At 43.1% G+C, this 57,671-nt stretch carries 45 protein-coding genes (1 of these 45 cut by a window edge); 20 read left to right on the forward strand and 25 right to left on the reverse strand.

The annotated features are described in order from the left end of the window. Positions 1–75: 75 nt before the first annotated feature. Positions 76–1,287: a DEAD/DEAH box helicase gene (locus V7Q33_RS00710; RefSeq protein ID WP_331978944.1), complete on the reverse strand. Its 1,212-nt coding sequence runs from the start codon at positions 1,285–1,287 to the stop codon at positions 76–78. Between the two features lie 226 nt (positions 1,288–1,513). On the opposite strand from V7Q33_RS00710, the gene V7Q33_RS00715 reads away from it, so the two are divergent. Continuing rightward, positions 1,514–2,068, forward strand: coding sequence for a hypothetical protein (locus tag V7Q33_RS00715; RefSeq protein WP_331978946.1), 555 nt, complete (start codon positions 1,514–1,516; stop codon positions 2,066–2,068). A 66-nt stretch (positions 2,069–2,134) separates the two neighbouring features. Here the strand turns inward: V7Q33_RS00715 and V7Q33_RS00720 are convergent, their stop codons facing one another. Beyond that, positions 2,135–2,761: an outer membrane beta-barrel protein gene (locus V7Q33_RS00720; RefSeq protein WP_333818594.1), complete on the reverse strand. Its 627-nt coding sequence runs from the start codon at positions 2,759–2,761 to the stop codon at positions 2,135–2,137. 210 nt (positions 2,762–2,971) lie between these two features. On the opposite strand from V7Q33_RS00720, the gene corA reads away from it, so the two are divergent. From corA to V7Q33_RS00735, 3 genes are all read left to right on the forward strand, one after another. Beyond that, positions 2,972–3,925: a magnesium/cobalt transporter CorA gene (gene corA, locus V7Q33_RS00725; RefSeq protein ID WP_331978950.1), complete on the forward strand. Its 954-nt coding sequence runs from the start codon at positions 2,972–2,974 to the stop codon at positions 3,923–3,925. 190 nt (positions 3,926–4,115) lie between these two features. Continuing rightward, positions 4,116–4,754, forward strand: a complete 639-nt coding sequence (locus V7Q33_RS00730; protein WP_333818595.1) for a deoxynucleoside kinase — start codon at positions 4,116–4,118, stop codon at positions 4,752–4,754. A gap of 68 nt (positions 4,755–4,822) precedes the next feature. After that, positions 4,823–5,515, forward strand: coding sequence for a sulfite exporter TauE/SafE family protein (locus tag V7Q33_RS00735; protein WP_333818620.1), 693 nt, complete (start codon positions 4,823–4,825; stop codon positions 5,513–5,515). On the opposite strand, the gene V7Q33_RS00740 is transcribed toward V7Q33_RS00735, so the two are convergent. After that, the gene (locus V7Q33_RS00740; RefSeq protein WP_333818596.1) at positions 5,516–6,463 is read right to left on the reverse strand and encodes a 1-aminocyclopropane-1-carboxylate deaminase/D-cysteine desulfhydrase; all 948 of its coding nucleotides are present in this window, start codon (positions 6,461–6,463) and stop codon (positions 5,516–5,518) included. A gap of 95 nt (positions 6,464–6,558) precedes the next feature. Between V7Q33_RS00740 and V7Q33_RS00745 the strand changes: the two genes are divergently transcribed. Then, positions 6,559–7,611, forward strand: a complete 1,053-nt coding sequence (locus tag V7Q33_RS00745; RefSeq protein ID WP_331978956.1) for a PA0069 family radical SAM protein — start codon at positions 6,559–6,561, stop codon at positions 7,609–7,611. Between the two features lie 79 nt (positions 7,612–7,690). On the opposite strand, the gene V7Q33_RS00750 is transcribed toward V7Q33_RS00745, so the two are convergent. The 3 genes from V7Q33_RS00750 to V7Q33_RS00760 all read right to left on the reverse strand — a co-directional run bounded on the left by V7Q33_RS00750 (position 7,691) and on the right by V7Q33_RS00760 (position 11,531). Further along, positions 7,691–9,049 carry a dipeptidase gene (locus tag V7Q33_RS00750; RefSeq protein ID WP_333818597.1) on the reverse strand — a complete coding sequence of 453 codons (1,359 nt, stop codon included), beginning with the start codon at positions 9,047–9,049 and terminating at the stop codon, positions 7,691–7,693. Between the two features lie 48 nt (positions 9,050–9,097). Then, positions 9,098–10,063 carry an SMP-30/gluconolactonase/LRE family protein gene (locus V7Q33_RS00755; protein ID WP_331978960.1) on the reverse strand — a complete coding sequence of 322 codons (966 nt, stop codon included), beginning with the start codon at positions 10,061–10,063 and terminating at the stop codon, positions 9,098–9,100. Positions 10,064–10,160: 97 nt separating this feature from the next. Then, positions 10,161–11,531 carry an exonuclease domain-containing protein gene (locus V7Q33_RS00760; RefSeq protein ID WP_331978962.1) on the reverse strand — a complete coding sequence of 457 codons (1,371 nt, stop codon included), beginning with the start codon at positions 11,529–11,531 and terminating at the stop codon, positions 10,161–10,163. A gap of 68 nt (positions 11,532–11,599) precedes the next feature. Here V7Q33_RS00760 and V7Q33_RS00765 point away from each other — a divergent pair, with 68 nt between their 5' ends. The 3 genes from V7Q33_RS00765 to V7Q33_RS00775 all read left to right on the forward strand — a co-directional run bounded on the left by V7Q33_RS00765 (position 11,600) and on the right by V7Q33_RS00775 (position 15,646). Continuing rightward, complete coding sequence (locus V7Q33_RS00765) at positions 11,600–11,947, forward strand: phage holin family protein (protein ID WP_331978964.1); 348 nt, start codon at positions 11,600–11,602, stop codon at positions 11,945–11,947. 73 nt (positions 11,948–12,020) lie between these two features. After that, positions 12,021–15,038 carry a PVC-type heme-binding CxxCH protein gene (locus V7Q33_RS00770; RefSeq protein WP_333818598.1) on the forward strand — a complete coding sequence of 1,006 codons (3,018 nt, stop codon included), beginning with the start codon at positions 12,021–12,023 and terminating at the stop codon, positions 15,036–15,038. 95 nt (positions 15,039–15,133) lie between these two features. Continuing rightward, positions 15,134–15,646 carry a hypothetical protein gene (locus tag V7Q33_RS00775; RefSeq protein ID WP_331978968.1) on the forward strand — a complete coding sequence of 171 codons (513 nt, stop codon included), beginning with the start codon at positions 15,134–15,136 and terminating at the stop codon, positions 15,644–15,646. 205 nt (positions 15,647–15,851) lie between these two features. Here the strand turns inward: V7Q33_RS00775 and V7Q33_RS00780 are convergent, their stop codons facing one another. Beyond that, on the reverse strand, positions 15,852–16,886 hold the full coding sequence (locus V7Q33_RS00780) for an isoaspartyl peptidase/L-asparaginase family protein (RefSeq protein ID WP_442945877.1): 1,035 nt from the start codon (positions 16,884–16,886) through the stop codon (positions 15,852–15,854). A gap of 514 nt (positions 16,887–17,400) precedes the next feature. Here V7Q33_RS00780 and V7Q33_RS00785 point away from each other — a divergent pair. From V7Q33_RS00785 to V7Q33_RS00795, 3 genes are all read left to right on the forward strand, one after another. Then, on the forward strand, positions 17,401–17,817 hold the full coding sequence (locus tag V7Q33_RS00785; RefSeq protein WP_331979055.1) for a TraR/DksA family transcriptional regulator: 417 nt from the start codon (positions 17,401–17,403) through the stop codon (positions 17,815–17,817). Between the two features lie 84 nt (positions 17,818–17,901). Continuing rightward, positions 17,902–18,498, forward strand: coding sequence for an SMC-Scp complex subunit ScpB (gene scpB, locus V7Q33_RS00790; protein WP_331978970.1), 597 nt, complete (start codon positions 17,902–17,904; stop codon positions 18,496–18,498). Continuing rightward, positions 18,473–19,903 (forward strand): pseudouridine synthase, encoded by a 1,431-nt coding sequence (locus tag V7Q33_RS00795; RefSeq protein WP_333818599.1) that lies wholly within the window; start codon positions 18,473–18,475, stop codon positions 19,901–19,903. Before scpB ends, V7Q33_RS00795 begins: the two co-directional genes overlap by 26 nt. 96 nt (positions 19,904–19,999) lie before the next feature. Here the strand turns inward: V7Q33_RS00795 and V7Q33_RS00800 are convergent, their stop codons facing one another. The 4 genes from V7Q33_RS00800 to V7Q33_RS00815 all read right to left on the reverse strand — a co-directional run bounded on the left by V7Q33_RS00800 (position 20,000) and on the right by V7Q33_RS00815 (position 25,768). Beyond that, entirely contained in the window at positions 20,000–20,716 is a 717-nt protein-coding gene (locus V7Q33_RS00800; protein WP_331978974.1) for a methyltransferase domain-containing protein, read from the reverse strand. Next, positions 20,709–21,845: a type III polyketide synthase gene (locus V7Q33_RS00805; protein WP_333818600.1), complete on the reverse strand. Its 1,137-nt coding sequence runs from the start codon at positions 21,843–21,845 to the stop codon at positions 20,709–20,711. Before V7Q33_RS00805 ends, V7Q33_RS00800 begins: the two co-directional genes overlap by 8 nt. 536 nt (positions 21,846–22,381) lie before the next feature. Beyond that, positions 22,382–25,225, reverse strand: a complete 2,844-nt coding sequence (gene uvrA, locus V7Q33_RS00810; protein ID WP_333818601.1) for an excinuclease ABC subunit UvrA — start codon at positions 25,223–25,225, stop codon at positions 22,382–22,384. Between the two features lie 153 nt (positions 25,226–25,378). Beyond that, a complete protein-coding gene (locus V7Q33_RS00815; RefSeq protein ID WP_331978979.1) occupies positions 25,379–25,768 on the reverse strand; it encodes a hypothetical protein in 390 nt (129 codons plus the stop codon). Between the two features lie 179 nt (positions 25,769–25,947). On the opposite strand from V7Q33_RS00815, the gene V7Q33_RS00820 reads away from it, so the two are divergent. Continuing rightward, the gene (locus tag V7Q33_RS00820; RefSeq protein ID WP_331978981.1) at positions 25,948–26,598 is read left to right on the forward strand and encodes an RNA polymerase sigma factor; all 651 of its coding nucleotides are present in this window, start codon (positions 25,948–25,950) and stop codon (positions 26,596–26,598) included. 168 nt (positions 26,599–26,766) lie between these two features. Here V7Q33_RS00820 and V7Q33_RS00825 read toward each other — a convergent pair whose 3' ends face one another. The 4 genes from V7Q33_RS00825 to mutY form a co-directional block, all read right to left on the reverse strand. Continuing rightward, a complete protein-coding gene (locus V7Q33_RS00825) occupies positions 26,767–27,357 on the reverse strand; it encodes a 3-keto-disaccharide hydrolase (protein WP_333818602.1) in 591 nt (196 codons plus the stop codon). Positions 27,358–27,378: 21 nt separating this feature from the next. Beyond that, positions 27,379–27,939 (reverse strand): gliding motility lipoprotein GldD, encoded by a 561-nt coding sequence (gene gldD / locus V7Q33_RS00830; protein ID WP_442945878.1) that lies wholly within the window; start codon positions 27,937–27,939, stop codon positions 27,379–27,381. Positions 27,940–28,087: 148 nt separating this feature from the next. After that, a complete protein-coding gene (gene ssb, locus V7Q33_RS00835) occupies positions 28,088–28,528 on the reverse strand; it encodes a single-stranded DNA-binding protein (protein WP_331978987.1) in 441 nt (146 codons plus the stop codon). Positions 28,529–28,714: 186 nt separating this feature from the next. Continuing rightward, a complete protein-coding gene (gene mutY, locus V7Q33_RS00840) occupies positions 28,715–29,758 on the reverse strand; it encodes an A/G-specific adenine glycosylase (protein ID WP_333818603.1) in 1,044 nt (347 codons plus the stop codon). 57 nt (positions 29,759–29,815) lie between these two features. Between mutY and V7Q33_RS00845 the strand changes: the two genes are divergently transcribed. From V7Q33_RS00845 to V7Q33_RS00860, 4 genes are all read left to right on the forward strand, one after another. Then, positions 29,816–30,199, forward strand: coding sequence for an HU family DNA-binding protein (locus V7Q33_RS00845; RefSeq protein ID WP_331979057.1), 384 nt, complete (start codon positions 29,816–29,818; stop codon positions 30,197–30,199). A 38-nt stretch (positions 30,200–30,237) separates the two neighbouring features. Next, a complete protein-coding gene (locus tag V7Q33_RS00850) occupies positions 30,238–31,050 on the forward strand; it encodes a tetratricopeptide repeat protein (RefSeq protein ID WP_333818604.1) in 813 nt (270 codons plus the stop codon). Positions 31,051–31,299: 249 nt separating this feature from the next. Further along, complete coding sequence (locus tag V7Q33_RS00855; RefSeq protein ID WP_331978993.1) at positions 31,300–32,853, forward strand: Rne/Rng family ribonuclease; 1,554 nt, start codon at positions 31,300–31,302, stop codon at positions 32,851–32,853. Between the two features lie 29 nt (positions 32,854–32,882). Then, complete coding sequence (locus V7Q33_RS00860; protein WP_333818605.1) at positions 32,883–35,033, forward strand: hypothetical protein; 2,151 nt, start codon at positions 32,883–32,885, stop codon at positions 35,031–35,033. Between the two features lie 363 nt (positions 35,034–35,396). Here the strand turns inward: V7Q33_RS00860 and V7Q33_RS00865 are convergent, their stop codons facing one another. Both V7Q33_RS00865 and V7Q33_RS00870 read right to left on the reverse strand, forming a co-directional pair. Then, a complete protein-coding gene (locus V7Q33_RS00865; RefSeq protein ID WP_333818606.1) occupies positions 35,397–38,366 on the reverse strand; it encodes an AsmA family protein in 2,970 nt (989 codons plus the stop codon). Positions 38,367–38,588: 222 nt separating this feature from the next. Further along, the gene (locus V7Q33_RS00870; protein ID WP_331978999.1) at positions 38,589–40,022 is read right to left on the reverse strand and encodes an aldehyde dehydrogenase family protein; all 1,434 of its coding nucleotides are present in this window, start codon (positions 40,020–40,022) and stop codon (positions 38,589–38,591) included. A gap of 136 nt (positions 40,023–40,158) precedes the next feature. Between V7Q33_RS00870 and V7Q33_RS00875 the strand changes: the two genes are divergently transcribed. Then, a complete protein-coding gene (locus V7Q33_RS00875; RefSeq protein WP_333818607.1) occupies positions 40,159–40,995 on the forward strand; it encodes a hypothetical protein in 837 nt (278 codons plus the stop codon). Positions 40,996–41,010: 15 nt separating this feature from the next. On the opposite strand, the gene V7Q33_RS00880 is transcribed toward V7Q33_RS00875, so the two are convergent. The 8 genes from V7Q33_RS00880 to V7Q33_RS00915 all read right to left on the reverse strand — a co-directional run bounded on the left by V7Q33_RS00880 (position 41,011) and on the right by V7Q33_RS00915 (position 55,437). Then, positions 41,011–41,715 (reverse strand): OmpA family protein, encoded by a 705-nt coding sequence (locus V7Q33_RS00880; RefSeq protein WP_331979003.1) that lies wholly within the window; start codon positions 41,713–41,715, stop codon positions 41,011–41,013. 13 nt (positions 41,716–41,728) lie between these two features. Beyond that, positions 41,729–43,762, reverse strand: a complete 2,034-nt coding sequence (locus V7Q33_RS00885; RefSeq protein WP_333818608.1) for an OmpA family protein — start codon at positions 43,760–43,762, stop codon at positions 41,729–41,731. Between the two features lie 129 nt (positions 43,763–43,891). Then, positions 43,892–46,189 (reverse strand): patatin-like phospholipase family protein, encoded by a 2,298-nt coding sequence (locus V7Q33_RS00890; protein ID WP_331979007.1) that lies wholly within the window; start codon positions 46,187–46,189, stop codon positions 43,892–43,894. 90 nt (positions 46,190–46,279) lie between these two features. Beyond that, the gene (locus V7Q33_RS00895; protein ID WP_331979009.1) at positions 46,280–47,560 is read right to left on the reverse strand and encodes a M23 family metallopeptidase; all 1,281 of its coding nucleotides are present in this window, start codon (positions 47,558–47,560) and stop codon (positions 46,280–46,282) included. Positions 47,561–47,956: 396 nt separating this feature from the next. Further along, positions 47,957–50,182: a M1 family metallopeptidase gene (locus tag V7Q33_RS00900; RefSeq protein ID WP_333818609.1), complete on the reverse strand. Its 2,226-nt coding sequence runs from the start codon at positions 50,180–50,182 to the stop codon at positions 47,957–47,959. 87 nt (positions 50,183–50,269) lie between these two features. Continuing rightward, entirely contained in the window at positions 50,270–52,510 is a 2,241-nt protein-coding gene (locus V7Q33_RS00905; RefSeq protein WP_333818610.1) for a M1 family metallopeptidase, read from the reverse strand. A gap of 95 nt (positions 52,511–52,605) precedes the next feature. Beyond that, the gene (locus V7Q33_RS00910) at positions 52,606–54,828 is read right to left on the reverse strand and encodes a M1 family metallopeptidase (protein ID WP_333818611.1); all 2,223 of its coding nucleotides are present in this window, start codon (positions 54,826–54,828) and stop codon (positions 52,606–52,608) included. 15 nt (positions 54,829–54,843) lie between these two features. Further along, complete coding sequence (locus V7Q33_RS00915; RefSeq protein WP_331979017.1) at positions 54,844–55,437, reverse strand: HupE/UreJ family protein; 594 nt, start codon at positions 55,435–55,437, stop codon at positions 54,844–54,846. A gap of 184 nt (positions 55,438–55,621) precedes the next feature. Between V7Q33_RS00915 and V7Q33_RS00920 the strand changes: the two genes are divergently transcribed. From V7Q33_RS00920 to tpiA, 3 genes are all read left to right on the forward strand, one after another. Beyond that, entirely contained in the window at positions 55,622–56,125 is a 504-nt protein-coding gene (locus V7Q33_RS00920; protein ID WP_331979019.1) for a DUF6702 family protein, read from the forward strand. Positions 56,126–56,189: 64 nt separating this feature from the next. Then, positions 56,190–57,200 carry a gliding motility lipoprotein GldB gene (gldB, locus tag V7Q33_RS00925; protein ID WP_331979021.1) on the forward strand — a complete coding sequence of 337 codons (1,011 nt, stop codon included), beginning with the start codon at positions 56,190–56,192 and terminating at the stop codon, positions 57,198–57,200. Between the two features lie 121 nt (positions 57,201–57,321). Beyond that, on the forward strand, positions 57,322–57,671 hold the start of the coding sequence (tpiA, locus tag V7Q33_RS00930; RefSeq protein WP_331979023.1) for a triose-phosphate isomerase. Its footprint extends 412 nt past the window's final position; 350 of the gene's 762 nt are visible here — the first part of the coding sequence; it begins with the start codon at positions 57,322–57,324; its stop codon lies beyond the right edge, outside the window.

Consider the following 57,671-nt stretch of genomic DNA (forward strand, 5'->3'; position numbering starts at 1 on the left):
AGTTCCACAAAGGGATTTGTATTCATATCTATGATTTCTGTCTCCGATAGCAGTTATAGGAATGCAGGAAACAAACTATTTCTTCTTTTTGAAGCCAGGTTTAAAGTTCCTCTTTTTGAAGTTCCCTTTTTTCTTAACCTCCGGATTATATATTGGCCCCTCGCCAACTTCCGGGGGCAATGGGTTTTTAGGAATTACATCGCCGATTAGATTTTCAATACTCAGGAATTTGCGCTGATCTTTTTCATTGATAAGCGTTACGGCAGTACCGGTAGTTTCTGCGCGGGCAGTTCTTCCAATGCGATGCACATAGTCTTCCGGATCCGGAGGTACATCCCAATTAATTACGAGACTGATCCCTTCTACATCTATACCACGTGATAAAACATCGGTGCCGATAAGCATATTTACCTGCTTGTTCTTGAAAGCCCGAAGGATCTCTTCGCGTTCCTGTTGCTCCAGATCGGAGTGAAAGGCGCGTGCCGGCAGCCCACCGCGTTGAAAGGCTATGTCAAGTTTCTTGACTGTTTCTTTGGTGGAGGCAAAGATGATCACACTTTTCCAAGGCACGGTTTTAAGTACATGCTTGAGTATAGCGCCTTTCTGTGCATCATGTACCACGTACGCTTGCTGCGATATACCTGCTGCCGGTTTGGCAATAGCAATGTTGATCTCCTGCGGATTGCGCAAAATCTTGTTCGCCAGGGTCCGTATTTTAGGAGGCATCGTAGCCGAGAACAAAAGCGTTTGCCGCTCGGCAGGAAGATATTTGATGATTTTAATGATGTCGTCATAGAAGCCCATGTCGAGCATACGATCGGCTTCATCGAGGATCAAATGTTGTAAATGATCAAATTTGATTGTGCCTGCAGCCAGTAATGCGATGAGGCGACCGGGTGTGGCAATAATAACATCGGCACCTTCTTCCAGCGCCTTGCGCTGCTGATCCCACGTGGCACCATCGCCACCACCATAAATCGGCAACGAGCTTACGCCCAGAAAATATGCGAACCCTTCTATTTGTTGATCTATCTGCTGGGCAAGCTCGCGTGTAGGAGCGATTACCAGTGTGTTGAGATGTCGTGTTTGGGCATGAACTATTTTATTCAATACCGGCAAGATATAGGCTGCTGTTTTTCCGGTACCCGTTTGTGCGCAGGCAATCAGATCATGATTGTTCAGAATTACCGGTATCGCTTGCTCTTGTATGGGCGTAGGTTTGCTATATCCCATGGAATCGAGTCCATCAACAAGCTTTTCATCAAAATTAAAATCGTGGAAAGTCAAAGGCAGAGAGCTTTTTATAATGCAGATATCATCTATTACAATGAATGCTAATTAAATGTTTCTGCGAGATACTGTAAAATTTTCACCCATCAAAACTGTTACCGTTATCTGTTACAGGTTAACCGTTAATAGACGGTCCCGGATAACGATTAACATTGTAACGGTTAACGCTTCCCATCAGGACTGGCACAATTTTTCGTACTTTTAGTGTTAACAAATTCAGTCTATGAAATTGCATAACCTACTCACTGTTCTGATAACCTCCGTTATCCTGGCTTCCTGTGCGTCAAGCCCTTATGGAACCAAGGTAAAAGAACCCTTTCAGGGAAATGCTTATGAATCGAACAACCGTTTTTGGCGCGGTACCGGCAAGGGTACCAGCTCGCAGGATAACATTGCACGCAGCAAGGCTGATATAGAGGCCAAGGCTGAACTTGGCGGACAGGTGAACACCACCATGAAGCAAGTAGCGGATCAATACTTAGGGCAAACCGAAAACGAAAAGGCTGCCGATGTTGCCGATAAATTTCAAAGCCTGGTACGTCAGGTTATGAATACAAACCTTGCTGATCTGCGCAAGATGGATGAGAAGAAATATTACAATGAAAAGACAAAAGAATATACCGTATTCATTGCCTATGAGATAAAGAAAAATGCGATGCTGCGCTTTATGAAGAAGCAGGCCAAAGTTGATAAGACTATTGATGAGCGACAGCGCGAGGTGATCGAAAAGATCGTTGATGAAGAGCTTGAGAAAGCTGATGCTGAAGACCACGATTAAATAAGAACTTACAGTTTACAGGTTGAAAGTAACCCGGACGGTGTATATCGCCCGGGTTCTTTTTTGTTAGCGGGCAATGAAATATTGCACGCCAAAAGCCAGGGTTAACCAGTTGAGATTCAATCCGAATGAATTACTGGTGCGATTATTATCCGAACCATCGGGAGTATACTTGGTTGACTGATAGGACAGCGATCCATACGTTGCTTCTAATGCCCACTTTTCAGAGAGAAATAAAGCAACGCCTGGCCTTACACCAACGCCATAATAGAATGTATCATAAGACGCTCCTTCAGGTTTGTATTTTCCAAAACCAATAGATGCATCTCCCTGAAAAAAGAATGCAGCGTGCTCCCCCAGAGATTTATAGTGTCGATAATAAGGTGTGATCGAGAAGAGGCTATTTTTTGATTGGTTTTTGTCCAATCCTGAGAACTCTGATGTGTTCGTAGTGGATGTAAAAGAAAGAGACAATCCCACTACCGACTTATCTGAGAAAAATAAACCAGCACGTGGAGATAATGCAAAAGAGGTGCTTTTGATGCTATAGGGTAAACCAGGATAGTAGTCGTATTGATCATTTTTCTGGTTCGTATAAGATAGCGAACCACCAAGTTGAAGATTTCCTTTTGCCAATTGAGCAAATGAGCATGTGCTGCTAAGCAGCATAGCAAGCATTAAAACGTGTTTCATTTTGAATATGGGGTTTAGAGTGATTTTTATTGTGTTATACAAACGGAATGGAAGCCGTTGAGCAACGTTGCAGGGAATGGAAATATAAATCGTTTTCTAAGAAATACAGGGGATGTTGGGAATAAGTTTTTGCATAAACACCGGCAGACTTAAACTTGCCGCCACATTTTATTCACGGGGATGCTTTAATTTGCAGCGCTATAATAGTTTATGATCAGGGTCTATACAATCAGGCAGGGAAAGCTGGAGCAGTTCAAAAATCTGCCGCGCGAACAGATTGTGAAACTTTCGGATATCATCTGGATCGACTTGCAGGCACCTACGCAGGATGAGAAGGAATTTATTGAGAAGAATTACAAGATCGAATTCTTTACATATCAGGAAGTGCAGGAGATCGAGAGTAGTTCGCGCTTTCTGGAAACGGATGAGACTACAGAGATCAACCTTACCTTTGTATCCAACCAGGAGGCAGAGTTATCAATTCAAAACGTTACGTTCATTCTCAAGAACCGTGTACTCTTTACCTATCGGCAGGGCGATCTGAAAATTTTTGCTGAAACAGTTCGCCGCATGAAGACGATGAATGCTGAAGCAAAAGAACATGGCCTTGATGTTTTCCTCACCATTCTTGAAACACGCATTGATAGCGATGCCGATCTTATTGAAGGTATTAACCGAAAACTGAATGGCATCAGTAAGGATTTGATAGCACGTAAATCATTAAAAGAAGATTTGCTGCTCGGTATAGCACAGTTGCAGGAGAACACAATGGTATTACATGAGACAATCACAGAAAAACAGCGTGTGGTAAGCTCGCTTATTCGCATTCCGGAGTTCAACAAAATGGAGAACGAGCGATTGAAGATCATTATTAAAGATATTGGCTCACTGCTTCAGCATGCACAGTTCAGTTCTGAGCGTCTGGAATATTTGCAGAATACATTTCTCGGTCTTGTAAATATTGAGCAGAACACTGTGATTAAGATTTTCACGGTTGTTACTGTAGTGTTTATGCCGCCTACTTTGATTGCCAGTATATATGGTATGAACTTTAAACACATGCCTGAACTGGAGTTGCTCGGAGGTTATCCTATGGCCATAGGGTTGATGATTATTTCATCGTTGGCCTTTTTGTGGTACTTTAAGAGAAAAAACTGGCTATAGTATTTTGCTATTGTTTCGAATAAATCACACCGCCTTTCATTACCAGCAATGAGCGTATGTGAAAATCTAAAATACATATTTTCCTAAAATGAAGACATTATTTTCATAAGCGTTACGACTTTCATCGCGTGGTGTGCGGTTTGCAGCCAGCGGTATTTTTCCACTACCTTCACATGCAAAAACCAAAGTCGTGCAACCACAACATATTGCTATCTGCGGAAATATCGGATCTGGAAAAACTACCCTCGCTCAAAAGCTCTCCAAACATTATGGATGGCAGGCGCTGCTGGAGTCGGTCGATGATAATCCATATCTGAGAGATTTTTATGGCGACATGAATCGCTGGGCATTTCATGTGCAGATGTATTTTCTCAACAGCCGTTTCAAGCAGGTAAATAAAATACGCGCTACAAACGACAAGACTACGGTGCAAGACCGAACGATCTATGAAGATGCCTATATCTTTGCAACGAATCTTCACAGCAGCGGATTTATGTCGGAGCGTGACTTTCAAAGTTACCTCGACACATTTCATTCGATGATTGCCTATGTGCAGCCGCCCGATCTGCTCATATACCTTAAGGCCGATATACCAAAGCTGGTTCGCCAGATTGAAAAGCGTGGACGTGATTACGAGTATGCCATTCGAATAGATTACCTGCGCAATCTCAACGAACACTACGAACAATGGATCAATAACTATACATCCGGCAAACTGTTGGTGATTGATGTTAATAACCTTGACTTTGTAACAAGAATCGATGACTTTGCTCACATTGTAAGCAAGATTGATCTGGAGCTGAACAGTCTTTTCAACCAGGCCTCTTAACTAAGTATAGTTTGATAGCGCTTTTCTCCTTCCAGCTCTCATCATCAGATTTACTTATATTTTTATTGGTGGCAATCTTTGTCGGCATGTCCAAGACGGGTGTGCATGGTACGGGTATGATCTCTGTGCCGTTGCTGGCTTCCGTTTTTGGTGGTCAGCTTTCCAGTGGCATTATGCTGCCCATATTATGTATAGCCGATGTGATCGGCGTATGGTACTACCATCGTCATGCATCGTGGGTACACCTTAAGAAACTTTTTCCGTGGGCTGTAGTCGGTACAATTGTGGGAACTATAGTCGGGAGTATGATCGATGATCATATTTTCAGAATGATCATGGCCGTAACCATCATGGCGAGTGTAGTAATTATGTTATGGCTCGAACAACATAAAGAAGATATACCCGACAACAAACCGTTTGCGGCTGTTACCGGAACAGCAGGGGGGTTTACTTCCATGGTGGGAAATTTGGCAAGCTCGGTAATGGCAGTATATTTCCTTTCCATGCGTCTCCCTAAGGATGCCTTTATAGGAACTACCGCGTGGTTCTTTATGGTGATGAACTGGTTCAAGGTTCCGTTCCACGTTTTTGCGTGGCATACTATATCGTGGAATTCATTTTTGCTTGACCTGATAGCACTACCTTTAATTGGTATAGGTGCATTCATTGGGATATTGATTGTGAAAAATATACCGGAGCGGATCTACCGCTTGTTTATTATCGGCATGACACTGGTAGCAGCGATTATGATGTTGATATAATTATACAAGAAGCTCTTCGTATGCAGCAGTTCCCTGCAATCCTCCCGTGTGGATCATCAGTATTGTAGAGCCTTTTCTGAATAGGCCTGCCTTTGCTTCTTCCAGTATAGCCCACAATACTTTACCGGTATAGATAGGGTCGAGGGGAAGGTTATAAGATTCCTTAGTCTCTTTGATAAAGGCAAGCAATGCAGGTGTTACCTTGGCATAGCCTCCATGATGATAGTTGTTCAGTATATTCCAGTTCTTATTATTGACAGAAATACCTTCAGCTTTTTCGTAGACGTGTAAAAGACCTTCGACTTCCTGCTGAAGGAAATTTCCTTTTAATGCACTGACACCAACAATCTGTTTGGCGGCATCGGTGCCTGCAATGATACCCGCTATCGTTCCGCCAGTACCCGCGGCGAGATACAAGTAGTCGTATGATAAAGAGGAAAGCGTTAGTGTGAACTCTGCACTTCCTTTTACAGCCAATGCATTAGAGCCACCTTCCGGTATCAGATAAAAATTACCAAAGCGCTCACCGAGATCTGCTATAAAATCAGCTTCGCTTTTTTTTCTATAGGCTTCGCGTGAAATGAAATATAGCTTCATGCCGCACGACTGTGCGAAACGCAACGTTGCGTTGAGCGGTAAAACTTCTTCTCCACGAATAATGCCAATGCTTCCAAATCCTGCTTCACGTGCAGCGGCAGCTGTGGCGTAAACGTGATTCGAGAAAGCGCCACCAAACGTGAGCAATGTCTTTTGTTTCTGGCGATGCGCTTCTTCCAGATTGTATTTGAGTTTCCACCATTTATTTCCGGAAATGAGAGGATGATTGAGGTCTTCGCGTTTGATGATTAAACGCACACCTGCTTCGTGCAAAACAGGATGATGAAATTCCTGAACAGGAGTGAATTGATAGCTTAACAAATCGCTGAATTGTGAGCGAAAATAGTCCATAAAATCAGCCTGAAAAAATTAACTAATTATTTTAGTGTTGATAACTAAAATAATTAGTAACTATGTGATGTGATTAAAAAGAGAGGGAGGCTTTTATGGAAGAAGAATATTTCAAAGGCCGGGGAGCGCAGATTAAAACCGTTAACAAATTTTTGAAGGCCGAATATGTCACTGAACATATTGAAGGCTTGGATGAGCCATTGTTCTCAGCACCAACAACACAGGTATTTTTTGAGAAGTCCAAGAAGATCGTGAACAAGGTGGATAGTCCTGATCTTCGCATGATGTATTCCTCCAATCCATATCAGGGATGTGAGCATGGATGTATTTACTGTTATGCCCGCAATACACATGAATATTGGGGATTTAATGCGGGGCTTGATTTTGAAAGCAAAATCATTGTAAAGAAAGATGCACCAAAGTTGTTGGAGAAATTTATACTCCATCCCAATTGGCAGGCTGTGCCGATCAGTGTATCCGGAAATACGGATTGCTATCAGCCGTTGGAAAGGAAGTACGAGCTTACCCGAGGTATGCTCAAGATCTTTGCACGTTACCGGCATCCGTTGGGAATGATTACCAAAAACAGTCTCGTGCTACGCGACATAGACTTACTAAAAGATCTCGCGCAGGATAACCTGGTGCATGTATATATATCAATTACCACACTGGATGAAGACCTGCGGAGAGTGATGGAGCCCAGAACGGCCAGTGCTGCCAAGCGACTACAAACAGTAGAGACTTTGTCGAATGCAGGTATACCGGTGGGCATTATGAACGCGCCGATAATACCGGGCCTTAATCATCACGAAATACCGCAGATATTAAAAGCAGCAAGTGACCGCGGAGCATTGGGTGCCGGTATGACAGTGGTGCGTTTGAATGGTTCTATTGGAAAGATATTCGAAGACTGGCTGCGAAAGAATTTTCCGGATCGCTTTGAAAAGGTGTGGCATCAGATATGCGAGATGCATGGAGGCAATGTAAATGATTCACAATTTGGAAGGCGCATGACGGGTGAAGGTAACTTTGCAGAAGCGATACATCAACTGTTTGCTGTATCCAAGAAAAAATACTTTGCCGGCAAAATAATGCCTGCTATAGATTTGACCAAGTTCAGAAGAGGAGGAAATCTCAGTTTGTTTTAATAAACGTTGGCGGCTAATAAACAACAAAGGTGCAGTTTTTACTGCACCTTTACTTTATTATATACCTTCTGTTGCATTGTCATTTCTTTGCAAAGTGTTTGTAGAATGCTACAATGGTTTCTACACCCAACAGGAAGTTATTAACACCATAATGTTCATTGGGAGAATGTATAGCATCGCTGTCAAGACCAAAGCCCATCAACACAGTATCTAGTCCTAATTCTTTCTTAAAGAGAGCAACGATTGGTATACTTCCACCATCGCGAGTCGGGATAGGACTTTTGCCGAACACTTCTTCGAATGCTTTGCTGGCAGCTTTATAGGCAGCAGAATCTGTTTGCGTAACAGCCGGTTCGCCACCGTGATGTGCCGTTACTTTTACCTTCACATATTTTGGTGCTATCGATTCAAAGTGTTTTGTGAACAACTCGGTAATCTCGGCACTTACCTGGTTTGGCACCAGGCGCATGGATATTTTAGCATGTGCTTTTGATGGAAGAACCGTTTTGGCACCTTCGCCAGTATATCCTCCCCAAATGCCATTTACATCTAAAGTTGGGCGCACGCCAGTTCGCTCCAGCGTGGTATATCCCTCTTCACCTTTTATCTCATCTATACCCAGTTCTTTTTTATACTCTTCCAAATCGAAAGGAGCTTTATTGAGCGCTTCACGTTGCGCTGCAGTTAACTCAGCAACTTTGTCGTAGAAACCTTTTACGGTAACTCTTCCCTTGTCATCATGCAGCGAAGCAATCATGCTGCACAATGTATTGATCGGGTTTGCCACGGCACCACCATATACACCTGAATGCAGATCCCGGTTAGGACCGGTTACTTCTACCTCCATATAACTCAATCCACGTAGCCCCGTGGTGATAGAAGGATGCTCCAGCGATATCAACGCTGTATCAGAAATAAGAATAATATCTGCTTTTAATCTTGCCTTGTTTTCTTTTACAAACACGCCCAGGTTATCGGAGCCAACTTCTTCTTCGCCTTCTACCATGAACTTTACATTGCAGGGTAAAAGGTTAAGCTTCATCATGGCTTCGAAAGCCTTTACATGCATATATACCTGGCCTTTGTCATCGCAGGCACCGCGTGCAAAGATCTTATCGTCTTTAATAACCGGTTCGAACGGAGGAGAGTCCCATAAATTTATAGGATCGGCCGGCTGCACATCGTAGTGTCCATATACCAGGATAGTAGGAAGGGAAGGATTCACGATCTTCTCAGCATATACAATCGGGTGGCCTTTCGTTTCGCAGATCTCTACAGAGTCTACACCCGCAGCGGTAAGTTTTTCTTTCAAGAACTCAGCAGCCCTGCGAACGTCTTGCTTATTGCGACTATCGGCACTGATGGAAGGAATGCGCAACCAATCAAAAAGCTCAGTCAGAAAGCGATCCTTGTTTGAGGAAATGTATTCTTTGATCATGTCCGGTTATTATGAGTTGGGTGGCAAATTACAGGATCAATCGGATTGTCAATACACCTCATTCAATTTTATCTTCATGATAATAATGTCCTCCAACTTTTCAGGGTCCTTTATTTTTCCCTGGCTGGAGCCGATAATCTGCAATAACTGGCTGTTGGCAATAAAGTAGAAGTAGCCATCGGCCAATACACCTGTGGTAGGGATATTGAACAACGAATCAGATTCGCCTAGAAAGTCAACCTTCTCAGCTCGCCTGTTATCTGGTGTCATTACAATTTTCTGAATAGACTCCGGGAAGAACGTATTCTGCACGCCAATCAAAATGTTGTTGTAACGATACAAGCCATCGAATCCCATCATCCTATAACGGTCGTTCAACAAAGGTGTGATTGCTTTTGTCTGTATATCAACCATAGCAATACCCAGCGAACCGGTTGTGCTTACCAGCAAATGCTTTTCATCTTGCGAAGCGGTTATACCATTGGCCCACATTAAACTTCCCGGCTTTGTAAATTCTTCCAGCGTTTTGCTGTCTCTGCGAACAACCCAGAGCATGCTTGCTTGTGTATCGGTTATAAAAACATCGCCATTCTTGGTAATATAAAGATCATTAAATAAGTGAACGCGATCATCCACCAGTTTAAATCGCTTCACCATTTTCTTTGTGTGCAGATCATATACATGCACGTTCGAAATGCGATTAACGGTGTCGTGTTCCGAAGTGTTGTTGCAAGCCCACAGAAAACCTCTTGCATCAACCTTCATTCCCAGCACCTGCTCAATTTCGTCTGCGCCAGATGAAATGAAATCACTCACTTTTCCATCGGCTGTTATCTGTACAATTTTCTTTTTGTAAATGCTGCCCACGTAAAACGACTTATCAACCGCATTGTAGGCAATGCCTTCCGGGATAAGATTTTTTTCTTCCAGTGTAAAAGCGATTTCAGGTTTTGTCTGTGCGCTCAATAGTGTGAAGTAAGACAAGAACGTAAGTAAAAAGAAGAGTTGCTTCATGTCAATAGAATCAAAAGTTTATGAGTCGCTACAACGCCTGCCTTAACATGTTGAGTATGTATGTGGCTGGGTGTTGTTTGCCACACTATATATTTCATCAGAATACTACCACCTCAGTTCCTCTCGGGTTGGTGAGGTATGAATTGATAAGATTTTGAACCGTAGGTGTTTCGGTGCTCGAACGAACATAGCTTCGGGCCGACTCAAAGTCAACGATTGATACATCTTTGCCTATATATCCGAAACCATAGTAAGTGCCTTTGTCTACAAGCACTACAGACTGCTCTTCTGTATTTCTTCCCCGCCCTATAATTGCCGCTGAATTACCGGCAACTTTAAAGGTATCAATTGCTTTATATATCCGTTTGTTATATCGCTTCACAGTCTCCACACCTTCGCATGCACCGTGGCACTCACCGGTTTGATAATTGAAACACAATCCCTTTGCAAGCTGTAGCCCGCAGAGTTTGGGGCACAAATCAAATTCGCGCACTTTCTCCCATAAAAAATTCCAGGCATCACCTTTGGTGCTGAAGCGGATCAACGGCTGTGAGCCACGTGTAACCATGTTTACCGAAAAACGCAAATAGCCATTGCGATCTTCGTATTCAAAAATGCCCCACTCTTCAACTTTATACTTTTGAGCCTGATTATACTTGGGCCACAGTCTTCGTATTTCCTGCGACTCGAGTATCAACGCAATCAGTTCATTGCCGGTTAGCTCGTAGCTGATATGATGAATTTCATTTCTGATCTTCGAGCGACTCCACTCGCGCGCATCACCGGTAAAATGTCCGGCAATTCTCTTCTTGATGTTGATGGCCTTACCAACATAAATAACCTGGCCACGTGCATTGTGGAAATAATAAACTCCAGGTTGTGCCGGAAGTTTGTCGAACTCCTCCTTTGGAAGATTGGGTGGAAGAATGGTTTCTCCTGAATTTTTCTTCAACGCCTTAGCGATGTAGTTATCGCGATCGCGCCTTAGTAACTGATCGAAAATTTTTACAGTAGCATGTGCATCACCATGGGCGCGGTGGCGGTTCGAAATCTGGATACCAAGACTTTCAGACAATGTTCCCAAACTATAGGAGCGAAGTCCGGGTATAATTTTGCGGCTGAGGCGGACTGTACACAATTTTTTTGACTGCCAGTTTATACCCGCCAACTCAAACTCGCGCTTCAGAAAAGAATAGTCGAAATGCGCGTTGTGTGCTACAAATACTTTTCCGTCAATCAGGTTAAAAACAGTTTCGGCAATCTCCTCAAAAGTTGGAGCATCCAGCACCATCTCCGTGGTAATTCCGGTTAAGCCGGTTATATAAAACGGAATATTTCTTCCCGGATTTATCAGCGTATGGTACGTGTCTGTTATCTGGATGCCGTCATGCAGGTAAACAGCAATTTCTGTAATGCGATGGTTTGCCGCATATCCTCCGGTCGTTTCAATATCAACTATCGCGTACATGGTCGAAATTTAAAATTTGACTTGTTAAGGTAAAAGCAGAAATTCAATCAAAATTTAATGCATTCAAAATGAACGGAATTGTGCGATTTCTGCTGTCTGGCCTCGCTGTACTTTTAACGTCTTACCTCTTGCCCGGGGTTCATGTAGAACATTACGGTCATGCATTGCTGGTGGCGGCTGTGCTGGCCATTGCCAATGCTATTGTAAAACCTGTTCTCATCATCTTCACTATTCCCATCACCATTTTCACACTCGGATTGTTTCTGCTTGTGATCAATGCACTCATCATCATGCTGGTAGATTACTTCGTGCCGGGTTTTCGCGTAGATGGGTTCTGGTGGGCATTAGCATTCAGCCTGATACTTTCTGTTTTCAACAGCTTATTCACCGATCTTTCGAAAGACAAAGAAAGATAATCTGCAGCTTTTTTGCAGGATAGTTAATAGGCAAAACCTCTTTATCTTTTAGCAATTTTAGCATTGCCCCCTTATGAAATATCACGTTGGTATAGTGGTGATCGTGTTATTAGTGGTCTCCTCATGTTCATCCAAAAAAACAACACCATCAAACGATGAACGCTCACCGGAAGCTTCACTCGCTGATCTGAAAGTTCTCGATGGACTCGAAGTAACATTGTTTGCTTCCGAGCCCATGTTTAGCAACCCAACGAACATGGATATAGATGCGAAGGGACGTGTGTGGATATGCGAAGCCTACAATTATCGCAATCAGCAAAATCCTGAAAATCCGGTAAAGAAAGAAGGCGATCGCATTATGATTCTGGAAGACACAGATGGCGATGGCAAGGCCGATAACAGTAAAGTATTTTATCAGGGCACCGATGTTAATGCAGCACTTGGTATCTGCGTGCTGGGTAACAAAGTGATTGTATCATGCAGTCCTCATGTCTTTATTTTTACAGACGAGGATGGCGATGACGTTGCTGACAAAAAAGAGATTTTGTTTCAAGGCATAAAAGGTGTGCAGCACGATCATGCTATACATGCGTTTCTCTTTGGGCCCGATGGCAAACTATATTTCAACATGGGCAACGAAGGTGTGTTGCTGGTCGATGCGAAAGGCGATACCGTAACCGATGTGCTCGGCTATAAAGTAGTTGCCAATGGCAAACCGTATCGCGATGGCCTGGCACTGCGTTGCAACCTCGATGGCAGTGAGGTGGAGGTCCTCGCCAATAATTTCCGCAATAACTATGAGTTAACGGTTGATCCATTCGGAACAATCTGGCAATCGGATAATGATGACGATGGTAATAAAGCCACACGCATTAACTATGTAATGGAGCATGGCAACTTCGGCTATAAGGATGAAATGACGGGAGCGAGCTGGCACAAGCGAAGAACCAACATGGAAAAAGAAATTCCATTGCGCCATTGGCATTTAAATGATCCGGGTGTGGTTCCTAATCTTTTACAATCGGGTGCCGGATCGCCAACTGGTATCACGATGTATGAAGGTGATATGTTGCCTTCTTCCTTTTATGGACAGATTATTCACGCGGAGCCCGGTCATAATGTAGTGCGTTCATATCCCGTACAAAATGATGGAGCTGGTTATAAAGCTACTATTGTAAATATACTCGAAGGTCAGAAAGATCAGTGGTTTCGTCCGGCAGATGTAACCGTAGCGCCCGATGGATCTTTATTTGTGGCAGACTGGTATGATCCGGGTGTAGGCGGCCACCAAATGGAAGATCTGGATAGGGGAAGAATATACCGTATAGCAAAACCAAAAGCTTCCTATACCATTCCTGCTGTTGATGTTACGTCACCGGATGGTGCGGTAAAAGCTTTGCTTAGTCCTAACCCGGCAACGCGCTATATCGGCTGGACGGCCATTGCTGCCATGCAGGACAAAGCAGAAAGTGCTTTATTAAAACTCTGGAAATCTGATAATGTGAGACATCGTGCGCAGGCACTTTGGCTCCTGGCAAGACTCGAAACAAAAGGTGACCACTATATAGCACAGGCACTTGCCGATCCGCAAAGTAACATCCGCATCGAAGGCATTCGCGTTGCCAGGTTGCTGAAGAAAGATATACTTCCTCTTGTGAGGCCGCTGGTAAATGATTCGACCGCACAGGTAAGAAGGGAAATAGCATTGGCGCTTCGCGGAAACGCAACACCGGAAGCTGCTGATCTGTGGACACAACTCGCATTGCAGTACGATGGTAAAGATCGCTGGTATCTTGAAGCATTAGGCATCGGTGCCTCCGTTACAGAAGATTTATACTTTAACTCCTGGAAAAAGAAAGTAGGAAATAGATGGAACACACCTGCCAACAGCGATATTGTGTGGCGCAGCCGAAGCCGTGCGGCCATACCACTATTGGCAGAACTTATTAAAGCTTCAGATGACAAAGCGATGTTACGGTATTACAGAGCTTTCGATTTTCATAAAGACGGGTCGAAACAAGATGTACTTTCACAACTTGTTCTGCACACGCAAGGTGATAAGGTGTTGTATGCACTCAAACACATCGATGCATCCAAATTGAACATAACCCCGCCGATCAAACAGGCATTGAACAAAGTATTGGATCGATACAAAGGCAAACTGGAATTTGTTGAGCTGGTATCTTCTTTCAAGTTGCAGGATCGTGCCCAGGACCTTCTTCAACTGAGTATACAGTATCCGGATAGTGCAAAGGGAAAAGAATCCATCAAAGCACTGCTCGACTGGAATCGTATAGACCTGATCAATCGCGTGCTAAATACTTCTGATCGCGATGAAGCGCAAGCCATGATCAAAGCATTGCAGCCCTATATGTACGATACCAAAGCTATTGCTATTATGGAGCGCGTGATGATGGACACTTCGAAAGAAATGGAACTGCGAAAGCTGGCAGTAAAAACATTTGGTGGCCCATGGGAATCTGAAGACAGGTTATTGGCACTGGCCAAAGAGAAAAAAATTCCGATCACACTACAGGCTGCAGCGGCTGGCGTATTTCAAACAGCATGGCGCGCGACACTTCGCGAGGAGGCCGCTAAATACTTGCGACTGCCCGGCAGTAAAGAAGGAGCATCGTTGCCAACAGTGTCTGTATTATTGGGTAAACACGGGGAAGCTGCAAAAGGAAAAGAAGTTTTCAAAACGATTTGCAGTGCCTGCCATCGGGTAAACAATGTGGGAGTAAGTTTCGGTCCAGACCTGAGTGAGATAGGTGATAAGCTACCGAAGGAAGGTATATATACTGCCATTCTTTATCCTGATCAGGGCATTAGTTTTGGCTATGAAGCCTGGCGCATAAAGCTGCACGATGGCTCTTCGGCTTTTGGAAGAATTGTTTCAGAAACGGAAGACAAAATCGATATGCAGTATATGAGCAATCAACAAACTGTGTTGAAGGAAAATATAGCCAGCAGAACAAAGCTGGAAAGTTCGCTGATGCCTTCTAACCTGCAGGCTACCATGAGCGAGCAGGAACTGGTTGATCTCGTAGAATATCTCGCTACGTTGAAAAAGAATGAAACTGCACTATGATTTTATAATTTACTAGAGAACAGCCACTTGCTGCGATAACGGCAATTGGCATTGCGTTTGCCTTACACCAGACAGGTATATTTAAAACCTGAAATATGAAAACAAGATTAGGTTTACAGGCAACCCTGGTAATGTTTCTGATAGCAGCCGTAACAACAGCACAGGCACAGCGAAGAGGTCATGATCACAATCAACACGATAATAATCGCGGTGGTCAGGGAAACGGCTATGGACATGGAAACCATGACCGCGATTATGACCGTGACCGACATGATTATCGTGATCATTATGATCGTCACGATCGAAGAGATGTAGTGGTATATCATCATTACTGTCCTGCTCCCGCACCAAGAGTCGTGAATCATTACTATTATGATCGCCCACGCTATGTATACTACCGCGACTATGATGTATACTACGATTGCCACCGCCAGGTATTTATTTCATTCTCAGGAAGAAACTGGACGGTGAGTGTTAACAGACCTGTTTGTATGGATCGTGTAGATATATATCGGGCAGCGCAGGTAAATGTAAATTATTACGATGATGATTTCCCTGTATACCTGGATCAACAAAGACCACACGGAAGAGTATATGCAGAGTGGTAACTAGATAGATAAGTGAGAACCTGCCGGCCGGATCTTTAGTTCTTTCCAATTTGGAACGAAGGACAATCCGGCTGGCATTTTGTTTCAACAATATATAGTCGTGAGACGAGCAATTTAATCGCGAATATATAACAGGGATAACTTTACAGGAGGGTTCTATAGCTGCCTCAAACTCAGCCTGTTTGAAGTAATCTTTATAAATCGGTCAATCCTTGTAGATAAAGGTTTTTCCTTCACCTCTCTTCTTGATATACCCACGATACATACCAGCCGTATTAAACGTCATGGAAACGTTCCCTTGCCGGTCGAGCGCTATAATGCCACCGTCTCCACCGAGTGCTGGCACCTTCTTCATCACAACACTATCAGCCGCTTGTTGTAGAGAAAGTCCGGAGTATTTTTTCAATGCCGCTATATCATGTGCTACGGCAAGTCGTATAAAATATTCGCCCCATCCCGTTGATGAAACTCCGCATGAAGTATTATCGGCATAGGTGCCGGCTCCTATAATCGGAGCATCTCCCACACGACCATATTTTTTGTTTGTCATGCCACCGGTTGATGTACCTGCTGCTATATTTCCAAACTTGTCTAAAGCAACCGCTCCTACGGTACCAAATTTTTTATCTTTAATATAAGGATCGATCTCTGCAGCGGTCTTGTCTTTTTCAGTCTCAGCTTCTTTGGCTTTGATCCATTGTTTATAGCGCAGCGAATCGAAGAAGTATGATGGATCTACAGTCTGCAGGTTTTGTTCACGGGCAAATTTCTCTGCACCTGCACCGATCAGCATCACGTGTTCTGATTTTGTCATTACAGCATAAGCTGCTGTGATCGGATTTTTTATAGTAGTAACTCCAGCCACGGCACCAGCCATCAGGTTGCTTCCATCCATAATCGAAGCATCGAGCTCATTCTTACCTTCACTGTTAAATACGGCTCCTTTACCGGCGTTGAACAACGGAGAATCTTCCATTACTTTGATCGCTGCTATCACTGCATCCAGACTTTTACCACCACGTTCCAATACGGTATAGCCACTGTCGAGTGCCTGCTGTAATGCTGCATGATACGCGGCCTCACGTTCGGGAGTCATATTCTCACGTTTTATTGTGCCAGCGCCGCCGTGTATCACCAGCGTTATAGGTCCGGCAGTTGTTTCCAGCGAGGAGGTTTTATCAGTGCTATTGCTGCAGGCCATACCTGTTATCAGGAGAAAACAGGGTAAAATTCTTTTCATAAGATTGGGTTAATGATTAGGAAAGGTAGGTATTTGCTGCTATAATGCGATTCGGGAATTAATTAGACAATATTTTTTGTTTTCGTGTGTCAGCGCATAATTTTGCGCATCTTTTACCAAACGGGAAAAAAACCATATGGCTAAGAATAAAAAGACCAGCGCTAAACCTGCTAAAAAGGCAGCTAAGGCGAAACCTGCAGCTAAGGTAAAGAAGGCTGCCCCTCCAAAAGCGAAGAAAGTACCGGCCAAAAAAGTTGTGGCAAAAAAAGCTCCTCCCAAAAAAACAGCGCCGGCACCTAAAAAAGTAGTAGCCAAAAAAGAGGCTCCCAAAAAAGTAGCAGCAGCACCTGTCCCGAAGAAAGTAGAACAAGTAGAAAGAAAAATAGAGAAGGCTGAAAAAGTTGCTCCTAAAAAAACAGAGAAAACAGTGGCGGCTCCACCAAAGCCAATAACAGCAGCATCAAAACCCGCTCCTCCACAATTAAATATTTTCCCCGTGCCGAACCAGAGACCGATTGCTCACAAGCCTGCACAAGGTGTAGCATCCAGTGATGAAAGAACAAGATATTCTGAAGAAGAATTGAAGGAGTTTGAAGGACTCATTAACCGTAAGCTCGACAAAGCGAAAGAAGAGTATAAAATTTTAAAAGATACGCTGAATCGCAATAACGATGAGGGTACTGATGCCACTTCTGGCGGAAATACCAAAGTGCTGGAAGATGGTGCCGAAACTGCAGAGAAAGAAAACCTCAGCCAATTGGCAGCACGTCAGCAAAAGTATATAACCAATTTGGAAAACGCCCTGGTGCGTATTAAGAATGGTACGTATGGCATTTGCTCCGTAACAGGAAAGCTGATACCAAAAGAGCGATTGATAGCAGTGCCGCACACCACACAGTCAATTGAAGCCAAAATGATGCAACAGGATTAACAAGCTTCCCCTCTCAAACAGAGGGGATTTTTGTCTCCAAAGATTTTAAAATAGAGTTATCTTTAGTCACTAACACAGAACACCGTGGACTTCTTACAAAATCATATTGAGGCGCTGATCTTTTGTTCGCCAGGCCCAATCAAAGTGGTTGATATAAAAACCTGTCTTTCCGAAATGTTCAACGCAGACGTTCCGGACGAAGACATTGCCGGGGCTATACAACGACTTGAAGAAAAATATATAGCCGATGAGTACTCATTCCAGCTGTACAAAGCAGGAGGCGGATACCAGTTTCTCACCAAGCCTGCTTATCAGGCAAGCATTGGTATCATGCTGAAGCAACAATCTAAAAAACGATTGTCAACTTCTGCCATGGAAACACTTTCCATCATTGCGTACAAGCAGCCTATCTCTAAAACAGAGATTGAAAATATACGCGGTGTAAACTGCGACTATGCTGTTCAAAAACTGCTGGACAAAAGCCTTATAGAAATTACCGGTAAAGCGGACAGCATCGGCCGCCCAATGTTATACGGCACAACACCAAAGTTCATGGAGTACTTTGGTATCAATGACTTGGCAGAGCTGCCAGTGCCTAAAGAGTTTACAGGCGATGTAAGTACAATCGGAGAGAATACAGACCTAAAAGAAACAGATGCCCAGCCACAACAAGAGCAATAATCGTTCAGGAAGATCGCAAGGTCGCAGTAGTAATAATGCAGCACGGCCAGGCGGCAGAACATCAAAAGGTGGCCGCGATGCGTCTGCGAAAGGACCAGGTAAACCAGCAAGAAGAGATACCCCTGGAAAATCATTCAGCAAAAAATCAGGAGAGGAGTTTGCTCCCAGACGCTCATCGGCATTTTCAAAGCCAGGTAAAAAATACTTTACCGGTAAAAAAGAAGATTCATCCGAGACTAGAGGTGAGCGTGCTGCCAAGCCATTCAAACGTACAGGCGGTAAAGATTTTGATAAACCATTCCGCTCAAAGCGTGGAAATGAATCAGGGGAGTCGCCTCGCAAGTCATTTAATAGCTCAGGCGACAGATCATTTAAGCGTGCGGGAAATAAAGAGCAGGATAAGTCATTTCGTTCCAAGCGCAGTGACGACTCCGGAGAATCTTCCCGCAAGTCATTTGATAAACCCAGTGAGAGATCATTCAAGCGCTCGGACAGTAAGGATTTTGACAAGCCGTTCCGTTCAAAACGGCGTGACGATTCAGGAGAATCATCGCGTGAGTCATCAAGCGACAGACCGTTCAAGAAAAGATCTTCGGAGGAAGATTCTTCACGAGGATTTGCTAGCAGACGAAGAACTACAGGTGGGCGCCGCAGCAAGGATGCCGCGCAGTCGTACGATGATGCCCCGGCACAAACAGAAAAAATTCGCCTTAACCGTTACATAGCCAACAGTGGTGTTTGCTCCAGACGCGAAGCCGATGAACTCATTACTATGGGACTTATCTCGGTAAATGGAACCACTATAACAGAGTTGGGATATAAAGTAAATCCGGGCGATGAAGTTCGCTACGAAAGCAAAGTACTAAGAGCAGAAAAGCCTGTATATGTTCTGCTCAATAAGCCGAAAGGTTATCTCACTACTACAGCAGATCCGCAAGAGCGTAATACAGTAATGCATCTGTTAGGCAATCACATCAAAGAACGTATATATCCTGTAGGTCGATTAGACCGCAACACAACCGGATTGTTACTGCTTACCAATGACGGCGATCTTGCCGATAAACTGATGCACCCTTCGTATAACGTTAAGAAAATATACAAGGTGGAACTGGATCGCCCGCTAACCAAAGCAGACTTCCAGAAGATATCAGAAGGTATACAGTTGGAAGAAGGTAAAGCGATGGTAGATGATCTCGCTATCATTTCGGAGGATGGCAGAACCGTAGGCGTGGAATTGCATATAGGATGGAACCGCGTGGTAAGAAGAATATTCGAATCGCTCGAATACCAGGTAGTAAAGCTCGACCGCTCGGTATATGCAGGGCTTGATAAAAAAGACCTCAGCCGTGGTGAGTGGCGCTTCCTAAAGAAAGACGAGATACTCCGCCTAAAGCATTATAAATAACAAATAGAGGATCAGGAATTTTCTGATCCTTTTTTTATGTCTCCACAAGAGTATATATAGTTTGAGTATATACATCATGGGTTGAAAAGATATCAACTATTGATTAGCAGATCTGGCAATTACCTGCCAGCGAAAAGCCCACTTCCATTGAATGGAGAACTTTTGTACCGATGCTTTATTTAACGTTGTTGTCAGCTCTTTCTTTGTAAAGGCGCGAAGTACAGAAAGAGGGGCATCGTATTTCACCATGGAAGATTTTGAGAATAACCGGGTCAACAACCGAATAGAATAAAATGCCAGTGGGTGCCGATGTATGTCATTGATGATAAAACCCGTTGTTACCTGCTGCGACAATTGTCTGAAAAAAACGGAGAGCTGATCATCACTGAAATGATGATAGAACAATGTACCGATGACCACATCAAATTTCATAGCGCGAAACTCTTCGGAGAAGATATCAATTGCCTGTAGCTGTATCTGGGGCAATTCCTTCAAATTGGTTTTAGCAAACGCTATAATGCCCGGGTTAGCATCTATACCCGTTAGCACCACCGGTATACCATTTCGTAAAGCCCAATGGTAAATGAGCCGCAGCATATCACCACCACCGCAACCAAGATCGGCAATGTGTATAGGTTTTGCTGTGCCGTTTTTTCCGATAAGTTTTTGCAGTGCATCAATAGTTACCTGATTACCTCCGAGCCATGTGTTAATGAATTCCAACTCACGCAGCGTTTGATCAACCACCTCACCCGAGCAGTTGAGGTCGTCCATAATTTCCAGGTCGCTTGAGCGCTGTGAGAAATCAGGCATCGTATATCTCAAATTTGAGCAGCATGCTTTCCAGCGTAAGACCAGGTCCAAATGCAAAGCTCAGCACTTGTTCATCATTGTCGGTACCGGAGGCATTTTTGAAAACTTCATTCAACACAAACAATACTGTAGGAGAAGACATATTGCCGAAGTTCTTCAGCACAGTATAAGCATGTCTATTCTGCTCTTCGGTTATGCCAAGCTCCTGCTGAATAGCTTCAAGTATCTTTTTACCCCCGGGATGTATAGCAAAGTGACGTATACCTTTACTATTGTTCTTGGCACGTGCGAGCAATAAATTGGTCAGGTCACGTATACCGCCTCGAATGATATCAGGCACATAGGTGGAGAGCTTCATTTCAAAGCCAAGATCGCCTATACTCCAGGCCATATCGTGTTTTCCTTCGGGGGCCAGGTCACTGTGAAAGGCCTCTATCCTTAAGCTCTTTCTGGCGGGAGCAGCTTCTACCAAAAGCGCTGCAGAGCCATCGGCAAAAAGTGCATTGGCCAGCAGATTGTCATCCGTTGGCTGCCGTTGAAAGTGGAGGCTGCAAAGCTCTGTACAAACAATAAGTACTTTGGCTTTTTGATCTGCCTTGCAAAAAGCATCGGCTACCTTCAAGCCATTAAAGGCCGCATAGCAACCCATAAAAGTTATACTGGTGCGTTGTATAGTAGAGGGTAATGCCAGTTCCTGCACAAGCTCTATGTCAAGGCCAGGTGCATACATACCAGTGCAGCACACCACAATCAGGTGCGTAATTTCTTCAGTTCGGAAAGCAGAAGAGGGAACAGAGCCCTGTAAATTTCGCACGGCTGCTAGACTTATACCCAATGCATGCTCGCGAAATGCAAGCAGTCTTTTTTCAGTAGAAGGAAACGGTTCGAGATTCGGTGTATTGGGGTAAAATGAGAACGAATCCTCCTTTCCATAGTCGTCCAATACCGTGTGGCGATAGTCGATACCACTTGCTCTAAATATAGTATGAAGCTTTCGGCTATCGGCAGCATTGAGGTTCATGGACTTTTCCATAAACCTGGCAATGGTCGATTGACTAAAGCGATGCGGAGGATTTGCCGTGCCAATGGCGGTGATATAACTCATTCCCTTCTTCTGTAAAGATTTCAACCTTCTTCAGGGTGCGTAGGTTTCTCAGCCTGAAAAAAAGTTAAATAAGTATACTTTCAAAGGGAGAGTGATATAAAAAAGTAATAAGTCTCGAAAACAGCCAGTTTATTATGATGTAAAAGTAGCTTTTCCCAACAAAGTGCCTTGACTTAGTAAGGCGATAACTTCGTAAAATAGCAAGAAAGCAGCCGGAATCGGTATAAACTTCTGGATTTATAAGGAGGGATAATCGCATTGCACCCGGTTTAACACGATAATTACTTTACCGGCTCATCCATGATTTATGACAATTCACTCAATGAATGTTCCGGATGGTCAAATTAATTTTTAAAGCATACAACTTTCGCCATACCTTTTGTGTCAAATAGAGCATGACCCTGGAAGTAATGTTAACAAAGCGTAAAATTTTACTCGTACTGGGAATCGTTGTGGCGATTGTGATCGGCTTTTATACCGGCCTGTTCGGAATGACGGTGTAGCACGCTGTAAGTGCCAACCGTTTACTATAAGAAATTAACAGTCAATATACCACCGCCCTATTGAGTCAGTTTCTTTCTCAGAAACTCAGCCGTATATCCTTTGCCTTTTTTTACCATCTCTTCCGGTGTACCTTCAAACATAAGAGTGCCACCTTTTTTCTCTCCGCCCTCGGGCCCAAGATCAACAATCCAGTCAGCACATTTAATGATTTCAAGGTTGTGTTCAATCACCATCACGCTATGCCCCTGATCAACCAGAGCATTGATTGCCTTCAGCAGTTTAGATATATCGTGGAAGTGAAGACCCGTAGTAGGCTCATCGAAGATAAAGAGTATGTGACCTTCCTGCGAATTTTTACCAAGAAACGAAGCAAGCTTTACACGCTGTGCTTCTCCACCACTTAACGAGTTGGATGATTGACCAAGTTTAACATACCCAAGGCCCACTTCACTCAAAGGAAGTATCTTATCATAGACCGCTTTCTTATCGCGGAAAAATTCGAGGCCGTCCTCAACAGTCATGTCAAGTATATCGGCTATGTTTTTGCCGTTATATTCAATCTCCAGGATCTCTTGTTTGAATCGTTTGCCATGGCAGCTCTCGCACTTCAAAAAGATATCAGCCATAAATTGCATCTCTACACGAATTTCACCTTCACCTTCGCATGTTTCACAGCGGCCGCCTTCCACATTGAAAGAGAAATGCGATGGTTTATAACCGCGCTGTTTGGCAAGAGGCTGATCTGCATACAAATTGCGAATAGCATCGTATGCTTTTACATAACTGATGGGGTTTGATCGCGAAGATTTACCAATCGGATTTTGATCGACAAACTCCACTTGCGTGATCTTCTGAAAATCGCCTTCGAGCTTATCATATTTACCTGGCGACTCTGCAACCGATCCATTCAACCGCCCGATAGCAGGATATACTATTTTCTTGATCAGTGTGGATTTACCGGAACCGCTTACTCCCGTAACAACAGTAAGCACACCCAATGGAAACTTTACCGTAAGGTTCTTCAGGTTATTCTCACGAGCACCAAATACGGTAACCGAATCTTTCCACTTTCTTCTTACCAATGGTATCGCAATCTCTTCGCGGCCGCTCAGATAATCGGTAGTATGCGATTTTACTTTTCCGTTTACATCTTTTAACGTTCCCTGAAATACAAGCTCGCCACCATGACTGCCTGCGTCAGGTCCTATATCAATAATCTGATCGGCAGCACGCATAATCTCTTCTTCATGCTCTACCACAATTACGGTGTTGCCCAGGTCGCGCAGTGTTTTCAAAACACTTACCATGCGGTCGGTGTCTTTGGGATGCAAGCCTATACTGGGTTCATCCAATATATACATGGAACCCACCAGTGCACTACCCAGTGATGTGGCCAGTTTAATGCGCTGATATTCGCCACCGGATAATGTAGAGGTAATGCGGTTCAGGGTAAGATAGCCTAATCCTACTTTCGTAAGATACTCCAGGCGCGAGCGGATTTCGGTTAATATTCGTTCCGATATCTTTTGATCGTGCGTTGGTAACTTCAATTTTTCAAAGAAGCTCAATGCATCTTCGATTGGTAGCAACACAATGTCGGTTATGGATGTATCGGAAATTTTTACATACTGTGCATCCTTGCGAAGTCGCGTGCCTTTGCAATCCGGGCAGTTTGTTCTTCCACGGTAGCGCGACAGCATTACACGATATTGAATCTTATGGGTTTTTGATTCAAGATATTTAAAGAAACCATTTATACCATCGAAGTATTCATTGCCTTCCCATAACAGCTCCTGTTGCTTTTTAGTAAGTTCGTTATAGGGACGATGAATCGGGAAATCGAATTTAATACCGTTCTTCAGCAGAGGCTTCTGCCATTCGCCCATCGTTTCGCTTCGCCACGGAGCAATGGCACCCTCGTATACCGAAAGAGATTTATCTGGAATCACGAGGTCTTCATCTATACCCAGAATTTTACCAAAGCCTTCGCAGGTCTGACATGCGCCATATGGATTGTTGAAGCTGAAAAAATTGATCGATGGCTCAGTAAACTTCATGCCATCGAGTTCGAAGCGGTCAGTGAATTGTAATTTCTTTTGACCTTCTGCGTATACGATACAGTCGCCTTCACCTTCAAAGAAAGCTGTCTGCACAGAATCAGAAATTCTGAACGTAGTGTCTTCATCCTCCGGATTTACACTGGCACGATCGATCAGTATCTCAATCTCACCTTCAATCTTTACGGCCTTTTTCTTTTTGGCTCCTTCCGCTTCGGTACCGATGAGTTCTTCTATAAATTTTACTTCGCCGTTAACGAGTATCCGCGCAAAACCTTTGCTTAGCAGAAGATTGAGTTCATCTACAAGTTTTCTCCCTTTCTTAATGTGCAGCGGGCACGCAATCATTACACGTGTTCCTGAAGGAAGTTTGTTTATGCTATCAACCACCGTGGTAACAGTATCTCTTCTTACTTCCTTCCCGCTAATGGGAGAGTATGTTTTACCAACGCGGGCAAAGAGTAATTTCAGATAGTCGTATACCTCTGTCGTTGTGCCTACGGTAGAGCGGGGATTACGCGTATTTACTTTTTGTTCGATGGCAATGGCCGGCGATACACCCTTGATGTAGTCTACTTCGGGCTTCTCCATACGTCCCAAAAACTGTCGGGCATACGAGCTCAGACTTTCAACGTACATGCGCTGCCCTTCAGCAAACAAAGTATCGAAGGCAAGCGAAGATTTGCCCGAGCCGGAGAGACCGGTAATAACCACCAGCTTGTTACGCGGAATAGCAACACTCAGATTTTTGAGGTTGTTAACTCTGGCCCGCTTGATGATGATGTATTCTTTGGGATTGAGTTCGTCAAGAAATGTATCGTTTGCTGATAGTGCCTGGCTCACGGGGTTCTCCTTTTTTAGTAATTCAAAGTAAACAATCTTTCCTCGTTAAAAAATTCAGAAGCAACGGCTTTCCGAATTGAAAAAAGAAAAACACCATCCGGGCAGATGGTGTTCCTTTCCTATCGTAAAATTTTATCGTGCTAAAGATTTAGACTAGCTATCGAAGTCAGGATCATAACTGGCTTCACGGCCACCTTTACCACCCTCATCATAATCATCATCATCGTTGCCACCACCGGAACCATAGTCATCAGATGACTCAAAATCATCTCCACCACCGCCAGCGTCTGCATCAAACTCGTCCTTGTTCGGTGTTGAGTCAAGATCGTATTCACCTTCACTGTTTTTAGTAACAGGTACCTTTACCAGGTATGTTGCATCTTCTGTTTCAAGTGGGAAAACAAAGATCGGTTCTTTTTTAGCATTGGTGATGCGCGTAATGCTGCTCTCATATCCATTGGGATATTGATCCTGCACCAACTCTTTTAAATCTTCGGAAAGATTTTCGAGGCTCTTGATAACTTTTTTCTTGCTTGGGGCCATACTGCGAATTGTGACACAATTTCTGCGGGCAAATAGCTAAAGAATTTATATGAGAGGCAAGAATTTTTTAAAAATTTTTTGCGCTGATTCAGAATCTTTCTATCTTTTCAAACCAATTCTAACACAAACCCCATTACAATATCGAGCGAGACCTCTACGTTACCTAAATGTGAGACAGAATGATTGACAGCAGATTCAGCGACAGCCAACTCGTGTCGCTCTATCAAACCGGTAACGAAGAAGCTTTCGAAACGCTCCTGCACCGACACAAGTCCAAACTTTATACAGCTATTTACCTGATCGTAAAAGATAGGTATACAGCTGAAGACTTACTACAGGAAACTTTCGTGAAAGCCATAAATACCATCCGTGGAGGACGGTATAACGAAGAGGGAAAATTCCTTCCATGGATAAGCAGGATTGCCCACAACCTGGCCATTGATCATTTCCGGAAAGATAAACGCTATCCGGAGATCGTACTGGAAGACGGCAGCCGCGTTTTTAACTCATTGGAGTTTGCAGAAGAGTCTATGGAAGACAAACAGGTATTTCGCGATACGCGCTCAAAGCTGCGCGACTATATTAAAGAATTACCCGCCGAGCAAAAGCAAGTGCTGATTATGAGGCATTATCTGCAAATGAGCTTTCAGGAGATCGCCGATCGCACCGGAGTAAGTATAAACACTGCTCTGGGAAGAATGCGATATGCGCTGATAAACCTGCGTAAGAAGATGATCAAATACAGAGCCTATGATAAAAACTTTTACGCAAACGGACTTGATCAGGTATTTATACCACGAGACTACGGAGACGGAGAGCAAGGCGATTGATAAAGCCTTGGCTTGCGATGGCGAACTAAGAGCACTCTTCAATGAGCTATCTGAAACGTTTCGAACCTTAGAGGGTGCGCAACTTCAGCCTGCAGCGTCAACAATACTCAACATATTGAGCTATTCAAGAAGCCTGCAGGAAAAGAAAACACATTGAGTGGTTTTCTGCTAGAGTTGTTTTAGCTGTATTACCCGCCAGCGAACTTTCACACCACCGCCATCGTGGATCTGGAGTGCTATTTTTCCAGTGCTGGCTCCTATTTTCTCATCAGTCAGCGTTATCATAGGATGACCGTTGAGAAATGTTGTTACCAGATTATCTTCTACCCGAACGATCATCCGGTTCCATTCTCCTTCTTTTAAATAGTTTTCTTTTTCTGCACCCGGCTGCATCAACCAGCCGCGTCCATACGATTCATATATACCACCGGTGTGTTTCCCTATGGGTGCAACCTCGGCTTGCCAGCCGCTGATCTTGGTTCCTTCAATCGAACAATGAAAAAAAACTCCGCTGTTGCCGTTCGACTCCTGTTTGAACTCAACCGTTAACTCAAAATTTTTATAGGTGTTATTCGTGGCCAGATATCCATATTGCTTATCGGGTCCGCTTTCGCAGATCAATTCACCTTTCTCTACATACCATTTCTCAGTGCCATATACCTGCCAGCCAGTAAGATCTTTTCCATTAAACAGGTTAATGGATTGGCTGAACGCAATCGAGCAGAAAAGCATAAACAGAAATGTGAACGGAAGCTTCATGTGGTTCGCGTAGTTTAATATTTACTTATCCTTCCATTCAAGCGTGTTGATCATGTGCATAATATCCTTTTTCATATACTCAATGGCGGGAGCCAGAGAGTCGTTCGCTACGTGGGTGTTGAAGTAGAGCGCGCCGCGCAGAAAATTTTTGGACGAATCTGTTACCGTAAACTGAAACTGGCTTGGTACCTCTCCTTCAAGCTCTGCAATCACAGCCGTTTTTCCGCTGGGTGTTTTTGTAATAGCCTCATTGATAGCGTAGGCTTTGATCTGGTGTTTGGCTGTTAGCGTATAGGCATCATCCAGAAATTCTTTCAACAACTTGTCGTTGTGATTGATGCGCTTGTACGTAACGTGAACATTCGCTTTTAATGTCGGATAATATACTTCTATCCAATAGCGTTCACGAATGTTCGATGTATCGGGTAGCAATGAAGCATATTTTGAATACTCGAACGAATAAGGAAGCGAATCGGGTAATGGCTGATAGACAGGTGGTGGCAATTCGAGACGGTTATAGCCTAATGGCTTTGGCAAATAATCGCGTGTGCATGATGCTATAAGAAAGAAACCTGCCAGCATAAGTATATATGCTACATGCGTCTTATTTATACGTGAGCGTTTTTTATTTCTCTTGAAATTATATGACTCTGTCGATGTATCAATCCTGTTTACATCTTGTGCTGCCTGCCTCTCAATCATTACCCGAATGCTTCAGATTTAAAAATTCTTAGAAAGGAAGATCATCTGTACTGTTATCAACAGGAGCGCTGGTGCGCATGCTTTCGGATGTGCTTCGCTCTGGTGCCGAAGAATATTCACCACCGCCGCTTCCGCCTGTTTTAGGGGTAAGCATCGTCATGTTGTCGCCAACTATTTCTGTTGTATAACGGGTAACACCATCCTTCTCCCATGAACGTGTGCGAAGTTTTCCTTCAATAAAAACCATATCGCCTTTGCGAAGATATTTCTGTGCAATCTCTGCAAGGCCTCTCCACAGCACAATGTTGTGCCACTCTGTTATTTCTTTCTTCTCACCTGTAGTGCGGTCTTTATAACTTTCGGATGTAGCAATGCTGAAGTTTGCAACCACTGCGCCATTATCAAGATTTCTTACTTCCGGATCTTTGCCCAAACGGCCTACGAGAATTACTTTGTTTACACCTGACATATTATTGTTATTTAATTTTTTACTCTCTTAAGAATTACTGAAGTCGATGAAGACAATCTTCAAAAATGGCTCGCATAAATTCACGCGCAATCTGCAAAGCTAAAAATGCAAAGCCGGTGAAAGATTAAAATCTGAAATTTAATTTACCACTTAATGACTTCTAAACAAACATAAAATAGTACGCCATCAATACTCCTCATCTTCAAGAAAACGCGTGATCAGCACAGGCTTGGGAAGCGCAGCAATCTGTTTGGGTGTATAGAATTTCAAAGCTTTAGAAGCTTGTTTATCATGCTCAATCGATATAAAAGTGGCATGAATGATCTGGTGACTGAGAACGTGTTTATATTTTTTGGAACTTACCCGTGCCTCTTTCACAAAATCTTTTAACCAAGCATTTTCCTTCATAATCTTGATAGCATCGGTAGATTTAGTTTTCTCCACCAGATAAAAATCATAAAGGCCATGCCAGATGTCTTTTTCATCACGCTTTTTCATAAGCAGCGATTTTCCTTTTCGAAAAACGAAGTAATAGAAATAACGGGGCCTTGCTGCTTTAGCCTTAGCCTTTACCGGAAGCGATGCCTGTAGATTCTTCTGTGAAGCAAAACATGTTTTAGAGAAGCCACATTGATCGCACGATGGACTTACTGGTGTGCAAAACAACGCACCAAACTCCATTACCGCCTGGTTATGGAGATCAGGATTTTTTGATGAGATAAGCTCATTGGCCAGTGTTGCAAAATATTTTTTGCCTTCCGGGCTGTTTATTTCTTTATCTACACCAAAGATGCGCGCAAGCACGCGAAAAACATTTCCATCGACAACCGCTACTTTCTCCTGGTAAGCAAAGGATGCAATTGCAGCGGCGGTATAGTCGCCAATGCCTGGAAGTTTTTTGAGTTCTTCAAAGGTGTTAGGAAACACACCATTATAGCGTGTCACAACTTCGCGGGCACATTTATGCAGGTTGCGTGCACGCGTGTAATAGCCCAACCCTTGCCACAGCCTCAGTACATCTTGTTCGGCGGCAGAAGCCAGTGCCCTTACCGTTGGGAATTTTTCAATGAACCTTAAATAATAAGGAAGACCCTGCACAACACGCGTTTGTTGAAGAATAATTTCAGATAACCATATTCTATAAGGATCGCGTGTAGTGCGCCAGGGCAAATCGCGCTTATTTTGCTCATACCATTCAACGACTTTATCAGAGAAATATCGCTTGTCCATCAGCCTGATAATCAGAATTTTTCAATATTCATTTTTAAATCTAAGACCGGCGTATAAATTTGCCAACCCAAAAAATTTCGACTTAAAAATACTAACACAGTGACCAAAGCAGATATCATCAACGAAATCGCGGAAAAGACCGGAGTAGACAAAGCAGATGTAACAGCATCAGTAGAGGCATTTTTTAGCGTGGTGAAAAATTCAATGTCGAACGGTAATAATATTTATATCCGTGGTTTTGGAAGTTTCATAAACAAAAAGCGTAAGAAAAAAATCGCCCGTAACATTTCGCGTAACACAGCTTTGGTTATTGACGAACACTACGTTCCTGCTTTTAAGCCTGCCAAAATTTTCGTCAGCAAGATCAAGAACAGCGAAAAAGTAAAATTGTTAGCCGACAGTGCTGAGAAAGTTCGCGAAGAAGAGGAAGATGTCGATTAATAATGACTGACCGATACGTTTCTGTTCTGAATTAACGAATGCTAAAGACACGAATTATATTGATTGTGGTCTGCGCAGTGCTGATCACTGTAATATTCATGCTTCCGAAAAGCGTAGTGGAAAACGATAGCCCATTGGCCACAACCACGCCTGCAGACTCGGTTTCCAAGCATATGGATGTACATGCCAGCGCCCCTAAAGAAGTGGTTGCTTCCATCACGCATCTTCGGGTTCTGATCAAAACAGGTTCGGATAAAGAAAAAAATGCTATCTTTGCCGACTCTTTGGCAAACCTATACCTGATTGCTGGCAAATTTGACAGCGCAGCATGGTTTGCAGAGGAGGCATCGAAGTTCTTTAACACGAAGGAAAAATGGATTAAAGCCGCAGATAATTATTATCAGGCTTTCACTTTCGCGACAGACCAGGGCAAGCAGGAAAAACTTGCCGGCAAGGCGCAGGAGATTTACAAAAAGGTGTTGGATGAAAATCCGAAAGACCTGAATGTAAAAACGAAACTGGCTATGACCTATATCAGCTCACCAAACCCCATGCAGGGTATTATGTTGCTGAGAGAGGTACTGTCCGATGATCCAAAAAATGAGCTGGCGCTGTTCAACATGGGCATGCTCTCGATTCAATCTGGCCAATACGACAAAGCTGTCGAGCGGCTGGAAGAATTGGTGAAGGTAAATCCCAATCATACGCAAGGTCAACTACTACTCGGCATTGCGTTGATGAACACCGGCGAAAAGAAACGTGCGAAAGAACAATTCGAAAAAGTGAAACAACTGGATAAGGATCCGTCTGTGCAAGCTACAGTAGATTCGTATCTGAAGGATTTAAAATAATTGTTTAACCCACTTGTCTATCGTTTCGGGCACCAGCCTGTTGCGATGATAAAAACTTTAAAAGCATTTATACTATGCCAAGCGGAAAGAAAAGAAAGAAGCACAAAATGGCAACGCACAAGCGTAAGAAGCGTCTTAGAAAGAACAGACATAAGAAGAAATAATCCGTAACCGGGTTTCGCCGGTTACACTGCTTTATACCAAGCAGCCTTTCTATACACATCATTTTTTACTTAACTATTTGTTCTTTTGAGTAACGAACTAATAATTAGTGCAACTCAGGACGGATGTCGTATAGCCCTTCTTAAAGATAAGACGCTGGTTGAATTCCATAACGAGGAAGAAGGCAGCAAGTTTTCAGTAGGAGACATTTATCTCGGCTCTGTAAAAAAAGTTGTACAGGGCCTCAACGCAGCATTTATAGATGTTGGTTATGATAAAGACGCCTTTTTGCACTACCTCGATCTGGGGCCACAGTTTAGTTCACTCTCGAAGTTTACCAAACTCGTTCGGGCCAAAAAGATCAATGGTGGAAAGCTCGACAAATTCAACACAGAACCTGATATTGATAAGCATGGTAAAATAACCCAGCAGCTTACCAAGGGTCAATTAATACCCGTTCAGGTTGTTAAAGAGCCAATCTCTACAAAAGGGCCTCGATTATCCTGCGAGTTATCATTAGCTGGTCGATACCTGGTATTGGTGCCATTCTCCAATGCTGTAAGCGTATCAAAAAAAATTACCAGCAGCGATGAGCGGAAACGCCTACTCCGGCTCATTCAATCCATTAAACCTGAAAATTTTGGAGTCATTATCCGCACCGTTGCGGAAGGAAGAGAAGTAGCTGAGCTTGACCGCGACCTTCGTAACATGGTTAACACCTGGGAAGAAGGTATGGCCAGACTGGTTACAGCCAATCCTCGCGATAAAGTAATTGGCGAGATCAGCAAAACATCTTCCTTGCTCCGCGACATGTTGAACGAGTCGTTCGACAATGTACACGTTGATGACAAAAAGATTTACGAAGATGTAAAGGCGTATGTACACAGCATTGCGCCAGACAAAGAGAAGATCGTAAAGTTATATACTGGTAAAGCCAAGATCTTCGAACATTACGGCATCGAGAAGCAGATCAAATCTGCATTTGGTCAAACCGTAAGTTTAAAAGGTGGTGGATATCTCATCATCGAGCACACCGAAGCCCTTCATGTGATCGATGTGAACAGCGGTAATAAATCTAACCGCGAAGAAAACCAGGAAACAACAGCACTCTCTGTTAACCTGGAGGCTGCCAAAGAAATAGCACGCCAGCTCCGACTGCGGGATATGGGAGGAATTATCGTGATCGATTTTATCGACATGAGAAACCTCGACAACAAGAAACTCATCTACAAAACCATGAAAGATGAGATGGCAGAAGACAAAGCAAAATCTACTGTGCTGCCGCTGTCGAAGTTCGGATTAATGCAGATCACACGCGAGCGTGTACGCCCGCAAATGAATATTACCACCAAAGAAGTTTGTCCTACCTGTAATGGTACCGGTAAGATTACAGCTTCTATATTGGTTTCTGATCTTATCGAAAAGAATGTAGAGCATCTTTTGGTGAAACAGAACGAGAAAGACCTGGTGCTGGCATTGCATCCCTATCTGCATGCTTACTTTACCAAAGGTTTGATTTCGCAGCGTATGCGGTGGTATTTCAAATATAAGCGTTGGGTTACTTTGGTGATGGATTCATCTATGGCTGTGACGGAGTTTAAGTTCCTCAACAAGGAAGGCGAAGAGATTCAACTTTCCTGATAAGTAAGCTAACCCAGCTCTATAAATACATGCGTATCTGTTTATTGGCGCTGTTCATACTGATTGGTCAGTGGGGATGGGCACAAAAACCATGGAAAACTTTTGTCTCCGAGAAAGGCGCTTTCTCTGCCGACTTTCCTGCGGAACCTCAGGTAACATCCGTCAATCGCCAGACACCTGAGGGCATCGATATAAAAATAAATATTCACATGGTCACTGCCGAATCGGTGGTGGCCTATGTGATTTATAATGAATTTCCAGTAGGCTTTAATATTCTCGATGATTCGCTATACCTCACCGAAGTAACACGCGAGGCAGTGGCACGCATTGGTCAGGAACCATCACTCATCCAGCCGATGACGTTTGAAGGATTTCCCGGGCGCAAACTTTCTACAAAAATGAAAGACGGTATAATGGAGATCAATGTTATTCTCCGTACTAACCGTGCCTATATAGTTACCGGTTTCTTTCCTGAAGGAAGAAGGGCCGATCTGACAAAGTTCATGAAGTCGTTCAAATTTCTTCCTTATAAGAAACCGGAATGGACAAACTATCAATCGACAGATAATTACTTTAAAGCAGATTTCCCTACAGAGCCAACACAGGAAGAAGATAATTCTTCAGGCACCAACATGTTGGTATACTATGGTCAGGATATAAACAGCAGCAATAATTACTCGCTCGCTATTGAAAAGTATTCGATATATGATCAGTTTGAGAGCGATACGGCTGTGCTGGATGCGCGTGTAAATGCTTATAAGCTTAGAGGCGATTCTGTTATACAGGAACGCGATGTAATGATAGATGGGCGCCCCGCAAAAGATGTGATCATGACACAAGGTAAAAATCACTTCCAGTTTCGCATCGTTACATTTGTACGCGGTCTCTTCGGCTATACTTTGTTCACCTTTCTTCCGCCAGAGGATATACAAGGTGAAACCGCGAATCACTTCTTTCATTCCTTCCGCTTTGTTGGCCAACCACCAGGCGATCTGCTGGCCGATAAAAAATCTTTACTGCTGAAAGATATAGTCAGCCCCGACACATCGGTATGGAAGAAAGCGAAGAAATTTTTTAGTGGCTACGAATTTAAAGAGAGTGATCTCGAGACGTTGCAGAGCCTGATCACGAAAATATATTCAGATGATCGTGAACCTGAACATAATCGTAAGGAGGTAATGCTGGATGCTCTGGCTAACCTGAAATCAGGGCGATCAATTTCTTTTATTGAAAGAATATTCCCTTTGCTTGTTGCAAATCCTTCACAGGAGTATGCTGCTTTAAAAGTATTGTCCAAGATAAACAACAGGCAAAGCCTGGCTTTATTGGCTAAACTTCTACCTAAACACAAACCCGTACAAGAAGATAGCTGGAAGTATAATGTAATCTTCAGCCCGTATGTGATAGACTCGGCTGAGCAAAAATCATTTTTACTTAGCACGATAAAGCTCCTTCCGACAGCCGAGTATAAAAATGGTTTATACATGCTGGTCAATCATCTACTGAAAAACAAAACGCTGACATTTGGCGAACTGGTTGCCTATAGAAAAATAATTCTGCAGGATTTGGAAAGCGAGAGCCAGACTTATCTGAAAGACTCAACTTATAAATACCTTGACGACATTGTGGCAATAGCGGGATACGATCAGCCAACACCTAAAGTAATAGAAACGCTTCTGGCACTTGCCAGACAACATGATACAAACCTGACTGCGCAGGTAGTAACAACATTGCTTCGGTTAAAACAAAAACCGGATGAAGCTGTGATGGAGAGCTTGGCAAAAAATCTTCAGACCAGAACAAACTTTTATGTGACATTAAATGACTTTGGTTTACAGCAACATTTTCCGGCCAAGTATGCTAACCAGGATAGTCTTGCGGTGGGAGAATTCAACGACTTTCTGAGCGGTGAATACGATTCGTACGATGTATCTTATCCGATAAAGATTGTTTATAAAACAGAGCACGACTACAAAGGTGAGCGAAAGAAATTCTACGTTGTAAAATTCTTTGATGAATATGAAGGTGCTTGGTATCGTGGCGTTTGTGGCGGATATACCCCCGGTAAACTTGAAGCATGGGGCACTATTACCAGTTCTGATTTTACAACGGATAAAGGTAAAGATCACGCAGAATATCTGAAGAAGTATCTGGAAGATATAGAGAAAGCAGAGGAATAAAAGAAGCCGTTGTATACGGCCTCTCATTTTTGACTGCTAACGAATTGACGCTAATCCTTCCTGACAAGTTTGCCATAAGCGGTCTTCTTGCAAGTGGAAGCAATAGAGGTCATTGCACTTGAGCAAAACCACTATTGCAGATCAAAAGCCGAACAGTAAAGAGTGGTAGTAGTTTTCTTTCATGCTGGACTTATGAGATTACCTGAATACGCAGAACCTTTACTGTCGGGTGCAAAACAAACATGAATAGCAATTCCTGCCGATGAATACCGGATTGGCAAAGATGAAATGGGAATAACTGTGGTTACAAAAAAAATGGTCAGGTATTGCCTGACCATTTAACAATATATACTAAGTATAAATCTAATTCTTCTTCTTTTTAAGGAGACCCTTTATAAGGCTCTTTGCATCTTCAACTTGTTGCGCTTTAGCAGAATCTGCTTTGGTCATTGTCTTCGTTGTGTCTGATGAAGACTTGCCGAGTATATTACCGACAATCTTCTCTGCCTCCGTGCCTTTCACCGCTTTTTCAATAGCCTTGGTGCCTTCCTCTTTTGCGGCGTTTGTCACGGCTTCTTTAGCTTGTTCTTTCTGTTCAGAAGAAACAAGTTTAAACGAAGGATTGGTTGCTGTACCACCCAAAGTTATAGGTAATGAAATCGTTCCGTTTGGATCGGTCTTCATGCCGGCTTTTTCTGAGAGGAAGCTGTTGAATTGAGAGCCAAGCTTACCGGCAGGTACATCCATTTTCAAAGTATAGTCTATCGATTGATCGAGCCCTGTGCTTCCGGTGACGGTTGTTTTATAGTTTCCGAATTTAACATCGAAAGGTTTTACACTCAGGCGGCCATCTTTTATAGCAGCAGACATCAACACATCCTTCATCGATACTTCATTGGCATCATTCAGTTTTGTTAATGAAGTTAACCCGGAAATGATCTTGGAATCTTTCAATGCGGCTTGTGCAATCTTGATCAATCCACCTCCATTAACGGTAGCCATATTAGGCATCATATCTTTTAACAGCTCACCACTAATCTTGAAATCAGTAGAAAAATTTCCGCTCATCATACCGGCTACAGGAGCATACGTGGATACAAGTGAAGAAGCGCTGGATGCTTCTTTTATAGATACGTTGTCGATCTTTAATCCCATGTCATATTTAGGATGCGCTATATCTTTTGTATCATATGTTCCATTTACAACAAATGCACCGCCAAGCATGTTGAACTTCAAACCGCTCAGGTTGGCAATGCCATCCTTTACAACAACATCACCGGTTGCGTTGGTAATGTTGAAGTTCATAAGCTTAACGGTTTTCAGATTCGACTTCAGCAGGAAGTCTATATTTGATGGCACCGGTATAACGCTTAATGCAGCTGTATCGGTAGATGCAGTGGTCGATTCGCTATCGGTCATAAATTCATTAAGATCCAGTAAGGTTGAGTTGAAATTCATGGAGCCTTTGATGGTTTCATTCTTACCGAATATATATCCCAGGTAATTCAGTACAGAACCACTCACAGCGAAATCGCTCTTGCCGATGGTTCCGTTTACATTTTGCAAGTCGATTTTCCTCGGGTCAAACACCATAGCGGCCTGCGACAAAGTTACGGTTGGCAGATCTTTAGTTACATATTTGAAATCTTTCAATGAAGCAGTGCCACTGGTAGGGAGGCGATCGTAATGTTCTGCCTGCACATCCGAATATTTACCTTTTGTTTCAATATCAGCTTTTACTTTTCCGGCAAGGGTCATGCCTTCCAATGGAAATACTTTGGTGATCTTCTCCAGGTCAATTCCACCTTTCGCCTTCAAATCCCAGGTATAATCGTCCAGGTTTTGGAGCAACAGGTCTGCGCTGAACTTCTCGCCATCCATCAATACAGAGAAATCTTTTACGTTAATTGTTGTTTCCGCAAGTTTTCCGGAGCTGTTTTTAACGGTAGAAGTAAAGTGCATATCCTGAAGCGGCAAAGGAAACTGTGACGACTTCACAAAGCCGTTGGTAAGTGCCATGGCAGCATCAATGGCAGGAATGGTTTTCTTGAGGCTGTCATATATACCTTTTGCTTTCAGATCAACACTATAATTACCTTTCATTTCCAAACCTTCCATTGGAAACATCTTGCTTAGTTCGGCGAGGTTCAGCTTGGCAGCGAGCGTAGCATCTACATTGGTAGGATACATTTTCGTGATGAGAGCCTTTGCATCTACCGGGTTAGATCCAAAATCAAGGTGAAGTTTTTTAAGATCGATAACCGTGTTGTCAATTATACCATCTTTATTATCTACCAGCAGATCAACATTGATGTTGTTAACAGGCGTTGGCAACTCAGGATATTTGAACATAGCATCCTTCACCAGCAGGTTCAGGTTAAACGCAGGCATCTGTGTTTCGCTATAGGTTCCTTTTACAAAACCGTTGAATGCCAGCTCGCCTTTCGTTTCAAGCTTATTGAAGCTTTCGGTATATATACCCGGAACGAGGGAAAGAATGCTCTTGAAAGAATTTTCAGGACTCTTGAAATTAATGTCCATGCCAAAATCCTTTTCATTCATTTTAAACCACCCGTCAAAGCTCATAGCAAAGTCGTTGAGCTTAGCTGTGTTTTCTTTGAAAGTATATTTCGTATAGGCCTCGCTTATCGAGATTGTAGCATCTATTTCAGCCCGTTTGTTAGTCAGGTATTCGGTGCCGTCATACGCCATGCTTACGGTATCAGCAACGGTCTTTGTCTTCAGATCAAATTCATCTTGTGAAAAATCGCCAGAGCCGGAGTGATTTACACCTTTCAATTTCATTACAAAAGGAAGGGACGCATCATCATACGTGATATCGCCACCAACGATTTCCCAATGGTCTATGCCGAATGAAAAATTACTCGACTCTTCTGAAGTTGTAACTGTATCCGTAGAAGGAATAGCAATATCGTAGTTAGCTCTTCCATCCTTCAATACTTTTACATTGATTACCGGGTGAACCAGCGAGATACCTTTTACGCGTAATTGATCGCCAAACAGGATGTCTTTCAGATTAACTTCCACTTCGAAGCTTTCGGTAGCAAAAAGAACTTCACCGTCAAACGGTTCTTTGTTAATAACCCCGAGATCGCGCATCTCGGCTGTAATGTTCGGAAAATTTTTGAAGAGCGTGAGATTGAACTTATCAACTTCCCACACAACGTGAGCATTGACAGATTTGGAAATTTCTTTACTGATCGCGGCTGCTATATCATCCTTAAAGGCAATAGGAATAATAAAGGCTGCAGCCAGAATAAGTACGATCAATCCACCCACTGTAATGAGTATCCATTTCAACGCTTTTTTCATATATAGATTTAAGAATTAGTATGTAAGATCAAGTCCGGGATTTGGGTTGAGTGTGCCGTGTGAGCAATATTGGATAACAAATCTAAACTCCATTAAATTTTAAAATCTGAACTCAAATTTACTAAACGGGAGGGAGTGTTTTTTGGTATTTGGCAGAAAGCTTCTTTTAAAAGCCCGTTACAACGTTAGGATGAGGCAGTGGTGAAATCCATATGCAGCTTTTCAAAATAGCTTTAAAAACCAATCCATCAGCTTCTTAGACATTTCTGTATAGGGAGGATAGAACGGCCGGATACTGGTGATACCACTCTTTTGTTTCATCACAGGCTTTTCGTGCGAGAAGGCCAGAAATCCGAAGCGCCCGTGCGAACTGCCTATACCACTATTGTTCACACCTCCAAAAGGTAGATTATGGTGAAGAAAGTGAATGGCACAATCGTTAATACATACAGCTCCGGCAGAAGTTTCCCGTATAATTTTTTCGCAGTCGTGTTTATGGTTTGCAAAAATATACAATGCCAATGCTTTAGGCTTCGCGTTGATGATACTCACAACTTCATCGAGGTTGGCATAGGAAACCAGGGGAAGTATAGGGCCGAATATCTCTTCTTCCATCAGGCGGCAGTGATCGGGCACGTGTGTTAAAAGAACAGGATGTATATACCTGGAAGGCTCATCCACTTTGCCACCAAACTCCAGACGCGCACCATGGTATAGTGCATCCTGCAGTAATTCATTCAGCCGATGGAAATGCTTTTGGTTAACAATGCGACAATAACTGGAGGATGTTTCAAAAGATCCGTTAGTATCGGCGAAAAGTTTTTTCACCTGTATCTTCAGCTCGTCCAGAAAAGGCTGCTGTACATTCTCATCTACCAATATATAATCGGGTGCAACGCAGGTTTGTCCGTTGTTTACAAATTTAGCGACTGCTATACGCTGAGCTGCTTCGCGAAGATTAGCAGACGCTGTAACAATCGTGGGAGACTTGCCACCTAATTCAAGAGTAACAGAAGTCAGGTGTTCGGCCGCAGCTTTCATTACCAGCTTGCCGATAGACGGGCTTCCGGTAAAAAAGATATGATCGAATGGAAACTGCAGGAGCTGTTGTGATATACTGGCATCGCCTTCAACAACGGTTACAATGGTTTCTTCAAACACTTCTTTTGCCATCCGACTCAGAAGTGCCGATACATGTGGTGTTAGTTCAGAAGGTTTAAGTACAACACTATTGCCAGCCGCTAACGCCGACACCAGCGGCCCTACAGCCAGGCTGAAGGGATAATTCCATGGAGCGATGATTAAACATACACCACGTGCTTCAGGCTGTATGTAAGAGCGTGTGCCCAGCATGGTGACGGGTGCATCTATTTTACGAGGACTTGCCCATACTTCCAGTGAGGAAATAGCGAGCCTGATTTCGCTTAAAACATGAAAGACTTCTGTTCCATCCACTTCCATAGCTGGCTTGCTGAAGTCCAGAAAGGCTGCCTGATGAATAGCCGACCTGTTGGTATGAATCCACTGGCGCAATTTTTTCAATCGCGCCATACGATTGCTCAAAGGCTCTTTCCGAAGTGTGGAAACTCCCTGCTGGTGCTTTTTAAAAGTCTCCAGGAGAATATCGGTGATGGTGGTTTCGGCGATGGTCTGCATATAGGAAAGTTAGCCAAAAATAGCAGCAGCTCAAATCACGTAGTAGGTGTTATAACATTACGTTAATGTTAACCCATACTTGCTTAATGTTACTTTTATATGTAATTTGTTAACATACACTTAACATTGGCATAACATGAAAGGCTGGGTGCTGATTTGCTTTCTGCCAGTACTTGCTTTAGCCCAGGATGCCCAAGTTATGCCCACTTCATCCACCTCGTTCGAGCATTACGTTTTTTTATACAGTACTACCGGTTTAAAGGTGAGCACAGCACCGGCTGATGCATTACCTTCTTTTGTTGAAAGGCTGACAAGCAAACGGAACGACTTTAGGCGTGACAAGGATTTTGTTGAGTACATATTCACGAAGACACACCGGCGGTTTCTGAAAAACTATATCCAATACTCTTCGTTCAGCGACCTGTTGAATAAAGGCGATTATAATTGCTTAACAGGTACAGCCCTGTATGCCTTGTTACTCGATCATTTTTCCATTCCGTATCGAATCATTGAAACCAACTATCATATTTTTTTAATGGCCGAGACTTCTGATGGAGAAGTACTGCTCGAAGCAACTGATCCTGCCCATGGCTTTACCGATAGCAAAGCGGAGATCGAAAAAAGAATAACCACCTATAGACAAAATGCTACTCAGAAAGACACTCGTAATAAGCGCTATTATTATTTCAGCTTTGATCTATACAATGTTGTAAACCTGGATGAAGTGTTGGGCTTGCTGTATTATAACCATGCCGTAATAGCCTATAACAATCATGAATGGGTGAGCACTATTGATTATCTCGAAAAGGCATCTGCACTTTATCAGTCTCCCAGACTCGAAGAATTTTCCCGAATAGTTTTATTGTCAATTGAGGCAAGCAAGCTCGATGCTTCGCTGAAAGAAAACTGCGTCAAGAAAATTCAATCGGTTCGGAAACGCAAAATGGAAATGGTAGCCAATGTCAGCTACTGAAGCTAAATCGAAAACTTAGTTTTCAAGAATACGAAGTTCGACCCGGCGATTTAAGCGGTGAGCTTCCGGAGTATCATCGCGCGATAAAGGTTGTGTACCTCCAAAGGCTTTCGTCTTGATACGATTCTTGTTAACGTTCTTTGAAACGATATAACTTTTTACAGCATCAACACGAGCCTGTGATAGCTTCATATTTTCTTTCGCATCTCCGAGATAGTCAGTATGACCTTCCAATTGGATAACCATGGTAGGATTTTCTTTCATCATATTTACCACAACATCCAGTTCAGAATAAGACTCTTCATTGAGTTTTGATTTCCCAACCTGGAAGATCACATTATCGAGGCGCATTACATTTCCTACAAGATGCTTGTTGTTGCCTGTGGTTGTTGTAGAGAGTTCTATATCTTTCAGCACTTTGTTGTTGCCTTTTGCCTCTGCAGGATCGATCAGAAATTTGGCGGTGGTAAAGCCGGGAGCTTCCACGATCAATGAGTATTTCTCATTGTCGAACAATGGAAATGAATAGGAATTGGCGTTTAATGTACCTACACGATTGCCGTATGGCAGACTTTGATAGGTTACACGCGCAGTAACAGGTTCTTTCGTTGCAGCATTGAGAATTTTACCTTCAGCATAGATCAGCGAATCGGATTGACCTACAACCGAAAGTGTGCTGCAAATAATTACGACCGAAAGTGCGAGATACTTATGAACCATAGTGGTCTATGAATTACAATTTCACAATTTTGAATTCTACCCTGCGATTCTTCTTCCTTCCTTCTTTTGTTTCGTTTGTGTCAGCAGGTTTTGTTTCGCCAAAGAACTCCGTTGCAATACGATCTTTAGCAATGCCCTTGTCGATAAAATAATTAGCTACCGACTTGGCTCTGCGCTCTGACAATCCGAGGTTATATTGCTCCGGTCCGGTTGCATCGGTGTGGCCTGAAATCACAATTTGCATGCCGCCCTTTTCCTTCATCAGATTTGTGATACGGTTCAATTCAGGGAATGATTCGGGTTTTAGTATAGCCTTATCAAAGTCGAAGAAAACATTGTTCAATACAATCGTAATGTTTTCCTGTACCGGTGCCACTTCGATAGGAGACAGGTTGAAGTCTTTGTTATTGATCACCTGATCGGAAGTAATATTGCGCAGATCGAGATTCTGGCTCTCTGAAATCTTGCTGTCAGACTCTGCATGCACACCATACAATTGGCCTGCTGGTAAACGTATTTCATACTCGCCCGTTTCTGGGTTGGTTTGCGCTATACCTACATCTTTACCATCGGGAAGTCGTTCATAAATAACTTTAGCCGACAATGGTTTACCAGTGGTTTTATCAATAATTTTTCCGCGAACCGTAACCCACGGTTCCGGATTCTTCACGATCGGGAGTTTAACACGGAAAATATCGGTGTTGGTCTCAGTTACACCGCGTGAGTAATAGGCGTAATCGCTGTTGGCGGGAATATTAAAGAAAAGATCTTCCAGTGGTGAATTGATCTCTGGCCCAAGATTCTCTGGCTCTGACCAGTTCGTCCACGTGTCGTCAAGTCTGCGTGTAACATAAATATCGGTGCTGCCATAACCGCTGAAGCCGTTGGAGGAAAAATATAGTGTCTTATCATCAGAAGCCAGGAAAGGACCAGACTCTTCACCTGCTGTATTGACCACATCGCCCAGGTTAAGGGGCTGTGACCATGTGCTGTCGTTGCTCATAAAGCTAACATACAGGTCGCGATCGCCATGTGAGTCTTCACGCTCAACAGACATCAGCAATGTTTTGCGATTGTTGGTGAGAAAGTAATTGGCCTTATCGTTAAAGTTATAGTCGTTAACAATGTTGAGGGCTACAGGCTTGCTCCACGATCCATTTACGTTAGAGCTAATGGAAACCCCTGCACGCATTTTACCATTGTCGAGGTATTTGTTGCCCAGCACCATAATGGCAGATTTACCATCAGGCGTAACAGATTGAATGGTGTTTACAAAATTAGGGCCTTCATTGTTGAACGGAGCTCCCATGTTCTTGGCAAGTTGCCAGCGTCCGGCTGAATCTAGTTCAGAATACCATATATCTTCTTTATCGTTTACGCCACCCATATTTTCAGGATGATTTCTTCTGCTGAAGTAAAGTGTTTTACCATCGGGTGAAAGCAACGGATTCAACTCGCTGTATTCGCTGTTTACATTTTTATCCAGTGCTTCGATCAGGATGCCGGAAGCAAGCAATTGCATTTTCGGTATATCGGCAATGATAGGATAGTTAGAGTCTGATATTGCCACAGCATCTATACCATAGTATCCCGGCACGGCTGCACCGTCAAATTCAATTTTTACGGCCGCTACTTTGTATGGTGTCATTTCCATGAACAGGTTCAACATACGTCCTTTCAATGGAACAGCCATCGGATTCAATGTATTGACTACATATTCTTTACCGGCCTCATCATACACCAATACACGGTATATAGCACTCGGATTGTGAGATTCCGCAATAGCTATCTGGCGAATGCTGATAGGATTGGCAAAACCTAGTTTTAAAAATTCCTTTCGGTTAGGCTTATCGGGAGCCCAGGCGTTTGGACTTTGTCCGCCTGCGGGTAGAACATTGGGTTTACCCAGAGCCTGCTGGGCGGAGTATTGCACGGGTGTGAGCTCTGATGAGAACTCAATAACTTTTGAAGCCCACTGCACTACTTGTGCTTTTGAGCCCAGTATAAATACAACCGATAAAATGAAAGTTAGTAAAACTCGCTTCATGCCAGAGCGCCTGTTTAAGATTTTGGAAGGTTAAACATAGCTAAAAAATTTAAAATGAAGTTGAATCGACTCGCCAAAAAGACGAATGCCTTATAAATACAGGTAAAATGGATTGGTATAAACGAGTGTTTACTCCAGCGAATGATGGTTGTATAGCAGAAATCCCACGTGCAATAAAATACCCAGCTGGTTTTGTTTATCGTCATAATAATTTACACTCAGGCTTACCGGGCCAATGGGTGCGTGGTATACGAGATTGCAGGCAGCAGCAAAAAATATGGATTGAATGTTTGTGCTTGTATAGGCCTCCTGGTTGCTGCCTTCCTTAATGTAATCAAAGGGTTTAAACAGGTATCCTTCCAAACGAAGATCGAGACGATTGCGGAGAGCAAAGATGTTACGTATACCTCCTGCTACATAATTAAACGAACGAAAATTTTCCAATATCAGCGTGCGGCTGTCTTGTAGCGGAAGGAAAGCAGGCGTGTTTATAATCGTTCCAAAATAATTTCGGAAGAATGGTTGATTGGACAAAACGACTTCTGCCAGATATCCGGTGTGGAACCATCCGGCTTTGAAGTATTGCTCGGCACTGGCGCGAACCCGAAACCAGTTGTGATGATTTGTTGTCTGGTTGGATACTATCGATGTATTTCCAGGAGTATATACTTCTGAAGCCTGAAAATAATTAGCGGTGATGGAATAAGCCTCACCGCGCGATGCATACTGCTTCCGGTTTAAAGTATTGGCAGAAAATGAGACACCGGTTTTAAATCCCTTGATGCGCATGCGATCGAGTGTATCAGTGCTTACAAATACGTCGCTGTTAACGTAACGGTCTACATTGTTGAAACCTTCTATGTTTACCGAGCATTTGAAGTATTCACGAATAGGCACGCTTAGCGAAAGACCGAATTTGCGGTTAATGCGTGTTAACACAGTAGGTGAGTAAGAAGATACATTCTTCAACAGATCTCCGTTCTCAAAATAATCCCAATTGTTATACTCCAGGTATGGCTCAAAATTCAATTGATTGGGGAAGTCGATGCGCACTTTGGCTACACCGGATTTATAGAAGCTTCCGGTTTGAAAAGCAGTATAGTAATGGTTAAGTGTTCTGCCGAAATGATAGTAATTCAATCCCAGAAAAATGTTACTGATGTCGCGTGAAGCGATCACGCCACCAAAATCTACCTGGAAATTTTGCTGAGGTCTTCGTGCGAGCTGAAACGCAAACGATTTTTTACTGCTATCATACAGTATGCTGGGGTATACATTCGAAAAGTAATCTTCGGCCACCAGCTTGAAGTAACCTTTTTTAATGTTACGATAGTATAACGGCTTGTTATCGCCATTGTGTATTTTGAAAAGCTTGGTAATATACCCGCGCTGTCGTGAATTAAATCCTTTGAACGACAGGCCGTGAAATATGAGAGGTACATTTTTACTGTTGAACGTATTACGTTTTACCGCCACATCCTCGCATGTAGCGCGTTGGGCTACTTTCTTTTTAATCTCATCGATCTGTCGTATAGTTTGTACATATCCGCTATCGATCATAGCTTTTGCACGCGAAAAATCGAAAGAAGTGTAGCCTTTTAAATTAGGTTGAATGAATACACCTGATTCTTTGATCATGGAAGGATCAGATTTATCCATCAGCATAAAAAGCAGCGAACGAGAAATGAGCTTATCATCATTATCGTATGGATACTCGTCAAAAATTTTGGTAGACACATTCACACCTATAACCACATCAGGTTTAAAGTCGCGTTCAGATACATCTACCGGAAAATTGTTATAGACACCACCATCGAAAAGATACTTGCCATCAATACGTATAGGTGTATAAAAGAAGGGAACCGTTTGGGTAGCGCGTAGCGCATCGCTCAGTGAACCTTTTGAAAGCACTACTTCATTCTGCGTAAAGATATCAGCAGCAACAACACGCAACGGAACGAAGAGACTATCAAAATTACTGCGCGAAATGGCAGCAGCTTGTGCCATCTTATCGGCCAGGGCAAAGTTCAGCGATACATCTTTTGCCAGGCTCGTGTTGAATTGAAAGTTAAGTGTTGAATCGAGGTCCAGCGTTAGCTTGAGGAAAGTAGGTGTGATGTCGTTTTTATAATAGAAATAGTTGAAGCCGGTTTCAGGCGAGCCGTTTACCCAACCCAGAAACTCGTTTGATAACACCATGTTTTCAATCTGCTGGGGGCTCATGCCGGCCGCGTAACAACCACCAATGATGCCACCCATGGAAGTACCTACAATGTTATCGATCGGTATCTCGTTTTCTTCAAGTGCCTTCAATACACCAACATGCGCTATGCCTTTGGCACCGCCACCACTCAATACAAGACCTACCTTTTGGGCTTCAAGCAGGCAGGGCAGGAATAGAAGTAGTACAAAAAAACAACGCTTCATAGAAGATGAAGGATACCGCTCCATTCTCTAACAAAAAAAGTCAGAGAAAATTACATCTTCAACAAAGCGTTGAATAAAGAATTTATGAATTTATAGTGAAGCCATTGGTTCCTCGCGTTGCTGCGGGAAAGGAATGCCATCAAGCTTCTTTGTAAGGTCGGATTTTACTTTGTCAAATGCATCTCTGAATTCTTTTTGAACAGGTTCAGAAGGAGGCAGATCGATCTTAAGTGCATCTACCTGAATGCCATTTTTCCAGAAGCGATAGCAAAGGTGAGGGCCTGTGGCCAGACCGGTGCTGCCTACATAGCCTATGGTTTGGCCCTGGCGAATACGTGTACCCGCACGAACGCCATCGGCAATGCGCGACATGTGGAGGTATTGTGTAGTATACGTTCCGTTGTGACGGATCTTTACGTAGTTACCGTTGTTGGATTTATACTGAGCTTCTTCTACAGTGCCATCGCCAACGGAGCGGATAGGTGTTCCGGTAGGGGCTGCGAAGTCGGTCCCGAGGTGAGCTTTCCAACGCTTTTGAACCGGATGGAAACGACTCATGGTATAACGCGAGCTGATGCGGGTAAATTCAATCGGATATTTTAATAATGCCTTACGGAGGCTTTTACCTTCGGCATCATAGTAATTCATGCCTTCGCCCTGATCGAACGGAAACGCATAATAAGGATTGCTGAAATGCTCAAAGTAAATAGCTTTGATCTGGTTGATGCTTACGGTAACACCTTCTACCTGGCTCTCTTCATAGATTAGCTTGAACTTGTCGCCTTTCTGGAGGCGCTGGAAATCAACCTGCCATCCGAAAATATCTACAAACTTGTTGGTAAGCTCGGGCGAAATACCCAATTCTTCAATAGTTTCCGACAAGTTGGAGCGAATCTCACCGGCAATACTTTTTTCTACCGTAATAACATCGCGCTTGCACACGTCTACTGAAAGAGAATCGTCAAAGCGGAATACGATGTAATCGATCGGGTTAGGCTCATATACCAACGCTTTGGCTGTTTTGAGTGAGTCCTGACCACAGATGAGTGTATATTTTTTGTTCGGAACAATTTTGCGAACATCGAAAATGCTACGTGAAAGCTGCGATACCTGGTTGATGAGCCTGGCCGGTACGTTGTATTCTTCCAGAATATCACCGAGACGTTCATTGCGTTTAATCTTGTCTTCGATCACCAGAAAGTCATCTACCACCATGCCATAGAGAACACTTGGTTCTTTTTGGATGTTGAACTCAAGCGAATCAGCAGAGGCCTGTTGATGGGCGAGAGATGGAAGATAATAGCGGTTAAAAAATACAACTGCCACAATCATGACAGCAATACCTGAAAAGCTCAGCCAGCGTTTTTGCATGTTTGTTAAATATTTTATGCCCGAGGGCCTGGGTTAAAAAATATGGCGGCAAAGATAATCAGTCAAAAAAATCTGGTTTAAAAAAACCATCTGAACCGCGACAGGATGTAAATATAAGACGTCAGATTTAAAAATAAAACCTACGAATTAAGGTAAATCGAGGTTGAAATGCCCTGAGCTAAACCACATTATCTGAAGAAACGGACTGTCTGGGCCCATATTTAATGTTGAAGAGATCGAATTCAGGATAATTCTTACGCTCGATAAATGAACATTAAACTAGATGATTTTTTCTGAATAGATGTTGTAGCATTAATTTGACTTGGAACAAAAAATTCGCGCCCGGTAATCACAGGGCGCGAAGAATAAAAAATTTCTCTGACTCAAATCGACCCCTTAGTTAGTCTTCTTAAACTGGTCAAATTTGGATTCAACCGGTTTTTTGGGAAACACATTGTTTGATATATCAACATCGGCGATCTCTGAGTTCGGGTCAAGAACGATGCTTACCACTTCTTTATCCTTGATGAAAACTTTGTTCACCTCATTCTCATTTGTACGCCAAATCTCCGCTGGCAACATTTCTGTTTCTTTCGAGCCGTCTTTGTACGTCCATTCAATGATCAGTGGCATTACCAGCCCGCCATTGTTCCTGAACTGTATCTGGTATATATTTTTGCCAGCCAGTTTTTGACGCACAGCGTTATCGTCAATGTGGCTGCGAAATTCTCCGTATGCTTTCTCATCCGTATTCAGCACGGTGAAAGGCTGTGGGCCTTGACTGAAGTCAGCGCTTGATTTATCGGTAGCCTTCGCGTTGAGATCACCAGTCTTCACCGTTTTGCTTTTATTTTCAATGTCGGCCTGTGTTGTTCGGAGTTTATACCACTTCACATTATCTACTGAAATGTCTACATTGTCGGTAGTAAAGAACCAGCCACGCCAGAACCAATCCAGGTCTACCGCCGTAGCTTCTTCCATCATTCTGAAGAAATCTGCCGGACGAGGATGTCTATACATCCAGCGATTTGAATATTCCTTGAAGGCTTTATCGAATAAATCCTTACCAATAATGGTTTCACGAAGAATGGTTAACGCTACTGTAGGCTTTTCATAGTAGTTGGCCCCGAATGCATTTAATCTTTCATTGTCAGATGTATTCATCACCGGACGCATCACACGTTTGTCGCCTTTCATATAGGGGACTATATCTTTTGGAACAGTGTGATGGAAGGCAGGATAGCGCTCCATCTCCGTACGGGTTTGCAGAAAAGTATTCAACCCTTCGTCCATCCACATCCACTGGCGTTCATCCGAACTTACTATCATCGGAAAGTAATTATGGCCAACTTCATGTACAATGGTTCCGATCATACCTGCCTTGGCATTGTCGCTCATCTGGCCATTGTGTGGGCGGCCACCATTGAAGCTGATCATTGGAAACTCCATACCAATATTGGAGGTGTTCACAGATATAGCTACCGGATACGGATAGTCGAAGGTATATTTCGAATATACTTCCACCGCATTCTTAACCGCCTTGGTTGATTCTTCCGACCACACTGGCAAGCCTTCTTTCGGATAGAAAGACATAGCGAGCACGGTATTGGTAGGAAGCTTTACAGCCTGTACATCCCAGATAAACTTGCGTGATGAAGCAAAGGCAACATCGCGCACATTATCAGCCTGAAATTTCCAGGTTTTCTTTGCAGTGGATTTTGTTTTCTCTTTTGCACGTGCTTCTTCTTCGGTTACGATCATCGCAGGTTTATCAAACGATAACTTCGCTTTTTCGAAACGCTCCAATTCTCTTGCCGAGAGTACATCCTTAGCATTCAGCAACGAACCTGTGGAGGCGACCAAGTGATCGGCCGGCACCGTAATATTTACTTTATAGGTTCCAAATTCAAGTGCAAACTCGCCCAGTCGCTGGAATTGTTTATTCTGCCATCCTTCGTAATCATCGAATTGGCACATACGAGGAAACCAGTGCGCGATGAGGTATACATTGTTATTATCTTCCGGGAAATGCTCATATCCTTCGCGCGATAACAGGAATAAGCTTCTGTCTGTAATCGGGTACATCCATGCTACATTGAAAGTATAGCTCTCGCCGGTTTTAATGGCTACAGGCAAGTCTATGCGCATCATGGTGTTATTAATTGTGATCGGAAGATTTTTACCTGCCTTATCGGTAACCGATTGAATACTATATCCACCTTCAAATTCAATAGCACGAGTCAGGTATTGCATGTGCAGTGTAGAGAGAGAATCGCGCACCGGGCCAAAGTAATTTCCAAAATCTTCATTGCCTTTTTTATTGATGTTCTGGTCAAGCTGCAACCATAGATACTTCAATGTTTCGGGTGAGTTGTTATAGTAGGTAATAGTTTCTTTTCCTTTCAGTGTGTTGGTGGGCTCGTCTATTTCGGCATCAATCGTATAGTCGGCACGTTGCTGCCAGTATTTGGAACCAGGTTCACCGGAGCCAGTACGATATTCATTAGGAGTTGGCAAAAGCTGGTCAAGCTGCTCGAACTTGCCTTGCCATTTTTTTTGCTCTTGCGCCTGAACAAAAATGCTCAGCAAAAGAACAGTGATAAGAATGCTAAACGATTTCATTGGTTAATGAGGTTTTTGGGAAAGATGATTTTAATTAAATAAAAAAGCCATCCCTCTGAAAGGATGGCTTTATCTTTTTAGAATTCTTTAGTTGTTCTTTTTGAATTGATCGAATTTAGACTCAGATGCCTTCTTCGGAAAAACGTTGTTGTTCATGTCTATATCAGCCAATTCAAAGTTAGGATCGAGTGCAATATTTACTACCTCTTTATCCTTCACAAATACCTTAACAACTTCATTTTCGTTGATGCGCCAGATCTCGGCAGGGATGCGCTCAATTTCTTTTGAACCATCTTTATACGTCCACTCAATTACCAATGGAGTAACAAGACCCCCTATATTTTTGAACCTGATCTGGTATATATTTTTACCCTCCAGTTTTTTGCGTACATCATTATCGTTGATGCGACTGCGGAATTCACCGTACATCTGGTCGGGTGTATTGGTGAGTGTAAATTGTTCAGGACCGTTGCTAAAGTCAGTAGCACTACCGTTGTTTTTTTCAGCTGTCAGATCACCTTTCCTGGTCTTGATTGTTTTCTTTTCAGGCTCCATTTGTTCGTTCTTCAGCTGAAACCATTTTACATCCTCTACAGATACATCAACATTGTCGACAGAGTAGAACCATCCTCTCCAGAACCAGTCGAGGTCAACACCTGATGCATCTTCCATAGTGCGGAAGAAATCTGCAGGCTTAGGATGTTTGAAAGCCCAGCGCTCAGCGTACTCTTTAAACGCTTTATCAAACAATTCGGGACCCATAACGGTTTCCCGCAGCAACGTAAGCGCTGCAGAGGGTTTGGTATAGCCATTAGCACCAAACTCATTATAACGCATATCATCACCATTACTCATGATAGGGCGCATCTGGCTTTTGTCGCCTTTCATGAATGGAATTATACCCTTCGGTGTACCATGTGTGCTATACAACTCCGGATAGCGAACGCGTACCGTTTCTTTTTCAAGAAAGGTATTCAAGCCTTCATCCATCCAGGTCCATTGGCGCTCGTCAGAGTTAACAATCATCGGGAAGAAATTGTGACCCACTTCGTGCACTACTACCTGTACTAATCCAACCAACTTTTGTTGCGAGTAAGTGCCATCTTTATTAGGGCGCGATCCATTGAAGCAGATCATTGGATACTCCATACCCTGGTTGGCAGTGTGAATAGAATACGCTACCGGATACGGATAATTGAAGGTACGCTGAGAATATATTTCAAGCGCATTCTTAATAGCCTTGGTTGATTCTTTCTCCCAAAGAGGATTGCCTTCTTTCGGATATAAAGACATAGCAAGCGGTGTTTTATCTCCAACTTTTACAGACTGAGCATCCCAGATAAATTTGCGCGAAGAAGCAAAAGCAAAATCACGCACATTCTCTGCATAAAACTCCCACGTAGCTTTCTTGGTAGATTTTGTTTTCTCTTTTTGTATGGCTTCATCTTGTGTAACGATGAATACCGGCTGATCGAATGATTTCTTCGCCTTCTCCAAACGTTCTTGTTGCTCTTTGGTGAGTACTTCTTTTGGATTTTGAATAGTGCCGGTAGCACCTACAATGTGATCTGCAGGAACCGTGATGCGCACGCGGTAATTTCCGAACGTAAGCGCAAACTCGCTTTGACCGAGGAACTGCTTGTTCTGCCACCCTTCATAGTCATCGAACACACACATGCGGGGAAACCACTGCGCGAAAGTATATACATAGTTTCCATCATCAGGAAAATATTCGTAGCCACCACGCTGGTTAAAGATCTGCCGGTTGTATTCGGTATAGCTCCAATCAATGGAAAACGTAAATTTTTCTCCAGTCTTTAACGGAGCCGGAAGGTCTATACGCATCATCGTGTGGTTGATGGTGTGAGGCAATGCTTTGCCACTGGCATCTTTCACCGACTTGATGTTGTATCCACCTTTATAGTCAGATGTATTTACACCCGTCATCATGTTAAAAAAACCGGCCGGCACGGAGTCGCGCACAGCACCGGTTTTAGTCTGCGAAGTCATGTTATCATTTGCCAGTATATTTTGATCGAGCTGCAACCATAAAAAGGTTAATGGCTCAGGCGAATTGTTATGATAGGTGATGGTTTCCGAACCAGTGAGCAATTGTGTATTGTCATCAACCTCTACGTTAATCACATAGTCGGCACGTTGCTGCCAGTAATTTTGGCCTGGTGCACCCGAACCGGTGCGGTATGCATTTGGTGTTGGAAGTATCTGATCAAGCTGTTCAAATTTTCCTTTCCATTGCTGCTGTGGTTGTGTCTGTGCCGATACGCGAATCAGCACGCACGTTAATACGATAGCAAGTAATACCCTCATAATGTTTTTGATTGTATACTGTGATTCGTTAACCGTTACCATGTTAATCGTTTTTACTTACTAACGATTAACGTAACTGCTAACGATTAACAGTATTAGTTGTTCTTTTTGAATTCGTCAAATTTGGAAGCGGTAGCTTTCGGGAAGACGTTGTCTTGTGTGTTGATATCGGTAATCTCCTGTTTAGGATCGATTACAATGTTAGATACCTCTTTATCCTTCACAAACACTTTCGTCACTTTCGATTCATTGATGCGCCAAATCTCGGCCGGTATCTTTTCAATTTCTGTTGAACCATCTTTATACGTCCACTGAATAATCACAGGCATCACTAATCCACCTTTGTTACTGAGCGTAACTTCGTAGATGTTTTTGTTCTCAAGTTTCTGCATGATCGCTTTATCATCGATCGTGCTTCTAAACTCACCATACATACGCGGATCTGTGTTGATGAGACTAAATGGCTCCGGTCCGTTGTTGAAATTGTCGAATTTCTTTTCGCCTCCCTGTGCATTCAGATCACCTTGCTTTACCTTCAGATTTTTCTTTTCAGGATCTGCCTCTTCCTTGCGCATCCTAAACCACTTTACCTGATCGATAGACTGATCGCAAACATCGGTAGAATAGAACCAGCCTCTCCAGAACCAATCGAGATCAACGGCCGATGCATCTTCCATGGTACGGAAGAAATCAGCAGGCTTTGGATGTTTGAAAGCCCAGCGGTTTGCATACTCCTTAAAAGCTTTATCGAATAACTCGCGGCCCATTATAGTTTCGCGCAGCATGAATAATCCTGTTCCGGCTTTTGCATACTGCTCGTTACCAAACTGAATTACCTGCTCGGAGTTTACCATGAGTGGACGCATGGTAGTTTTATCGCCTTTCATATAAGGCACCAAGGCTGCCGGCTTGCCTCTGTCGAAATCTATATCGGGGTAGCGCTCCATTTCTGTTACCAGTTGCACGAATGTATTTACACCTTCATCCATCCAGGTGATCTGGCGCTCATCGTTGTTGATGATCATCGGGAAAAAATTGTGGCCCACTTCATGTACAATAACACCGATCATACCTTTGCGAACGGAAGGAGTATAAGTACCGTCTTTGGCAGGACGGCCATAGTTGAAGCAGATCATCGGATACTCCATTCCCTGATGCGCAGCATGCACAGATATAGCCACCGGATAAGGATAGTCGATTGTCATGCGGGAATATACTTCAATCGCATTCTTTACAGCGTTGGTAGATTCTTTTTCCCACAGCGGATTACCTTCTTTCGGATAGAACGACATCGCCAATGGTGTTTTGTTGCCGATCTTTACAGCCTGCGCATCCCAGATAAATTTCCGTGACGTGGCAAATGCAAAGTCGCGAACATTATCAGCATGAAACTCCCAGGTTTTCTTTTCCTTCAGTTTAGTCTTCTCGCGTTGCACGGCTTCCTGTTGGGTAGCAATAATAACCGGTTTATCAAAAGATGTCTTCGCTTTGTTAAAGCGATCGAGTTGTTCTTTGCTCAATACAGCCTCAGGATTTTTAAGCTGGCCTGTCGCTCCTACGATGTGGTCTGCGGGCACTGTAATCTTTACTTTATAATCACCGAATGGTAATGCAAACTCACCTTGTCCGAGAAACTGTTTATTCTGCCATCCTTCATAGTCATCGTATACACACATGCGTGGAAACCACTGGGCAATCACATACGAATAGTTACCATCTTCCGGGAAGTATTCGAATTGCGTACGCTCTCGGGCACGCAAGCCATCATTGATATTATACCACCAGTCGATAGAGAAAGTATATTTCTGTCCGGGGTTCAACGGCTGCGGCAGATCAATGCGCATCATGGTATAGTTTACCAGGTGAGGCAGGTCTTTGCCGGAAGCATCGCGCACAGATTTTATCTTGAAACCTCCGTCAAAATCAAACAGGTTATACGTAGTACCGGCATTTTTTGCATCAATAGAATCGCGCAGTGCACCAGTTTTTGTTTTTTGAGTCATGTTGCCTTCGGCCAGCTTGTTTTGATCGAGCTGCAGCCAGAGGTAACGCAATACATCGGGTGAGTTGTTATGATAAGTAATCGTTTCAGAACCCGTTATGCTTTGATTGTCGTCATTCAGTTCAACGGAGATAACATAATCAGCTTTTTGCTGCCAGTATTTTGGTCCTGGTGCTCCGGAGCCCGAGCGGTATTCGTTCGGAGTTGGCAATATTTGGTCAAGTTGCTCAAACTTGCCCTGCCACTGGGGCGTTTCCTGTGCCCATGCCGCCTGCATCATCACGACCAGGAAGGAAACTTTTAAGATACGCTTCATATAGGTTAATAAGTGTTATTCAATCCAAAATGCTTTTTCTTTCATTAACATCAAAGCAATGCCCGCTACCGCCGATGAGATTACCATTTTCCAATCTCTGCGATTGACGCCAAACAAGTCCACCAAAAGAAAACCGGCTGTTAAAAAGATGGCAACAATAATTATCTGGCCAACCTCCAGGCCAATATTAAAGGCTAATAGCTGGGATATGATTCGTTCATTCTTTCCTAAAATGCTTTTCAGGTAATAGGAAAACCCCATGCCATGGATAAGGCCGAAAAATGCTGCAAAAAAATAGTTGATCTGGATAAGGTGCCCCGAAAGGCTGTCTTCATTTTTGAAAAGATTAGAAGTAGCCGTTATAAAAATGGTGAGCGGTATAAGAAACTCGATAAGTTCTTCCTTCACCGAAATGATAGACAGGGTTGAAAGAGCCAGTGTAATGGAGTGGCCAATGGTAAAAGCCGTAACCAGAACAAGCACCTGCCGCCAGTCGCGCATCAGATACAAAGCACAAAGGGCAACCACAAACAGAATGTGATCATAGCCATTGCTGTAATCCAGAATGTGGTCTTTTCCCAGGCCGAAATACAATTGAAACTCGCTCATAATTAACCAAATGAAGAAAGCAAAAAGGGCACAAGTATAGGTGATAATTTTGAGAAACAGCGAGGGTATTTTGTTTGAGATGCCATAGAAAAAGATTACCGGCGGATGAGCAGGCGAGACGGAAGGTTCGATTAATTCTGTATTCGGTATTATTTTTGAAATCCATTAAGGCTATATTCAATCTATGATGTCATTCTCATTTCTATCTTTTGTACAGAGCATTGCTTTTTTCGTAATGCTGCATCCCCTTCATGTTTCAGTAACGGAAATTGAGTTTGATGAAAAAGATAAGGCACTCGAAATAATGATGCGCGTGTTTATAGATGATCTTGAACTGACCATGCGCAAAAGGCTGAATCAGCCCGAGCTGGATATAACAGCTCCCAAGGGAATTACGGTTGACCAGATGATGCAGCCTTATATAAACGAGCACTTTAAAATCACGCTTGATAACAAAGTGCAGAAATTACGATACCTCGGTCATGAGCAGGAAGGTGAGGCCTTCATTTTTTATGTGGAGGCAGAGAATGTTAAAAAACTAAAAACGATCCAGGTGATGAATAACATTATCATGGAAATGCACGATGATCAGTCAAACCTCGTACACGTTACCGTTCGTGGCAAAGTGAAGAGCCTTCGGCTGACGAAAGATGAACAGACAAATTCACTTACGTTTGATACGAAATAATTACCATGGCTTTCCATTGTTCACTGTGTCATAAAAAATTCGATCTTCGCAGCAAAATTTACACATGAAGAACTCATTACTGGGCATTGCTTTTCTTGTACTGGTTTTAAGCAGTTGTACGAAAAAGGAAGAAGATAAATGCGTCTTCGCTCCGGATACAGCCGGTAAAAAAGTAACGATTGTTTTGGAGCAATTTCAGGATTCACTGATCAATGTGAAAAGTAAAAATGATCTGGTGAAAGTGCTCACTCACCAACCCTTGATTCGCGACTATATATTTCGAAGAACAGAATACCCAAACGATTCAGTTTTTATCAATGAGCTATATGCGCGTTTCAATAATCCGCATCTGGATACAATGCAAACAGAGGTAAAGAGAGTGTTCGGCGATTTATCTGCATTAAAAGCGTCTTTTGAGGAAGCGTTCTCCAATCTGAAATACTATTACCCTGATTTCAATCCTCCGAAGATACAGACTGTAGTTTCTGGTCTGGATACCGACATGATGGTAACCGATTCTTTGATCATTATCAGTCTTGATTTCTATCTGGGAAAAGGAGCGAAGTACCGCCCGAAGGTATACGACTATCTGTTGCGTAAATATGATCCGGATGATATTGTTCCGTCTTGCATGCTTATATATGGTATAAGCGACTCGTTTAACAGAACAGACATGAAAGACAAAACTGTGCTTGCCGATATGATAGCCTATGGAAAAGCATTTTACTTTGCCAAGCACATGTTACCCTGTGAAGCCGACAGTGTGTTGATCTGGTATACTCCGGAGGAAATAAAAGGTTCGCGGGCCAACGAAGATCTGATCTGGGCTCGCTTTATTGAGAGTAATGTATTGTTTGAAACCAGCCATGTGGTGAAAAAAGATTATCTCGGCGAAAGACCTGTCACTATACAGGTTGGAGAAAAATGTCCGGGCCGTATTGGTCAATGGGTAGGTTGGCGCATTGTAAACAAGTATATGGAGTCTCATCCAGAAACAACCTTGCCGCAATTAATGGAAATCAGCAATGCACAGCAGCTTTTCAGAGACTCACATTATAAACCGGACAAAAGATAATCATCCGGATATAGTGCTGTAAGCCGATTGAAATCTTTGTCTGCGAGACTTTCGGCTTTCAGTATTAACGCCCTATCTTTACACACTCAAAAAAGAGATACACTAAACAATACTTAAAACTATGCGCCAGAAAATTGTAGCCGGAAACTGGAAGATGAACAAGACTCTCGAAGAAGCGAATATACTAACCTCTGAAATAGCTGGTATGGTAGCTGATGAAGTAAAGAGCGATGCGAAAATTATTTTTTGCGTTCCATTCCCCTACTTGTTGCCCATCAAAAATCAATTGGGTACGAACGCGCGCATAGCCATTGGTGCACAAAACTGCAGCGAACATGAGTCTGGTGCTTATACCGGAGAAGTTTCAGCAGCCATGCTGAAATCTGTTGGTATACCGTATGTTATTCTCGGCCACAGCGAACGCAGGCAATACTTTGGTGAAGATGGAAAATTACTTGCTAAAAAAGTAGA

It is taken from the genome of Ohtaekwangia sp. (genome assembly GCF_036786105.1).
Taxonomy (GTDB): domain Bacteria; phylum Bacteroidota; class Bacteroidia; order Cytophagales; family Cyclobacteriaceae; genus Ohtaekwangia.

Excerpts from the sequence above, each read along its gene's own strand:
- V7Q33_RS00715 (WP_331978946.1), top strand. The coding sequence starts at position 1,514 with ATGAAATTGCATAACCTACTCACTGTTCTGATAACCTCCGTTATCCTG.
- V7Q33_RS00720 (WP_333818594.1), bottom strand. The coding sequence starts at position 2,761 with ATGAAACACGTTTTAATGCTTGCTATGCTGCTTAGCAGCACATGCTCA.
- corA (WP_331978950.1), top strand. The coding sequence starts at position 2,972 with ATGATCAGGGTCTATACAATCAGGCAGGGAAAGCTGGAGCAGTTCAAA.
- V7Q33_RS00740 (WP_333818596.1), bottom strand. The coding sequence starts at position 6,463 with ATGGACTATTTTCGCTCACAATTCAGCGATTTGTTAAGCTATCAATTC.
- V7Q33_RS00745 (WP_331978956.1), top strand. The coding sequence starts at position 6,559 with ATGGAAGAAGAATATTTCAAAGGCCGGGGAGCGCAGATTAAAACCGTT.
- V7Q33_RS00750 (WP_333818597.1), bottom strand. The coding sequence starts at position 9,049 with ATGATCAAAGAATACATTTCCTCAAACAAGGATCGCTTTCTGACTGAG.
- V7Q33_RS00755 (WP_331978960.1), bottom strand. The coding sequence starts at position 10,063 with ATGAAGCAACTCTTCTTTTTACTTACGTTCTTGTCTTACTTCACACTA.
- V7Q33_RS00760 (WP_331978962.1), bottom strand. The coding sequence starts at position 11,531 with ATGTACGCGATAGTTGATATTGAAACGACCGGAGGATATGCGGCAAAC.
- V7Q33_RS00765 (WP_331978964.1), top strand. The coding sequence starts at position 11,600 with ATGAACGGAATTGTGCGATTTCTGCTGTCTGGCCTCGCTGTACTTTTA.
- V7Q33_RS00770 (WP_333818598.1), top strand. The coding sequence starts at position 12,021 with ATGAAATATCACGTTGGTATAGTGGTGATCGTGTTATTAGTGGTCTCC.
- V7Q33_RS00775 (WP_331978968.1), top strand. The coding sequence starts at position 15,134 with ATGAAAACAAGATTAGGTTTACAGGCAACCCTGGTAATGTTTCTGATA.
- V7Q33_RS00780 (WP_442945877.1), bottom strand. The coding sequence starts at position 16,886 with ATGAAAAGAATTTTACCCTGTTTTCTCCTGATAACAGGTATGGCCTGC.
- V7Q33_RS00795 (WP_333818599.1), top strand. The coding sequence starts at position 18,473 with ATGCCCAGCCACAACAAGAGCAATAATCGTTCAGGAAGATCGCAAGGT.
- V7Q33_RS00800 (WP_331978974.1), bottom strand. The coding sequence starts at position 20,716 with ATGCCTGATTTCTCACAGCGCTCAAGCGACCTGGAAATTATGGACGAC.
- V7Q33_RS00815 (WP_331978979.1), bottom strand. The coding sequence starts at position 25,768 with ATGGCCCCAAGCAAGAAAAAAGTTATCAAGAGCCTCGAAAATCTTTCC.
- V7Q33_RS00820 (WP_331978981.1), top strand. The coding sequence starts at position 25,948 with ATGATTGACAGCAGATTCAGCGACAGCCAACTCGTGTCGCTCTATCAA.
- V7Q33_RS00825 (WP_333818602.1), bottom strand. The coding sequence starts at position 27,357 with ATGAAGCTTCCGTTCACATTTCTGTTTATGCTTTTCTGCTCGATTGCG.
- gldD (WP_442945878.1), bottom strand. The coding sequence starts at position 27,939 with ATGCTGGCAGGTTTCTTTCTTATAGCATCATGCACACGCGATTATTTG.
- ssb (WP_331978987.1), bottom strand. The coding sequence starts at position 28,528 with ATGTCAGGTGTAAACAAAGTAATTCTCGTAGGCCGTTTGGGCAAAGAT.
- mutY (WP_333818603.1), bottom strand. The coding sequence starts at position 29,758 with ATGGACAAGCGATATTTCTCTGATAAAGTCGTTGAATGGTATGAGCAA.
- V7Q33_RS00850 (WP_333818604.1), top strand. The coding sequence starts at position 30,238 with ATGCTAAAGACACGAATTATATTGATTGTGGTCTGCGCAGTGCTGATC.
- V7Q33_RS00860 (WP_333818605.1), top strand. The coding sequence starts at position 32,883 with ATGCGTATCTGTTTATTGGCGCTGTTCATACTGATTGGTCAGTGGGGA.
- V7Q33_RS00865 (WP_333818606.1), bottom strand. The coding sequence starts at position 38,366 with ATGAAAAAAGCGTTGAAATGGATACTCATTACAGTGGGTGGATTGATC.
- V7Q33_RS00870 (WP_331978999.1), bottom strand. The coding sequence starts at position 40,022 with ATGCAGACCATCGCCGAAACCACCATCACCGATATTCTCCTGGAGACT.
- V7Q33_RS00875 (WP_333818607.1), top strand. The coding sequence starts at position 40,159 with ATGAAAGGCTGGGTGCTGATTTGCTTTCTGCCAGTACTTGCTTTAGCC.
- V7Q33_RS00880 (WP_331979003.1), bottom strand. The coding sequence starts at position 41,715 with ATGGTTCATAAGTATCTCGCACTTTCGGTCGTAATTATTTGCAGCACA.
- V7Q33_RS00885 (WP_333818608.1), bottom strand. The coding sequence starts at position 43,762 with ATGAAGCGAGTTTTACTAACTTTCATTTTATCGGTTGTATTTATACTG.
- V7Q33_RS00890 (WP_331979007.1), bottom strand. The coding sequence starts at position 46,189 with ATGAAGCGTTGTTTTTTTGTACTACTTCTATTCCTGCCCTGCCTGCTT.
- V7Q33_RS00895 (WP_331979009.1), bottom strand. The coding sequence starts at position 47,560 with ATGCAAAAACGCTGGCTGAGCTTTTCAGGTATTGCTGTCATGATTGTG.
- V7Q33_RS00900 (WP_333818609.1), bottom strand. The coding sequence starts at position 50,182 with ATGAAATCGTTTAGCATTCTTATCACTGTTCTTTTGCTGAGCATTTTT.
- V7Q33_RS00905 (WP_333818610.1), bottom strand. The coding sequence starts at position 52,510 with ATGAGGGTATTACTTGCTATCGTATTAACGTGCGTGCTGATTCGCGTA.
- V7Q33_RS00910 (WP_333818611.1), bottom strand. The coding sequence starts at position 54,828 with ATGAAGCGTATCTTAAAAGTTTCCTTCCTGGTCGTGATGATGCAGGCG.
- V7Q33_RS00915 (WP_331979017.1), bottom strand. The coding sequence starts at position 55,437 with ATGAGCGAGTTTCAATTGTATTTCGGCCTGGGAAAAGACCACATTCTG.
- V7Q33_RS00920 (WP_331979019.1), top strand. The coding sequence starts at position 55,622 with ATGATGTCATTCTCATTTCTATCTTTTGTACAGAGCATTGCTTTTTTC.
- gldB (WP_331979021.1), top strand. The coding sequence starts at position 56,190 with ATGAAGAACTCATTACTGGGCATTGCTTTTCTTGTACTGGTTTTAAGC.